The 57,671-nt window shown below is 53.7% G+C and carries 49 protein-coding genes, 1 pseudogene and 1 riboswitch (2 of these 51 cut by a window edge); of the genes and pseudogenes, 33 read left to right on the forward strand and 17 right to left on the reverse strand.

Going from position 1 to position 57,671, the window contains the following annotated elements; translation table 11 throughout:
• A protein-coding gene (locus D3P08_RS17255; RefSeq protein WP_162848515.1) for an alpha/beta fold hydrolase crosses the window boundary here: on the reverse strand, positions 1-666 show its 5' portion. 1,809 nt of this gene lie to the left of the window's left edge; the window shows 666 of its 2,475 coding nt (coding positions 1-666); it begins with the start codon at positions 664-666; its stop codon lies off the left edge, out of view.
• A gap of 279 nt (positions 667-945) precedes the next feature.
• Here D3P08_RS17255 and D3P08_RS17260 point away from each other — a divergent pair, with 279 nt between their 5' ends.
• The 10 genes and pseudogenes from D3P08_RS17260 (at position 946) to D3P08_RS17305 (ending at position 11,609) form a co-directional block, all read left to right on the forward strand.
• Positions 946-1,644: a FadR/GntR family transcriptional regulator gene (locus tag D3P08_RS17260; RefSeq protein WP_119600957.1), complete on the forward strand. Its 699-nt coding sequence runs from the start codon at positions 946-948 to the stop codon at positions 1,642-1,644.
• A 110-nt stretch (positions 1,645-1,754) separates the two neighbouring features.
• Complete coding sequence (locus D3P08_RS17265) at positions 1,755-3,104, forward strand: acyclic terpene utilization AtuA family protein (protein ID WP_119600958.1); 1,350 nt, start codon at positions 1,755-1,757, stop codon at positions 3,102-3,104.
• A 22-nt stretch (positions 3,105-3,126) separates the two neighbouring features.
• Positions 3,127-3,453 (forward strand): DUF4387 domain-containing protein, encoded by a 327-nt coding sequence (locus D3P08_RS17270; RefSeq protein ID WP_119600959.1) that lies wholly within the window; start codon positions 3,127-3,129, stop codon positions 3,451-3,453.
• A 3-nt stretch (positions 3,454-3,456) separates the two neighbouring features.
• Positions 3,457-4,350, forward strand: a complete 894-nt coding sequence (locus D3P08_RS17275; protein ID WP_119600960.1) for an ABC transporter permease — start codon at positions 3,457-3,459, stop codon at positions 4,348-4,350.
• Between the two features lie 16 nt (positions 4,351-4,366).
• A complete protein-coding gene (locus D3P08_RS17280) occupies positions 4,367-5,242 on the forward strand; it encodes a carbohydrate ABC transporter permease (RefSeq protein WP_119600961.1) in 876 nt (291 codons plus the stop codon).
• A gap of 166 nt (positions 5,243-5,408) precedes the next feature.
• Entirely contained in the window at positions 5,409-6,914 is a 1,506-nt protein-coding gene (locus tag D3P08_RS17285) for an extracellular solute-binding protein (protein ID WP_119601046.1), read from the forward strand.
• 12 nt (positions 6,915-6,926) lie between these two features.
• Positions 6,927-8,079, forward strand: a pseudogene (locus D3P08_RS17290) (ADP-ribosylglycohydrolase family protein).
• Positions 8,080-8,105: 26 nt separating this feature from the next.
• Positions 8,106-10,214, forward strand: a complete 2,109-nt coding sequence (locus D3P08_RS17295) for an ADP-ribosylglycohydrolase family protein (protein ID WP_119600962.1) — start codon at positions 8,106-8,108, stop codon at positions 10,212-10,214.
• A gap of 51 nt (positions 10,215-10,265) precedes the next feature.
• Positions 10,266-11,183 (forward strand): ribokinase, encoded by a 918-nt coding sequence (gene rbsK, locus D3P08_RS17300; protein WP_119600963.1) that lies wholly within the window; start codon positions 10,266-10,268, stop codon positions 11,181-11,183.
• Positions 11,184-11,366: 183 nt separating this feature from the next.
• Positions 11,367-11,609 (forward strand): hypothetical protein, encoded by a 243-nt coding sequence (locus tag D3P08_RS17305; RefSeq protein WP_119600964.1) that lies wholly within the window; start codon positions 11,367-11,369, stop codon positions 11,607-11,609.
• Between the two features lie 93 nt (positions 11,610-11,702).
• Here D3P08_RS17305 and D3P08_RS17310 read toward each other — a convergent pair whose 3' ends face one another.
• The gene (locus D3P08_RS17310) at positions 11,703-14,336 is read right to left on the reverse strand and encodes an EAL domain-containing protein (RefSeq protein ID WP_119600965.1); all 2,634 of its coding nucleotides are present in this window, start codon (positions 14,334-14,336) and stop codon (positions 11,703-11,705) included.
• A 277-nt stretch (positions 14,337-14,613) separates the two neighbouring features.
• On the opposite strand from D3P08_RS17310, the gene D3P08_RS17315 reads away from it, so the two are divergent.
• A complete protein-coding gene (locus D3P08_RS17315; RefSeq protein ID WP_119600966.1) occupies positions 14,614-15,060 on the forward strand; it encodes a MarR family winged helix-turn-helix transcriptional regulator in 447 nt (148 codons plus the stop codon).
• A gap of 48 nt (positions 15,061-15,108) precedes the next feature.
• Positions 15,109-18,291, forward strand: a complete 3,183-nt coding sequence (locus D3P08_RS17320) for an MMPL/RND family transporter (RefSeq protein WP_119600967.1) — start codon at positions 15,109-15,111, stop codon at positions 18,289-18,291.
• 51 nt (positions 18,292-18,342) lie between these two features.
• Here the strand turns inward: D3P08_RS17320 and D3P08_RS17325 are convergent, their stop codons facing one another.
• Positions 18,343-18,612, reverse strand: a complete 270-nt coding sequence (locus D3P08_RS17325) for a hypothetical protein (protein ID WP_119600968.1) — start codon at positions 18,610-18,612, stop codon at positions 18,343-18,345.
• 183 nt (positions 18,613-18,795) lie between these two features.
• Between D3P08_RS17325 and D3P08_RS17330 the strand changes: the two genes are divergently transcribed.
• The 3 genes from D3P08_RS17330 (at position 18,796) to D3P08_RS17340 (ending at position 21,226) form a co-directional block, all read left to right on the forward strand.
• Positions 18,796-19,869: an asparaginase gene (locus D3P08_RS17330; RefSeq protein WP_119600969.1), complete on the forward strand. Its 1,074-nt coding sequence runs from the start codon at positions 18,796-18,798 to the stop codon at positions 19,867-19,869.
• Positions 19,870-20,146: 277 nt separating this feature from the next.
• On the forward strand, positions 20,147-20,614 hold the full coding sequence (bcp, locus tag D3P08_RS17335) for a thioredoxin-dependent thiol peroxidase (protein WP_119600970.1): 468 nt from the start codon (positions 20,147-20,149) through the stop codon (positions 20,612-20,614).
• Between the two features lie 72 nt (positions 20,615-20,686).
• Positions 20,687-21,226: a DinB family protein gene (locus D3P08_RS17340; protein WP_240647614.1), complete on the forward strand. Its 540-nt coding sequence runs from the start codon at positions 20,687-20,689 to the stop codon at positions 21,224-21,226.
• 194 nt (positions 21,227-21,420) lie between these two features.
• Here D3P08_RS17340 and D3P08_RS17345 read toward each other — a convergent pair whose 3' ends face one another.
• A complete protein-coding gene (locus D3P08_RS17345; protein WP_420819043.1) occupies positions 21,421-23,292 on the reverse strand; it encodes an LTA synthase family protein in 1,872 nt (623 codons plus the stop codon).
• Positions 23,293-23,536: 244 nt separating this feature from the next.
• On the opposite strand from D3P08_RS17345, the gene D3P08_RS17350 reads away from it, so the two are divergent.
• The 8 genes from D3P08_RS17350 to D3P08_RS17385 all read left to right on the forward strand — a co-directional run bounded on the left by D3P08_RS17350 (position 23,537) and on the right by D3P08_RS17385 (position 31,640).
• Positions 23,537-24,499, forward strand: a complete 963-nt coding sequence (locus D3P08_RS17350) for a M15 family metallopeptidase (RefSeq protein WP_240647616.1) — start codon at positions 23,537-23,539, stop codon at positions 24,497-24,499.
• A gap of 117 nt (positions 24,500-24,616) precedes the next feature.
• Positions 24,617-26,077: a cardiolipin synthase gene (gene cls / locus D3P08_RS17355; protein WP_240647618.1), complete on the forward strand. Its 1,461-nt coding sequence runs from the start codon at positions 24,617-24,619 to the stop codon at positions 26,075-26,077.
• A gap of 153 nt (positions 26,078-26,230) precedes the next feature.
• Entirely contained in the window at positions 26,231-26,677 is a 447-nt protein-coding gene (locus tag D3P08_RS17360) for a DUF6843 domain-containing protein (protein ID WP_119600973.1), read from the forward strand.
• 134 nt (positions 26,678-26,811) lie between these two features.
• The gene (locus tag D3P08_RS17365) at positions 26,812-27,201 is read left to right on the forward strand and encodes a Fur family transcriptional regulator (protein WP_119600974.1); all 390 of its coding nucleotides are present in this window, start codon (positions 26,812-26,814) and stop codon (positions 27,199-27,201) included.
• Positions 27,183-27,950 carry a winged helix-turn-helix transcriptional regulator gene (locus D3P08_RS17370; RefSeq protein ID WP_119600975.1) on the forward strand — a complete coding sequence of 256 codons (768 nt, stop codon included), beginning with the start codon at positions 27,183-27,185 and terminating at the stop codon, positions 27,948-27,950. Before D3P08_RS17365 ends, D3P08_RS17370 begins: the two co-directional genes overlap by 19 nt.
• 150 nt (positions 27,951-28,100) lie before the next feature.
• A complete protein-coding gene (locus D3P08_RS17375) occupies positions 28,101-29,564 on the forward strand; it encodes a catalase (protein WP_119600976.1) in 1,464 nt (487 codons plus the stop codon).
• Between the two features lie 161 nt (positions 29,565-29,725).
• Positions 29,726-30,232: a CcdC family protein gene (locus tag D3P08_RS17380; RefSeq protein ID WP_240647620.1), complete on the forward strand. Its 507-nt coding sequence runs from the start codon at positions 29,726-29,728 to the stop codon at positions 30,230-30,232.
• A 70-nt stretch (positions 30,233-30,302) separates the two neighbouring features.
• Complete coding sequence (locus tag D3P08_RS17385; protein WP_119600978.1) at positions 30,303-31,640, forward strand: sodium-dependent transporter; 1,338 nt, start codon at positions 30,303-30,305, stop codon at positions 31,638-31,640.
• A 461-nt stretch (positions 31,641-32,101) separates the two neighbouring features.
• On the opposite strand, the gene D3P08_RS17390 is transcribed toward D3P08_RS17385, so the two are convergent.
• Together D3P08_RS17390 and D3P08_RS17395 are read right to left on the reverse strand one after the other, a co-directional pair.
• Positions 32,102-32,920: a hypothetical protein gene (locus D3P08_RS17390; protein ID WP_119600979.1), complete on the reverse strand. Its 819-nt coding sequence runs from the start codon at positions 32,918-32,920 to the stop codon at positions 32,102-32,104.
• Between the two features lie 50 nt (positions 32,921-32,970).
• Entirely contained in the window at positions 32,971-34,998 is a 2,028-nt protein-coding gene (locus D3P08_RS17395) for a M1 family metallopeptidase (protein WP_119600980.1), read from the reverse strand.
• A 103-nt stretch (positions 34,999-35,101) separates the two neighbouring features.
• Here D3P08_RS17395 and D3P08_RS17400 point away from each other — a divergent pair, with 103 nt between their 5' ends.
• Positions 35,102-35,626 (forward strand): YwhD family protein, encoded by a 525-nt coding sequence (locus D3P08_RS17400; protein ID WP_119600981.1) that lies wholly within the window; start codon positions 35,102-35,104, stop codon positions 35,624-35,626.
• A gap of 491 nt (positions 35,627-36,117) precedes the next feature.
• Here the strand turns inward: D3P08_RS17400 and D3P08_RS17405 are convergent, their stop codons facing one another.
• Positions 36,118-37,911 (reverse strand): S-layer homology domain-containing protein, encoded by a 1,794-nt coding sequence (locus tag D3P08_RS17405; protein WP_119600982.1) that lies wholly within the window; start codon positions 37,909-37,911, stop codon positions 36,118-36,120.
• 221 nt (positions 37,912-38,132) lie between these two features.
• Here D3P08_RS17405 and D3P08_RS17410 point away from each other — a divergent pair, with 221 nt between their 5' ends.
• From D3P08_RS17410 to D3P08_RS17425, 4 genes are read left to right on the forward strand one after another with little or no spacing between them, the layout of a single operon-like run.
• On the forward strand, positions 38,133-38,684 hold the full coding sequence (locus D3P08_RS17410) for an RNA polymerase sigma factor (RefSeq protein ID WP_240647622.1): 552 nt from the start codon (positions 38,133-38,135) through the stop codon (positions 38,682-38,684).
• Entirely contained in the window at positions 38,681-39,268 is a 588-nt protein-coding gene (locus D3P08_RS17415; RefSeq protein ID WP_119600983.1) for a hypothetical protein, read from the forward strand. The genes D3P08_RS17410 and D3P08_RS17415 overlap by 4 nt, the downstream gene beginning before the upstream one ends.
• 25 nt (positions 39,269-39,293) lie before the next feature.
• Entirely contained in the window at positions 39,294-40,529 is a 1,236-nt protein-coding gene (locus D3P08_RS17420; protein ID WP_119600984.1) for a hypothetical protein, read from the forward strand.
• Positions 40,526-41,233 carry a hypothetical protein gene (locus D3P08_RS17425; protein WP_147381822.1) on the forward strand — a complete coding sequence of 236 codons (708 nt, stop codon included), beginning with the start codon at positions 40,526-40,528 and terminating at the stop codon, positions 41,231-41,233. The genes D3P08_RS17420 and D3P08_RS17425 overlap by 4 nt, the downstream gene beginning before the upstream one ends.
• A gap of 17 nt (positions 41,234-41,250) precedes the next feature.
• Here the strand turns inward: D3P08_RS17425 and D3P08_RS17430 are convergent, their stop codons facing one another.
• The gene (locus D3P08_RS17430) at positions 41,251-41,733 is read right to left on the reverse strand and encodes an HPP family protein (protein WP_119600986.1); all 483 of its coding nucleotides are present in this window, start codon (positions 41,731-41,733) and stop codon (positions 41,251-41,253) included.
• A 180-nt stretch (positions 41,734-41,913) separates the two neighbouring features.
• On the opposite strand from D3P08_RS17430, the gene D3P08_RS17435 reads away from it, so the two are divergent.
• On the forward strand, positions 41,914-42,417 hold the full coding sequence (locus D3P08_RS17435) for a Crp/Fnr family transcriptional regulator (RefSeq protein WP_119600987.1): 504 nt from the start codon (positions 41,914-41,916) through the stop codon (positions 42,415-42,417).
• On the opposite strand, the gene hmpA is transcribed toward D3P08_RS17435, so the two are convergent.
• Positions 42,414-43,649 (reverse strand): NO-inducible flavohemoprotein, encoded by a 1,236-nt coding sequence (gene hmpA, locus D3P08_RS17440; RefSeq protein ID WP_119600988.1) that lies wholly within the window; start codon positions 43,647-43,649, stop codon positions 42,414-42,416. The two genes, D3P08_RS17435 and hmpA, sit on opposite strands and share 4 nt — an antisense overlap.
• 248 nt (positions 43,650-43,897) lie before the next feature.
• Between hmpA and D3P08_RS17445 the strand changes: the two genes are divergently transcribed.
• Both D3P08_RS17445 and D3P08_RS17450 read left to right on the forward strand, forming a co-directional pair.
• Entirely contained in the window at positions 43,898-44,233 is a 336-nt protein-coding gene (locus tag D3P08_RS17445) for a DUF1801 domain-containing protein (RefSeq protein WP_119600989.1), read from the forward strand.
• Positions 44,234-44,279: 46 nt separating this feature from the next.
• Positions 44,280-44,789: an SRPBCC family protein gene (locus D3P08_RS17450; RefSeq protein ID WP_119600990.1), complete on the forward strand. Its 510-nt coding sequence runs from the start codon at positions 44,280-44,282 to the stop codon at positions 44,787-44,789.
• Between the two features lie 47 nt (positions 44,790-44,836).
• Here the strand turns inward: D3P08_RS17450 and D3P08_RS17455 are convergent, their stop codons facing one another.
• The 3 genes from D3P08_RS17455 to D3P08_RS17465 all read right to left on the reverse strand — a co-directional run bounded on the left by D3P08_RS17455 (position 44,837) and on the right by D3P08_RS17465 (position 49,023).
• On the reverse strand, positions 44,837-46,015 hold the full coding sequence (locus tag D3P08_RS17455) for an FAD-dependent monooxygenase (protein WP_119600991.1): 1,179 nt from the start codon (positions 46,013-46,015) through the stop codon (positions 44,837-44,839).
• 218 nt (positions 46,016-46,233) lie between these two features.
• On the reverse strand, positions 46,234-48,024 hold the full coding sequence (locus tag D3P08_RS17460) for a stalk domain-containing protein (protein WP_162848516.1): 1,791 nt from the start codon (positions 48,022-48,024) through the stop codon (positions 46,234-46,236).
• A gap of 150 nt (positions 48,025-48,174) precedes the next feature.
• Positions 48,175-49,023 (reverse strand): bifunctional 5,10-methylenetetrahydrofolate dehydrogenase/5,10-methenyltetrahydrofolate cyclohydrolase, encoded by an 849-nt coding sequence (locus D3P08_RS17465; RefSeq protein ID WP_119600993.1) that lies wholly within the window; start codon positions 49,021-49,023, stop codon positions 48,175-48,177.
• A gap of 62 nt (positions 49,024-49,085) precedes the next feature.
• A riboswitch (ZMP/ZTP riboswitch) is annotated at positions 49,086-49,164 on the reverse strand.
• A gap of 115 nt (positions 49,165-49,279) precedes the next feature.
• Between D3P08_RS17465 and D3P08_RS17470 the strand changes: the two genes are divergently transcribed.
• On the forward strand, positions 49,280-49,762 hold the full coding sequence (locus tag D3P08_RS17470) for a hypothetical protein (protein ID WP_119600994.1): 483 nt from the start codon (positions 49,280-49,282) through the stop codon (positions 49,760-49,762).
• A gap of 4 nt (positions 49,763-49,766) precedes the next feature.
• Here D3P08_RS17470 and D3P08_RS17475 read toward each other — a convergent pair whose 3' ends face one another.
• Positions 49,767-50,786, reverse strand: a complete 1,020-nt coding sequence (locus D3P08_RS17475) for a GNAT family N-acetyltransferase (protein WP_119600995.1) — start codon at positions 50,784-50,786, stop codon at positions 49,767-49,769.
• A 177-nt stretch (positions 50,787-50,963) separates the two neighbouring features.
• On the opposite strand from D3P08_RS17475, the gene D3P08_RS17480 reads away from it, so the two are divergent.
• Positions 50,964-53,504 carry a beta-mannosidase gene (locus tag D3P08_RS17480; protein ID WP_119600996.1) on the forward strand — a complete coding sequence of 847 codons (2,541 nt, stop codon included), beginning with the start codon at positions 50,964-50,966 and terminating at the stop codon, positions 53,502-53,504.
• 919 nt (positions 53,505-54,423) lie between these two features.
• Here D3P08_RS17480 and cyoD read toward each other — a convergent pair.
• The 4 genes in view from cyoD to cyoA are tightly spaced (at most 29 nt apart) and all read right to left on the reverse strand, a layout consistent with a single transcriptional unit that may run on beyond the window.
• Positions 54,424-54,759 (reverse strand): cytochrome o ubiquinol oxidase subunit IV, encoded by a 336-nt coding sequence (cyoD, locus tag D3P08_RS17485; protein ID WP_119600997.1) that lies wholly within the window; start codon positions 54,757-54,759, stop codon positions 54,424-54,426.
• Between the two features lies 1 nt (position 54,760).
• Complete coding sequence (cyoC, locus tag D3P08_RS17490; RefSeq protein ID WP_119600998.1) at positions 54,761-55,396, reverse strand: cytochrome o ubiquinol oxidase subunit III; 636 nt, start codon at positions 55,394-55,396, stop codon at positions 54,761-54,763.
• The gene (locus D3P08_RS17495) at positions 55,396-57,384 is read right to left on the reverse strand and encodes a cbb3-type cytochrome c oxidase subunit I (protein WP_119600999.1); all 1,989 of its coding nucleotides are present in this window, start codon (positions 57,382-57,384) and stop codon (positions 55,396-55,398) included. Before D3P08_RS17495 ends, cyoC begins: the two co-directional genes overlap by 1 nt.
• Positions 57,385-57,413: 29 nt before the next feature.
• Positions 57,414-57,671, reverse strand: the 3' end of a protein-coding gene (gene cyoA, locus D3P08_RS17500) for a ubiquinol oxidase subunit II (RefSeq protein ID WP_119601000.1). 735 nt of this gene lie beyond the right edge of the window; the window shows 258 of its 993 coding nt (coding positions 736-993); its start codon lies beyond the right edge, outside the window — the gene reads right to left on this strand; the stop codon is at positions 57,414-57,416.

Raw genomic sequence — 57,671 nt, forward strand, 5'->3', positions numbered from 1 at the left:
GTAGTTTTTCGCCGTCCAGACCTCCGGATCATAGGGGTCGCCGAACGAGCCGCGCTCGACTGCACCGGATGTCGCCGGCGGCTCATCCTTCTGAATCGCCGGACTCAGCAGGGTGGCGGCGCTGAATAGCTCGGGGTATTCCAGAGCATAACGAAGCGCGCCGTAACCGCCCATGGAATACCCCATCAGGTAGCGGCCGCTCCGATCCGCAGCCGTGTTGTAATCCTCGTCGATCTTGGCGATTAAATCTTGGGTGACCGCCGATTCGTATGCGCCGAACTTGCCGGAATCGACCCAGTAGCTGTTGCCGGAGCTGGGAACCACCGCAATAACGGGATCTATGGAACCGCTTTCAATCATGTCGTCAAGCGTATCCCAAAAGTCGTCCCAGCCGGTCTCGTCGCCGTGGCTGCCGTGAAGCAGGTAGAGAACGGGGTAGCCTTCGGCGCGTGCCTTGTCGTAGCCTTTCGGAAGATAAACCTTGTAAGTCAGTTCGTCGTTGCCTTTCGTAGAATCCCCGGCCAGCGCCTGCGAGGCGAACGTCACGACTTTCGTCGTTCGGTTCTTTTCGTTTCCGGCTTGAACAGGAGCCGGGCTTGCCGCAGCAGTCCATACGATAGCGGAGGCGACCAGCGCCGCCGCCAGCTTCTTCTTCCTGCGAGACATGAACATCCCTCCAATTGACGAGTAGGGTAATTGGATCACCCAATTATCCGCGCCATCTATACTAATATGGATAATTTAGGCTGTCAATACGAAATGTAAGCGTTATATTTTTCTTGACAGCGGTATCATTAGGCGGTTATTCTAGGTTTGTGGTTAATTGGATGACCCAATTGCCGCTTTGCTTAAGCGCAAGTCCAATGAGCACGAAAGACAGGCGCGGCACTTGGCTTACAGGGCTTCAGCTGCCGTAAAAGCATGAACAGGTGAAAGGGTACGTATATGACGATAAAACGAATCAAATATCATAGGGTTTACGAGGATGTCATCGAGCAAATTAAAAATTTAATTTTGGAGGGCAACCTTGCTCCTGGGGATGTGCTGCCGACAGAGCGGGAGCTCGCGCAGGCGTTCGGCATTAGCCGAGGCACGCTGCGGGAGGCGTTCCGCATCCTCGAGCGCGAAGGGCTTATTGACGCAAGGCCGGGGGGCGGCCGCTTCCTAAGCAAGGCGCTCGACGTTGCGGAGGATAAAAACCGCATCATGGACAATATCGAGAGAGCGACAATTATCGAGCTGCTTGAGGCGAGGGAGCTGTTCGAGACAGGCATCGTCGAGCTGGCGGCGAAGCGCGCCACGGAAGAGGATATCGCGGAGATCGAAGCGGCGTTCGAGAAGTGGGGGCAGATCGACCGGGATAGCGAAGACCGCGCGAAGCCGGATCAGGCGTTTCACCTGTCGATCGCCAAGGCGACTCATAACGTGGTGCTGGTCAACATGATCGAGCTTCATATGGATTTGCTGCAGCGGACGCTGAGCAAGACGGCCAAAATTCCGGGGCGCACAAGCGAAGTGTATGAGGAGCATCTGCTCATTCTGCAAGCGATCAAGGAGCGCGATCCCGTGAAGGCAAAGCTCGCGCTGCTTCATCATCTCGGCAAAGTAAAGGAAAACATCCAGAAAAACGTTGTTCATGCTTAAGGAGGGGGAGCTGGATTAGCGCCCTTTCCTGGAATAATTGGGCAATCCAATTATCCAGCCGACCAATGTGGGAATGGACATAAAAATAAATCGCCAAAGAGGGATTGCACATGAACACAGACATTCGGATTTTATCGCCATGCGGCATGCTGGGATACGGCTTCCCGGAGCAATCCTTTTTAAGAGGAATGGAATATGAGCTGCACGGCATCGTCGTGGATGCCGGCTCTACGGACGCGGGGCCGCACAAGCTGGGAGCGGGCGTATCCATCGTCAGCAAGCGCGCCGCGAAGAAGGATCTCGACATCATCATCTCGAACGGAGTGCCCCGCGGCATTCCGATCATTATCGGCTCGGCCGGCGGCTCCGGCGCAGAGAAGCATGTGAACTGGACGCTCGAGATTATACGCGAAATATTGGAGGAACGAGGGCTGGAGGCGAAAATTTCCGTTATTTGGGCCGACTTTACGCAAGAGGAAGTGCTGAAGGCCAGCCGGGAAGGCCGGATCCATCCGCTAAGTCCCAACATCCCGCAGCTGGATGAAGAAGCGATCAGAGAGACGAGCAGCATCGTGGCGCAGATGGGGCATGAGCCGATCGTGGAGGCGCTGAGGCAGGGCAGCGACATTATCGTTTGCGGCCGGGCATACGACCCTTCGCCGTTCGCGGCGATCGGCATTTATCATGGCAAGGATCCCGGTCTTTCCTATCACCTCGGCAAAATATTGGAGTGCGGCGCGCTCTGCGCGGAGCCGGGAACGACGAAGGACGGCATACTCGGCACGATTACGGATGACGCGTTTCTGGTGCAGTCGCTGAATCCGGAACGGAGATGCAGCCCGATCAGCGTTGCGGCCCATACCTTCTACGAGAAGGAGCATCCGTATATTCTTCACGGTCCGGGCTTCACGCTCGACCTGGAGCACTGCCGATTCGAGGAGCCGGAGGAAGGGATCGTACGCGTAACGGGGAGCCGCTACCTGCCGGCGGATAAATATTTTATCAAGCTCGAAGGGGCAAGGCGGGTCGCCTACCGGACGTTCGTCGTGGCGGGCATCCGGGATCCGATCCTGATCGCGAAGCTGGAGGAAGTCGAGGCGTGCGTGAAGGAAGGGGCGCAGCAGTATTACCGGGACATTCCGGACTCGGACTACAGCATTCATTTTTATAATTACGGCATAAACGGAGTGCTCGGCCATAAGGAGCCGGAGAAGCTTCGGGGGCATGAAATCGGCGTGATGTTCGAAGTGGTGGCGAAGACGCAGGAGCTTGCCAGCAGCATATGCGCGACGGTCCGCTCGACCTTCCTCCACTACGGCTACGAGGGGCGCAAATCGACGGCCGGCAATCTGGCTTTTCCGTTCGCGCCGAGCGACGTCGAGTTCGGTCCCGTCTATGAGTTTTCGGTCTACCATCTGATGGAGAGTGACCGGGGAGCTTTCCGGATCGAGCATATTTAAGGCATCAGGAGGAGGATAAGCGATGACACAACTCGGACAGCTCGCGAAGGTGCTGCGGAGCAAAAACTCCGGTCCATTCGAGCTCACGCTAGACGTATTGTTCGATTCCGAGGACCGTTACCGGATGGTGAAGGATTCCGGACTCATAACGAAAAAAACGGTCAGCGAATTGTACGGCATTACGGAAGAACAAATTCATCATTTGGTGTTTTTCGACCAAGCGCTCGGTTTCAAAATTACGTTCGCCCGCGACATCTCATCCGGCACGGTCGGCGACCGCGACGTATACGGGGCTCAGCAGCACGCTCCTCTAATGGTGCTTGATGTCGGTCCCATGAAGGAGGAGTAAGCGATGAAAGCGTTAAGGCGCATGCGGAAGGACTGGGTGATTTACGCCATGCTGTTCTTCCCGCTGCTCTACTTTGTAATCTTCCATGTCATTCCGCTGTACGGCATGAAGCTTGCCTTCCAGGATTACCGCATCCTGGGCGACCACGTCTGGGTCGGCTGGAAGCACTTCAAGGTGCTGTTCAGCTCGCCGGCCTTCGGCAGCGTCATGGAAAATACGATCATCATCAGCTTGATGAAGATCATCTTCGTTTTTCCGATACCGATCGCGCTGTCTCTGCTCATTAATGAGGTGCGCAGCTCGAAATACCGGAAATACGTACAGTCTGTCGTCTATCTCCCGCATTTCCTGTCATGGGTTGTGATCGCGGGCATCTGGATCAGCCTGCTGAACCCAACTGACGGCGGCGTCAACCTGATCGCGAATCTGTTCGGCATCCCGTCGGTCGACTACATGACGAGCAAGGAGCATATCCGCTGGGTGTTTGTCGTATCCGAGATATGGCGGAGCGCGGGCTGGGATTCCATCATCTATCTGGCCGCGATTTTGAAAATCAGTCCGGGTCTGTACGAAGCGGCCAAGATCGACGGAGCAAGCAGGCTGCAGCAGATGATTTACATTACGCTGCCTCATCTCTACAGCACGATTGTAACCGTATTCATTTTGAACCTTGGCTTCTTCATGAACGCCGGCTTCGACCAAGTGTTTAACTTCATGAACGATTCCGTCATCAGCGTCGTAGACATCCTGGACACGTACGTGTACCGGATCGGTATCGGCAACGGCCAGTTCGCCTACGCGACGGCGGCAAGTCTGTTCAAAGGAACCATCGGCATCGTGCTGATTCTGGGAACGCATTTTATATCGAAGCGCATCTCGGGCAAAGGCGTCTGGTAAAGGAGGGATCATGCGCATGAGAAGGCTGGAGCTATCCAAAATTATCATTTATATCATCTTGTTTCTGTCCACGCTGACGGTGCTGGTTCCGATCCTGAATCTGCTGGCGCTTTCCTTGACGGATCCGGGCAAAGCTCATCTGATGAGCGGTCTCGATATATGGCCGAAAGGGTTATCGTTCATCAACTACGAGCTGCTGCTGTCGAATCCGCTCATTACGGGCAGCATTCTGAATTCGGTTTGGATTACGGTGGCGGGCACCTTTCTTAACCTGCTGCTGACGTCCATGGCGGCGTACGTGCTGGCGCGCACGACGTTTATCGGGAAAAAGCTTGTGCTTCTGTTCTTGATCGTGATCATGGTGTTCGAGCCGGGGCTCATTCCGGAGTACCTGCTGGTGAAGGATCTCGGCCTGATGAATGACTTGAACGCCCTTATTTTATATAAGGCTGTGAACGTCTACTATTTGTTCATCCTGATGCGGTTTTTCCAAGACATCCCGGAAGAAATTCTCGAGGCGTCAAGAATTGACGGCGCGGGCCACTTCCGCATCTACACGTGGATTATTCTGCCGCTTTCCAAGCCCGGACTCGCTACGCTCGGTTTGTTCTACGGCGTGTTCCACTGGAACGAATACTTCCGGGCGACCATCTATATTTCCGAGCCGGCCAAATGGCCGCTCCAGGTTGTGCTCAGGCAGTTCGTCGTCCGCAAGGACAACACGGCGATCATCGGCTCGCAGAACGATTTGTTCGGCGGGGCCGTCAGCTTTGACTTCGCTTCCCTGCAAGCCGGCACGATTATTCTCGCGATTGTGCCGCTGCTGATCCTATATCCGTTTATCCTAAAATATTACGCCAAGGGAGCGCTAGAAGGAGGGGTGAAGGATTAGCACGGGAAGGGCAATACGCAAGGCAGTTAAACGAAACATTATATGAGGCTTCAAAAAGTTCCAGCTCTTGCTTCAAGCGTCTGACACCAACAAGCTTATTCCGCGAAGCCGCCGCTATGCGGACCGCACCGGACTTTTTGAACTTCAAAAGGGGAGAATGGTAAAGATGAAAAAAGTAAGTTTACTGCTCATTATCGCAATGCTGGGTGCGCTGCTGGCCGCCTGCTCGTCCAATTCGAACAACGGGAACGGCGGCAACGATCCGGCCCCAAGCAATGCCGGAACGGCTGAGCCGGGCGCAAGCGCCGATCCCGTTACGCTGAAGATCGTATACAAGGATGAAGGAACGGCGAATCCTGTATCGGTGAAGTTTTTTCAGGAACTAGAGAAAGCGCTTCAAGAGGATGAGGGACTGAACGTAAAGTTTGAGCTGGTTGACCTTGCGCAGGGCAGCTACGCGGAAAACCTGAACCTGCTGCTTCTGGGCGGCACGATTCCGGACATTATTTACTTCCAGGGCGGCGACCAGCAGATTGCGGATCAGGGGCTGCTCGAAGATTTGACGCCTTATATCGAGAAATCCACTTATATTAAAGATATTATTCTGCCTCACAATAAGACGCGGATGGAGAGCTATCCGTACCTGCTCTGGATTAAGCCGCTTGCGCCGAAGACGCCCGTTATCCGCGCGGATTGGCTGAATGCGGTGGACAGCTCGAAGGCGCTGCTGGAAAATCCGACCGTCGACAACTACTATGCCTTCTTCAAAGAGCTGGTGGAGAAAAAGCCGGGCGGCGACAAGCCGAGCTACGCGCTGACGGCAGCCGGCGATATTGCGGAGATCAACTTTATTTTCAACACGGCGTTCGGCCTCGACACGACTTGGCTGAAGAAGGAAGACGGCACGTACGAATATTCGAAGGTATCGCAGAACGAGAAGGAGAAGCTGGCCTTCTACAACAAGCTGTACTCCGAAGGATTGCTTGACCCGCAATTCATTACGAAGCAATGGGATACGAAGGAAGACGCGTTCTACAAAGGCGAAGCCGCTGTCATTACCGGCACGGCAGGCAAAATCATCGACCTGTACGACGGCCGCATGAAAGAGCTGAATGGCGACGGCGCGAATGTGGTCGTCCTTCCGCCGGCGAAAGGCGAGGCGCAAGGCTTCGGCGCGACCGACGTGACGAAGGAGTCCAGAGGCTTGGCGATCTCCTCGCAGTCGCCGCATAAAGACATCGCGTTCAAAGTGTTCGATTACTTGGCAAGTCCGAAAGGACAAGAGCTGGACCGCCTCGGCTTCGAGAACGAGCATTACACGGTGAAGGACGGCCAAATCGAGCTGAACGACAAATACTACAGCGAGTGGTACGCCCGCTTCTGGGAGCCGCTCGAGATGAAGTCCGAGACGCCGCTTAAGACGCCGCTGCTCGGCGAGCCGGGCACACAATCGCTGAAGGCCGCTTCCGACTACTATACGGAAGACAATAGCTTTATCATTCCGGAGCAGTTTGTCGCGAACTGGGATGCGATGAACAACCTGTACAAGGAATATTCGACCGACTTTATTACCGGCAAGAGAAATCTGTCCGAATTCGACGCGTTCGTAGAAGCTTGGTACGCGGCGGGCGGCACGGACGTTACGAAATACGCCAACGAAAACATCAAGTAAGGAGCTAATGCCATGACTTCGTTTCGAGACCGGGTGAGAGGCGTGGTCGTATCGACCGCGCTGGGAGATGCGCTGGGAGCGCCGATCTGAAAAGCTGACGTACGAGCAAATCAAGGAGCGGTACGGCCGGGTGGAGTCGATCATGACCCGCTGGCATAAGATCGACCTTCCCGCCGACGTCAGGCTTGGCAGAGTCAGAGGCGACGGCATCGTAACCGACGACACGCTTATGACGGTCGCGCTCATCAACGTGTATCTCGCCGAAGGCAGACATCTGGACGCCTATGACATGGGCAATGAATTCGTGAAGGAAATCGCCTTCCGAAAGACGTTTGTGCCGGAGCTGAACCAGGAGACGTTCATTATCGACCGGTTGTTTTATCCGGAGAAATATATTTTCATGCGCCATGTGCTCGCGAATTGCGATCCGAGGGAAGCGGGCATTGGCAATATGGTGAACTGCGGGGCGGCGATGTATATCGCCCCCGTAGGGATCGTGAACGCCGGGCATCCGAAGGCGGCTTACGATGAGGCGATCTTGTTCGCGATGGGGCATCAAAGCAGCTACGGCCTTGAGGCCGCGGGCGTGCTCGCGGCCTGCGTCGCCAAAGCGTTCGAGCCGGGCGTCCGTGTGGACGACATCGTGCAGACGGCCATCGAGCTGGCGAAGGACGGCACCAAAGCGGCGATTCGCGAGCTGACGGAAGCCGCAAGGGAGCTGAGGGCGGAGCGGGACGACATGGATAAGGTGATCGCCGTCTTCCAATCGATTATGCTGAAATATTCGCCGATGGGCGACGATGTCAGCCGGCATATCGATAAGGTGGGCGTGCCGAGCAATCACTACACGCCAAGCCGCCTTTGGTCGATCGAAGAGCTGCCGATGGCGCTTGCCTTCATTGTGCTGAACGACGGAGAGTACTACCGTTCCATTCTGGACGGCGTCAATTCCGGACGGGACACCGATTCGATCGGCGTAATGGCGGGCGTTATTTTAGGCGCGATGTATGGAGTAGAGGCCGTCAAGCAGGCCGATATCGAGCAGCTGAACAAGGTGAACCGGCTGGATTTGATCGGCATAGCCGACCGCTTCAGCGAGGCGGCGGAGAAGATCATCCGCCAGGATTTGCAGGCGCACGAAGCAAGGAAGGCCGTATTGGGTTAACGTTTGCGGAACGGGAGTGGAGAGAGATGATACCGAAGCATTATGTGGAAACGGTCTACGCAGGTTTTCTTGGCATGAACGTCGGCATCCGGCTCGGAGCGCCGATTGAGCCCGTCGTCTGGACGCATGACCGGATCAGGGATGTATACGGCGATATCCGGTCTTACGTGAAGGAATACAAGACGTTCTCGGCGGATGACGACGCGAACGGCCCGGTCTTTTTTATCCGGGCGCTGTATGACGACGCGGTTGACCGCGAGCTTACGCCGGACGATGTCGGGAAGGCATGGCTCAATTACGCGAGGGAAGGCATCGGCATGTTCTGGTGGGGCGGAGAGAACGTCAGCACCGAGCATACGGCATATTTGAACTTGCGGCGGGGCATTCCGGCGCCGCGCTCCGGTTCGATTGAGGTGAACGGCCTGGAGCTTGCGGAGCAGATCGGCGGCCAAATCTTTATCGATTCCTGGGGGCTGCTGTTCCCGGGCCAAGTCGAGAAGGCTGCCGAATACGCGGAGAAAGCGGCCAGCGTCTCGCATGACGGCAATGGACTGTACGGGGCGAGGTTTATGGCGGCCTGCATCGCAAAAGCGTTCGAAGCCGCGTCGATCGACGAGGTGATCGCGGCCGGGCTCAGCGTCATTCCGGAGGACTCCACGTATGCGCGCGTCGTTCATGCGGTCATGGCGTTCCATAAAAGTAACCCGTCGGATTTCCGCGCTTGCTGGAACTATCTTGACGAGAATTGGGGCTACGACAAATATACGGGCGTCTGCCATATCATTCCGAATGCGGGCGTTTGCGTCCTCGCCCTGCTGTACGGCGCCGGCGATTTCGCGCGTACGGTGGAATACGCGTCGATGTGCGGCTGGGATACGGATTGCAATGCGGGCAACGTAGGGACTATACTCGGCGTAATGGGAGGACTCGCCGGCATACCGGAGCATTACCGGAAGCCGATTAACGATTTTATCGTCGCGTCCAGCGTGTCGGGCTATTTGAACCTCGTCGACTTTCCGACGTTCGCGAAGGAGCTGGCGCTGCTCGGCTACCGCGTGAACGGAGAGGAGGCGCCGGAGGAGCTGAAGCGGCGGGTTAAGCCGGGCGAGCTATTTTTCGATTTCGACCTGCCGGGGTCGACGCATGGCTTCCGCACAAGCAACTCGTTCAAAACGCCGGTTGTCCGCCATTCCGGCGCGGTGCATACGGATGACAGCAGGGGCTCGCTTGAGGTCGTATTTGACCGGCTTGTAGAAGGAGACAGCAGCAAGCTGTATTTCAAGCCGTTCTACCGCCGCGAGGAATTTAACGATGAGAAGTATAAGCCGGTGTTTGCGCCGCTCGCCTGCGCAGGCCAGACGGTGAAAGCTTCGTTTTACCTGGATCAGTGGGAAGGGCGGCCGCTGACGCTGACTTCATACGTGCGGAATACGCATACGAAGGAAGACGTAAGGCTGGATACGGTCACTCCCGCTAGCGGCCGCTGGACCGAGATCGAATTTGTTATTCCGGATACAGACGGCGCTGTGATCGATGAGATCGGCTGGATTCTCGAAAGCGCGTCGCCGCTCACGGACCGGGCGATTGGCAGCTTGTATTTGGGCTGCTTCCACGTATCGGGCGCAGCCGACTATACGATCGATTTCGCAAAGCAATATAAGGAGTTCGGATCCGTAACGCCGTTCGCGCAGCATCGCGGGAAGTGGGAGCTTCAGGGCGGCGCGCTTCACTGCGTGACGGATGGCGATTGCTCAACGTATTCGGGAAATTATTATGCGAAGAAGACGGTCGTGGAAGCGACGATCAAGCCGATCGCGGGCGACAGCCACTGCATGATTGCAAGAGCGCAGGGCATTATGCGCCATTACCTGGCGGGCTTCGATGGAGCGGGCACGGTATCGCTGATCCGGCAAAACTTCGGACAGGAGCGTCTGGCGAGCGCCGCCTTCGATTGGAAGCATGGCGAAGAATACCGCTTTAAGCTTACGGCGGACGGAGACATGATGACGTTAATGATTAACGGAGCGAATGTGTTGGAGTGCAAGGACGATGCGTTCGCCGGCGGCATGTTCGGCTTCGGCTGCCTGAAGCAAGGGGAGAATGAGATCCGGGATGTGCGGGTTCATTCCGAATAGACGCTGACGGTGAAGGTCACTCGCAGCGGAGAAGGGAGCGCGAACGGTCGCTTGAACAAATTGCTGGTTATTGGAAGCATGAATATGGATGTGGTGAGCAATGTGAAGCAATTCCCGCTGCCGGGAGAGACGATTCATAGCAGCGGCACGGCGTTTGTGCCGGGCGGGAAAGGCGCCAATCAGGCTGTTGCGGCAGCCAGCGCCGGCGGGGATTGCGCCATGGTCGGAGCGGTCGGACTCGATCCGTTCGGCGAGACGCTTATTGCATCCCTCGAGGAGCGGGGCGTGAACGCCGGCGCCGTTATCCGCAAGGAAGGAACGTCGGGCATCGCGTTCATTACGGTTAACGAGGAAGGCGAGAATCATATTATTTTGTCGGCGGGCGCGAACGGCGAAGTGACGGCGGCCGATGTAGCGTCAGCGGCAAGCTGGGACGGCGTTTACGCGGTGCTGCTGCAGAACGAAATTCCGTGGGCGGCCACGATGGCAGCCGTTCAGGCTGCGCATGCGGCAGGCGTGCGCGTCTTCCTGAATCCTGCGCCGGCAAGGACCTTGCCGGATGAGCTGTTCCCGCTGCTGGACACGCTGATCATGAACGAGACGGAGGCGGCGCTCGTTGCGGGCGTTCCGGTCAGCGACCCGGCGACCGCTGCGGCAGCGGCGGAGCTGGTGCTGGGGAAAGGCGCGGCAGGCGTCATCGTGACGCTTGGCGAGCAGGGCTGCTTTTATGCGGATGCGCAAGGGGCTCGTCTATTTGTCCCGGCATTCCGCGTGAGGCCAGCCGATACGACGGCCGCGGGCGATACGTTCATCGGCGCGTACGCCGCCGCTTGCGCGAACGGTTATGGCAAGGAGGAGGCGCTGCGTTATGCAACGGCAGCTTCCGCGCTAGCCGTCACGCGCCCCGGCGCTCAGTCATCGATCCCGTCCAAAGCGGAGATCGAAGCATTTTTAACGGTGCAGCAGTAATGCTGCGCCGTTTTTTTTTCGCCGTGATCGCCTGCGAGCAGCCGAAAAAAACGATATTGCAAAATGTTCTTATCCGAAATGAACGAATCGGCTGCTTTGTTCGTCTAACGAGGTGCAGCAGTTGTCATCGGATGCGGAACGCATGGTGGCACAGCATATCTATTTCGGAAAGGTGAAGCTTATATGACAGCTTGGAGAGATTTTTTCGAATATGGCAATGAGCTTGAAGTTAAAGGCAGCACGTTTTTAGTCGAAGAGCAGCTAGTTGAGCTGGTATTGCAATTAAAAGATATCGGCTGGGAGGTAACGAGAGGCGAAGACATTGTTACGATCCTGCAAAAAATGCAAGGCATCCAAAGCCGATTTGACCGTATTTATGACGAGATCCAAAGCCTTCTGTCTGTTCCCGCGAGGGAACCGGCATGAAATGAATTCCCGATGAAGGCATAACGTAAGAAGAAAGGTGACTCCTGTTCCGCAGAAGTCACCTTTCGAATGAACCGATTATTATGAATCTAACTATCCCCGCAAAAATTCCTCAAACATCTCAGCAGGAAGAGGTCGGCTGAACAGGTAGCCTTGCAGCTCGTCGCAATTCAGGTCCTTGCAGAACTGAGACTCTTCGCCGGTCTCGACGCCTTCCGCGACAACCCTCATGTTCATGCTATGGGCAAGCTCGATAATCGCCCGCACGATGGAGGATTTCTTATCGTCATGCGTAATGCCCCGAATAAAGGAACGGTCCAGCTTTACATCCGAAATCGGCAGCCGCTGAAGCTGGTTGAGCGAAGAGAAGCCTGTTCCGAAATCGTCGATCGAAATTTGAATGCCAAGCCTGCGCAAATATTGGATTTTTTCAATGACTTGTTCAATATTGCGCATGAAGACGCCCTCTGTTATTTCAAGGCTGATATACCGCGCGTCTAACCCCGTATTTTGAAGCTCCTCGGCAATCATCTCGATCAAATCGCCCTGGTAGAAATGCCGTGCCGATATGTTGACCGATACGCTGACTTGTTGCAAGCCTGCGTCCTGCCATGCTTTGTTCTGGCGGCATGCTTCGCGGAACACCCATCGGTCGATTTCCAAAATAAACCCGGACTCCTCGGCAAGCGGAATAAACTTGTCGGGAGGGATGAGCCCCAGCTCCGGATGCTTCCAGCGAATAAGCGCCTCGATCCCGCTAAGCTCGCCCGTAGCGGCGCTTATTTTGGGCTGGTAACACAGGAAGAGCTGATTTTCAAGCAATGCTTTGTGCAGCCCATTCTCCAGCTGCATCCTTTCGGCAATAAGCGGCAGCAGGTTCGGCTTGTAATAACGGAAGTAGCCGTCGCCTTCATCTTTGGCCGTGTACATCGCGATATCGGCATTCCGGGTAATCGTGTTCATATCCTCGCCATCCTGCGGATACATACTGATGCCGATGCTGACCGTCATGTAGAGAGGCATCTCGTCAAGGATGAACGGTACGGAGAAGCAGTCGCGGATCGCTTCCGCGCAGGCTTCCAGCTCGGCTTCCTCTGCATAACGCGTGAGGATCACGAATTCATCGCCGCCTAGGCGGAAGACGCTGCGGGTTTTATTGTTTAAATTTTGCAGCCGTTCGGCAGTCATTGTGAGCAGTTGGTCCCCTTGCGCATGGCCGAGCGTGTCGTTGATCTGTTTAAACCGGTTGATGTCCGCGATGAGTACGGCTATTTTTATGGTTTTGCCCGCGGCGACGCTCATTGCGATCAGTTCAAGGAATTGCCGGTTGAATTGAAGCCGGTTAGGCAATCCGGTCAGCGTATCGTAATAAGCGATCTGATGCAGGCGCTCCTCGGATTGCTGCAGCAGCTGGGTTTGCGCTTGCAGACGCTCGTTAATTTTTTGCGTTTCGAGGAACATATGCAGCAGACTGCTGGACATATGTTTAAAGTTCTGGATTAACGAATGGATCTCGACAATGCTGCTCTTGGGCAAGTGGAGCTCGTTGTTCTGCCTTAGCTTAACTGGCAGATTCCGAGTCGAGACCAAGAGCCTTTGAAAGCCTTTGGTGAAGGTCCGGTTAATAAGCATGGAGATAAGTAACGCGATCCCCGTAAACCCGACCAAATAAATGAAATGGATCGAATATTTGCCGAACAAGTAAGGATAATAGTTTCGAAGCGGGAATGTCAGCACGAAGCTGCCCGTCCCGTCCTTCATCTCTTCAATATATAGGAATTGTTCATCATGCCACGTGTACAACAGCGGATGCCGCGTATCGGTCTTGTGGGAGAAATACAGCGATCCGTCCACATGCTTGTAGCGGCCTGTTTCGAGCGGTTCGAACTTCTTCCCGATCATTTCGCGATGGTTAGAGGCAAGCACATGCTGCTTATGATCAACAAAGCTGAACGTATTGGAGTCGTAGCTGTACCGGTCAATGATGAATTGAAGCTCGCGAAGCTGCGCCGCGTTCCTTGGTCTTGTCTGTGAGCTTTCGGTAATTCCCCATTCCTTCTTTATCATGTTCGTTTGCATCTTAACAAGGTTCGTGACGTACAGCTGGACTTCCTTGAACGAACCGGCGCTGTTAACGAGCATGTTCAGAATGAAGGAGCTGATGACGATGCCAAGCGACAGGTGCCGCAGCAGCTGGCTGATGCTGACCGGCTGTCTATTCATGGTGGATAGACCGCTCCAGCGGCGAACCGGCAAATAGTGATAAATGATTTCCGCGAACAGCGCGTTGAATATCGCATTCAGCGCAAAGATGCAGACCACTAAGCTGATGTCGATCGTGCCGTCCAGGTCTTGCTGCAGGTATAACCAGTAAAGGATCGGAAGCCCCAATACCGCCCAGAAAATAAGGTTGGACCGAAACAGCCTGCCTCTGTATCTGCGAAGGATCAGGCCCGTCACAAGCACTTCAAGCAAGCCAAGCGCGAGAATTAAGGGGTGATGCGAAAACGCAAGCCCCGCTATGCATGTGATCAGTGCGGTAAGAAGTCCGCCCGTCAAGCCGAATTGGCGAAGCGACAGAAGTACGAATAAGCTTGCAAGCGAGAAGGTCGTACCGTATACGAACTGAAAATGGCCCCATTCTGCCGCGACAGCAAGCAGGGTACAAGCGAGGAAAGAAATCGCAACGCGCCACTTATTGGAAGTTGATAATGTAGAGATGCTCACGGGCGCCCTCCTGATGCCATTAAGCTATCTGCTCATGCGTTTCGGCCGGCTGCCTGGTTGGATAAAAGCAGTAGCGTGACGCGGTGAAAGATAGGACTTTGCTGCTTCATATTTTAATAGATGACAGAAACTTCGTCTAGATTCCCTAATATTCGACAAATTATTTCAAAATCCTCCTGAATGGTAAAAGTCCTAGGCAGTTGCGTATCGGTAATGTTGTTTGATATAGTTCTATTATCGAATAGTTCGACAATAGAATTAATTTGGAGGAAAATTCATGCAATCGGACGATAAACAGTTGAAGGAATGGATACACCGATATGAGATGGCAGGTTTTATCGTCGAACGCAGAATGCATGCGATGGTGCGCGATTTAATGCCGGAGGAATTAACCGTTGACCAGTTCAGAGCGCTGAGGTACTTGAGGCACAATGAGCAAAGCACGGCCTCGGATGTCGCGGAAATTTTTTGCGTGGGCAAAAGCTCGATTACGGCGATCATGACCCGGCTGTCCGATAAGGGGCTTATTCAGCGCATACCGGATGAGAAGGACCGGAGGGTCACTTACCTCGTGCTGACGAAGGAAGGCATGCGGCTTTGCGACCAGATGGAGGACCGCGTTCAATCGGTGCTTGCCGGCATCATCGACCAATTCGACGAGAAGGAAGCGGTCGCTTTCATCGAGACGTTCGAGAAATTAGCCAAGGTCGTCATGAAGCTGTAGCGATACACAGAACCAAAGCGTATGGGAGATAAGGAGAGGAAGAGAGCAATGAAAGTGATTTTGAAGCTCAAATGGCTCATGCTTGCGCTATGGATAGCGGGAGCCGCAGTACTGATGATCAGCGCGCCGAATATGGAGGAACTGGTGCGCACGAAGGGCCAAATAACGGTTCCTGACGGTTATTCGTCAACGCTGGCCGCACAGCTGGAGAAGAATATCGGGGTTTCCGGTGACGGGGAAGGCGCGGAGGGCATGTCGACCGTGCTTGTCTTCCACAAGGACGGCGGCCTTACGGAAGATGATCTCGCGCACGTAAAAGCCGGCCTCGACAAGCTGGATGCGGAAGGCGAGACGTTAGGCGTCGAATCCGTCATGACGCATTTCGAGGTTCCCGAGCTGAAGGAACAGATGGTATCCGAGGATGGAAGCACGGTTCTTGCGCTCCTGACGGTGACGGCGGGTGACCGCGAGAATACCGTGCTGCTGGATGACCTGTATCAGGCGCTGGAGGATGTGCCTGTCGAGCATTATTACACCGGCAACTGGATTATTAGCGAGGACGTCATTCAAAGCTCGCAAGAGGGCCTTAAGAAGACGGAATTTATAACAGTAGGCTTTATTCTTGTTATTTTGTTTATGGTTTTCCGTTCTGCCGCGGCTCCGCTGGTGCCGCTTCTGTCCGTCGGTTTTTCTTATTTGGTCTCTCAATCGGTCGTTGCTTTCTTGGTTCATTATTTCGATTTCCCGCTTTCGAACTTCACGCAAATCTTTATGGTCGCGGTGCTTTTCGGTATCGGTACCGACTACTGCATCCTGCTGATCAGCCGGTATAAGGAAGAGCTTGCGCATCGCGGGGATAAGACGGAGGCGATCGTTCATACGTACCGCACAGCGGGCAAAACCGTTTTGTTCTCCGGCCTTGCGGTTCTTGTCGGCTTCGCTTCGATCGGCTTCTCTACCTTTGTCTTGTACCGCTCGGCCGTTGCGGTAGCGGTAGGCATTGTTGTGATGCTTCTCGCCTTGTTTACGCTCGTGCCGGTCTTTCTGTCATTGCTGGGCAACGCGTTGTTCTGGCCCGCAAAAGGCTCGCTCGAGCATAAGCCAAGCAAAGTGTGGGGGGCGGTCGGCAGCTTTTCGCTGAAGCGTCCGATCTGGGCGCTTGCCATTCTGGCGGTTCTCATCGTACCGTTCTTGACCGCTTATAAGGGAACCATCTCCTTCAACTCCTTAGATGAGATCGGAGATAAATACGATTCGGTAAAAGGCTTCAACTTAATAGCGGACAGCTTCGGCCCTGGCGAGACGCTGCCGACTAACGTTATTGTGAAGTCGGATGCGCCGATGGATACGCCGGAAGGACTTGCCGCATTGGAGCAAGCGAGTCGAGAGCTGGCTAAGGTTGAAGGCGTGAAGACGGTGCGCAGCGCGACGCGTCCGACGGGCGAAGTGCTTGAGGATTTCCTCGTCTCGGATCAAGTGGTTACGCTGGATGAAGGGCTTGGCGCTTCGGGCGAGGGTCTCGGCGAAATTAGCAGCGGGCTGGCGGAAGCCAGCAGCGCGCTGAACGGTAACGCGCCGAAGCTGCAGGAAGCGACGGCCGGCGCGGAACAGCTCGTCGAAGGGACGAATGAGCTGCGCGCCGGCATGGAAGAGCTGGCTTCCGGCCTAAGCGCCATTGAGCAAGGGCTTGCAGACGGCTCCGCAGGGGCGGAGGAGCTGCTGGCGGGTCTGACGGAAGCGCAAGCAAGCGCGGCGAAGCTTGCGGAAGGCAGCGCGGAGCTGCTCAAAGGCTATCAGAGCCTTGGCGGCGGATTACATGAATTGACGGCAGGCTATCTAGCTATTGCCACGGAGCAAGAGAAGCTGGCTGGCGGACTGGACGGCGTGCGGCAAACGCTGACGAGCGTGCAGGACAGCCATCCTGAGCTGAAGGAAGACGCGGCGTTCCAGGAAGCGCTCGCCACATTGTCGGGCTTGCAGCAAGGCGCCGCGGCGCTCGGCGCGAAGCTGACCGAGCTTAATGGAGGCTTAGCCGGCGTTACGGCGGGCATGGACCAGGCGAACAAAGGATTCAGCGAAGCGTCGGCGGGACAAAGCGCGCTGGCGAACGGACTAAGCCAGCTTGCCGCCGGTCTTGGCGAGCTGAAGAACGGAATCGCACAGGCTGCGGCGGGCCAAGGCCAAATCGTCGACAAGCTGCCTGATGTTACGCAGGGGCTGGGCGAGCTGGCAGCCGGACAGGAACAGCTGAGAGCGGGCTTCGCTTCGCTCAACGAGCAGCTGGGCGAGCTTACGAGCGGACTGGATCAAAGCGTCGACGGTCTCAATCAGGTCACCGACGGTCTCTCTTCCGCAGAAGGCTATTTGCAAGGCTTGGCGGAGGCGCCGAACAAAAATATGACGGGCTGGCATATCCCGCAAGAAGCGATTGAGGATGAGCAATTCCAAAGCTCGCTTGACGTGTACATGTCCGAGGACAGAATGACGACGAAGCTCGACGTCATCTTCGCGAGCAATCCGTATTCCCAGGATACGATGGCTCAGGTTGAAGAGCTTAACGCGGCCGTTTCCCGCGCGTTCCAAGGAACGGGGCTTAGCGGAGCGGAGTTTGCGATCGGCGGCGTCACCAGTATGAACCATGATTTAAGCACGATTTCGAACGGCGACTATTCCAGAACGGTTATGCTGATGCTGATCGGCATATCGCTTATTCTGATCGTGCTGTTCCGCTCGATCGTCATTCCGCTGTATGTGGTCGCCTCCTTGCTCATCACGTTCTACACGTCGCTGGCGATTACGGAGGTTATCTTCGTGCGGATGCTGGGCTTGTCGGGCATTAGCTGGGCCGTGCCGTTCTTCGGCTTCGTCATGCTGATCGCGCTTGGCGTGGACTACAGCATCTTCCTAATGGACCGGTTCAGAGAATACCGGCATATGGATCCGAAGAAAGCGATTCTGGAAGCGATGAAGCATATGGGCGCGGTTATTATGTCGGCTGCGGTCATCCTGGGCGGCACGTTCGCGGCTATGCTTCCTTCCGGCGTCATGTCGCTGCTTCAGATCGCGACGGTCGTGCTGTGCGGATTGTTCTTGTACGCGCTTGTGATGCTGCCTCTGTTCATTCCGGTAATGGTGCGCACCTTCGGAGAGGCGAACTGGTGGCCGTTCATGAAGCAGCAAGCTTCTGCCGGTTCAAGACAGCTGGACGGCAAATATTCCTACGAGCAGTAAGCGCGAATGAGAGGGCTGACGGAGGTCATTGGACTTCCGCCGGCCCTTCTTTTATCCTTCGAGCTTATCCAGGCGCTTGGACAGCTGACTGAGCTCTACACGCAGCAGACTGACCTCCTCTAACGCTTCCTTGACGGTCTGCAGGACAAGCCATCCGATTACTGTGCTCAGAATGCCGATAAAGGGGAGTAGAAGACGAAGAATTTGGATTTTTAAAAAGCCGCCGCCTCCCGGCAGAAGAAGGAATAACCAAATGACAAGCATAAGAACACCCGCGGTAATCAGGAAATAGGAAGCGGTGATGGTTTTGGTGGAATACATAATAATCACCTCGATTGCTAATTATTGTATGCTGTAATCATACTTTATCGCGGCAACGGTTTGTAGCGGGAGTTGTCAACTTTTTTAAAATTCAAATGGCGGAGAAGGGCTGGGGCATGATTTAGACAATCCTGGCTTAAGGTAGTAAGATAGAGGGGATTAAGGTTAAAAGGAGGCCGTCTAATGGCGCGGATTTTAGTTGTTTTTACGGGCGGCACGATTGGAAGTAAGGCGAATGGGCTTGCGATTAATGTGGATCAGTCCGGTTCTTATACACTGCTAGAGGAGTATCGGAAGCTTGCGACATACCGGGGTGATGTCGAGCTGGATACGCTTCAGCCGCTTAATCTGCTCAGCGAAAACATTACGCCTGCGGATTGGGTGACGCTAGCGGAAGCTATTCAAAGTATTGACCAGAGCGCTTACGACGGCATTATCGTGACGCACGGTTCCGATACGCTGGCCTACTCGTCTGCTATGCTGGGCTATCTGTTCGCAGATGTGAGAATACCGCTCGTCATTACGGCGAGCAATTATCCGATAGCGGATGAACGGAGCAACGGCTTGCGCAATCTGTCGAGCTCGATCGATTTTATTGTCCAGGCCGGGTTGCCGGGTGTTTTCGTCGTGTATGAGAACGACAAGGGCGAATCGATCGTTTATTTGGGAACCAGGGTATTCCAGAACGAATCCTTCACCGATCAATTCCGGAGTCCGTATGAGCTTCCATACGGCAAAATGGCCAGCGACAGGACCTTTCAATGGGTCGATGACCGCCGGAACCCGGCGCCGGATCATCTCGCGTCGCGCGTGAGCTCTCTTCAGAATCATGGGAGCCTTACAAGGCTGCGGTTGGAGGACCGTATCTTATACATAAGGCCGTACCCAGGCCTGAATTACGAGCTGTACAGCTTCCATAGCGTGAAGCCGCGGGTCATCCTGCATGATCTTCATCATTCCGGAACAGCCAATGCGCTGGAGTCGGGGCCTTACTCGTTAGCGGCGTTTATTGAGCGCTGCAGCTCAGAGGGCATCGACTGCTACCTTTGCCCCATTAAGGACGCCTCCGACGCGCTGTACGAATCGTCCCATCGATTAATTGAAGCGGGAGCTAAATTTATCGAGAACATGTCGATTGAAGCGGCGCTGACAAAGCTGATGCTTGCCTACGGCATGATCGAAGACGCAGACAAACGGGATGCCTTCATCCGCAGCGAGGTCGTGTACTACGAGAAGCTCGATGCCCAGACTCCGTAGCCGCGGAATGCGGCGTGCAGAGCGGGCCAGCGCGGCGTTATGCGCGGTAAGCAGTAAAATGCAGCTTACAGAGCCGGTCAGAGTGGCTGGAGCGCAATAAGCAGTAAAATACGGCTTATAGAGCCGTTCAGTGCGTCGTGGAGCGCAGTAAGCAGTAAAATACGGCTTACAGAGCGGGCCAGAGCGGCATGGACATGGAGCGCAGTAGCAATCGGGCAGCCACTGACTCCATAGTAATTGAAGGTGCATCAATAACCAATTCAAGGAGGATGGTACAATGAGCAACACAGTCAAAGTCGGCGAGAAGGTGCCTAATTTTACGCTCCTGGCTTCGAACGGCAAGGAAGTGTCGCTGGCGGATTATAAGGGGAAGAAGCTGGTTATTTACTTTTACCCGAAAGACATGACGCCGGGCTGCACCGCGGAGTCATGCGATTTCCGCGACTTCAACGGTGAGTTCGCAAAGCATAATGCGGAGGTAGTCGGCATCAGCCCGGATGATCTGTCCTCGCATGAGCAATTCGTCTCCGAATACAAGCTGCCGTTCCTGCTGCTGTCCGACCCGGACCATAGCGTTTCGGAGCTGTTCGGAGTGTGGAAGGAACTGAGCTGGGGCGGAAAAACGTTTCTCGGCGTAGAGCGCTCCACTTTCCTGATTGACGAAGAGGGCGCGCTGATCCGCGAATGGCGGAGCGTCAATGTAGAAGGACATGCAGCAGAAGTGCTGGAAGCCGTTCGGGCATGATTGTCCGTACACAACAATAATGAAACACTAAAAAGCTGCTTGCGACGGAGTATGGATCTCAATGGTGGGGGGATGCTCGTGCCAGAGTTAATTAGGGATATCCTGGAAGACATGAATAAGCAGCTGGTTCGAATCGAAAGAAGCCTGAATCTGCTGAACGATGAGCTCGTGTGGAGACGAATGAAAGAGAGTATGAACAGCATCGGAAATCTCTGTTTGCATTTGGCGGGAAACGAGTATCAGAATGTTGTGAGCGCAATCGGAAATAGGCCGTTCGTACGGGAGCGCTCGCGCGAATTTACGACGGACGGGGGAGCATCGAAGGACGAGCTGCTCGGCCTTCTGCGAGCGACTCGCACTGAATCCGAACGTGTACTGGGTGGCTTGTCTCCGTATGACTTATCCCGGGAAGTCATCATTCGTTATGACCCAGAGGATTGGAGGCGTATGCATCGAAAGGATTCCCAAGCTGAAGATGCCTGCGATAAAAGAACAATCGGCCAGCTCCTTGTTCAAGTTTCCGCTCATTATGGATACCATGCGGGACAAATCGTCCTGCTCGCCAAAATGTTAATCGATACGAATGAACATCTTTCCGGTCAATATCATTGAAGCTGAGGGACTGATGAGAGTCATTGCTTCGAACATGCCGACAGGTGCATGAAAAGGATAAAGCAATCGGGTTTATTCATATACTGATCGTTCGGAGAAGAATGGCAAAGGCGCTTCAGAAAAAGGGTCCCTGAACCCGCCAAGTCCGCTTATACAGCGGCTAGCGGATCCGGGGACCCTTTTCGTAAGTGTCGTTATTCTTCCGTCTTCCAGCTCGGCAAATGGTTCACATAGCTGTCGGAGAGGTTCAGCAGCTCAAGAGCGCGGTTGAATTCATCCTCCGTCACTTCCTGCTTGCTGTTGCCGTCGCCGGTGAGCGGGTAGTGCTTGCCGTCTTCAAAGCCGCTGCCCGACATAAACAGCTCTTGGCTGCTTAAGAATGAGCCGCTCGGCAAATAATAACGCTGTGGCAGAATGTTGTACGCCTTATTGTTGAACAGATCCTGGCCGAAATGCAGCTGCTTATCAAGCGATACACCCAGCAGGTTGGCGACGGTAGGCAAAATATCGACTTGGCCGCCGAGATGATCGTACTCGGCCGGAGTCATTTCTTCGCCGGCGTTCATCACGACTAACGGAATGTTGATCATATCCGTGTACGTATACTCTCTGCCGTAGATTTCTTCCATCAGATCCTTCTCATGGCGGTCAAGAGAGTAAATCGGCAGACCCAAGTGGTCGCCGTACAGGACGACAACGCTGTTATCCCAGATGCCGCGAGCTTTTAAATCTTCGATGAAAATACCCAGCTGCTGGTCCGCATAATGCTGAGCCTGCAAATAATCGCCGACCATCGTATCGTCGAAACGCTCAGGCAGATCCAAATAACGTTTGTCATCCGGAATCGTGTACGGATGATGCGCAGTCATTGAGATCACTTGCGCGTAGAACGGATTTTGTTGCTCATCCATGCGCTGCAGTTCCTCTGCAGTTTTCCGGTATAGAACGGCGTCCGAAGCGCCGAAGAAGACGGAGTCTTCTGTGCCGAAGAACTCGGCGTCATAGTAGCGGTCGAAGCCGACGGCTTTGTACAGCTCGCCGCGGTTCCAAAACTCCACGACGTTCGTGTGGAAGGTTGCCGTATCGTAGCCTTGCGATTTCAGCAGCTTCGGCAAGCTTGGAAGTTCTTTGTCCGCATAACGCTGCGTAGCGGCGCCGCGCGGAGGAATATACATCGATGTGTTCACGACGAACTCCGCGTCAGACGTATTGCCTTGTCCGACTTGCTGGTAGAAATGCTTGAAGTAGCTGTTTTCCTTCACCAGCTTGTTCAGGTTCGGCATAATCTCCTGGTCTTCGATTTTCAAATCGACCAGGAAGTTTTGCATCGATTCCATTTGAAGAATGATCAGGTTTTTCCCTTTGGCGATACCTTGGAACTGGGGAGCAGCAGGCTGCTCAATATTTTTCACTTCATTAATCTTCTTTTGCGTAATTTCGCTTTGATCCACGAAATCGATATCTTTATCGGAGAAGATGGTATAGGCCTCGTAGTTCAAAATCCCCATTTGCTCCGCCTTCACGATTTCGTTCATGCTCGCGCGGTTCGGCAAAATGTTGAACAGACAGATCGCGAACGAGACAGCTAGAACAGCGACAACAAATCTTGTGTTCTCTTTGCGGGAGAACGATTTCTTCCATTCCAACGCTTTCTTCTTCATGAACAGCAGCACAAGCATAATGAGAACATCCGTATAAATGAACAGATAATACGGATCCATCAGCGAGAATACGCTGTTTTTAACGGCGGTCACCTGATTCACCTGTTCCAGAGCCGCGTACGTCACGATAACGCCGTAATACTTGTAATACATAATGACAGCAAATAGAATAGAAGTCATGAGCAAGTTCGCAATGGTATAATAGAGGAACTTTCTTTTGCTGGCGAACCACTCAATAAGGCAATAGACGATAAGAACGAACGGGATTTCCTTGAGCATGGTTGTCCAAGAAGGACCGCCTTCGAAAATAACCGTCCAAGCCAAATAGCTTTTTAGCAGCATAATGAGCGAAAAGAATAAAATAGGACGAGTGCTCAGCAGCCGTTTTGCAGTTATGGTTGACACCTTGACCCTACCTTTCTCAGCAAAAACAGGCTTTCTCATCCGAGACAGCCAGTTGCTTTTTTCTATATGTTTTATGTTTATTGTAAGTGCACTATCATTATGCTCCTTCTGCCAGGCAATTGTCAAAGGCAAAAGGGCCCTTAACAAATTTGTCGATATTTAACACTGAAATAGTCGCATCATCCTGTTGTATAGTTGCGTCAATAGGATAGGATATGCCAAGCATGCTAGAGGGGGAACTAAATTGGGCAAAGGGAAATTTTTATTTATGATCGGGCTGGCGGCCGTCCTTGTAGTCGGAGGGTATTTCGCTGTGGAGAGAAGCGGTCCGCATGAGCAGGAGACAAAGCTTGCGGAGCAGCCGCAGCTCGCTGACGGGGCGGAATCTAGCGCAGGCGAAAGCGAAGGCCAAGTAGGCGGCGAGACTGGTAACGAGACGCAAGAGGAGCCGCAGACAGGTTCGGAGCAGGATAACGCCTCCGGGGATCATGCGGGAGACGAAGAGACCGGTCAGGAAGACGCTGGGGACGCCGGGGAACAAGCTGGCGGCGATCAAGCTTCCGATGGACAAGCCGGGTATTCGAAAGGCGAGGAAGGCGCGGTTGTGGTTATTGCGCAGCCGGAAAGCATTGCCGCGCTCGTCAATCCGTTCAACAAGCTTCCGGAGGATTACAATCCGGATGACCTCGTCTATCCGGACGTACGTTTCACGTTCTCGGAGAAGATTGAGAAGCGGATGATGCGCAAGGAGGCGGCGGAGGCGCTGGAGCAAATGTTCGCCGGCGCGGAAGAAGACGGCATTTATCTTGCAGGCGTATCGGCTTACCGCTCTCACGAGACGCAGAAGGCGCTATTCAATCGCTATGTCGAGAGGGACGGCTATGATAAAGCGAGAACGTACAGCGCGCTCCCGGGAACAAGCGAGCACGAGACGGGACTGGCTGTCGACGTATCGGGCAGCGACGGCAAATGCGCCGCCGAGGATTGCTTCGGCGAGACGAAGGAAGCGGATTGGCTTAAGAAGTACGCGGCGGAATACGGTTTTATTATCCGTTATCCAGAGGGCAAACAGGACATTACCGGTTATCAATACGAGCCATGGCATCTCCGCTATGTAGGAACCGATATCGCGCAGGATATCGCGGCAAGCGGCGGTACTCTTGAGGAGTACTACAATGCGGTGCCGGTGACCGCTCCTAATTCATAACCATTCGTATGAGAACATGCGGACATCCGTAAAATAAGGGAACGATGGCAGCAGGCAGCGCCTCTGACAAGCGAGACCGACTAACTATGCTGCCGAGCGGAGGTGCGGTACGTATCCATGAACGTGCCTATATATATAGTCCAGAACATCTATACACTTATAATGCTGCTTAATATATTTCTCGCGATTACCGTTATTTTTCTGGAACGCCGGAACGCCAGCTCCGCTTGGGCATGGGTCATGGTTTTATTATTTATTCCTGTCCTTGGATTTATTATGTATTTAATTTTGGGACAGAAGGTGCGGAAGCGGAAGCTGAACAAGCTTCTCGGGGATAATCAGCGGATTATCGAGGATACGATGGAAAAGCAGCGGCTGCAGCTTCTCGAGCGCAGACTCTTGCCTGAAAGCAGCGAAATCGCCGATTACCAGGACATGATGTACATGAACCTGACGACGAGCTTTGCGCTGTATACGACACATAATGCAGTCGAGATTTTTACGAACGGCAACCAGAAGTTCGACGCGTTAATTGCCGATATCGAGGCGGCGGAGCGGCACATTCATTTGGAGTATTACATCGTCCGGGACGATGACCTTGGCAGACGGCTGGCAGCAGCGCTTGCGAAGAAGGCCAAGCAGGGCGTCGAGGTTCGGTTCCTTTACGATCATATCGGCAGCTCCAGTCTGCCGCGGCGGTTCTTCCAGGAAATTCGCGAAGCCGGCGGACTGGAAGCGGCCTTCTTCCCTTCCCGTATCCCTTATCTTAATTTAAAAATTAATTACCGCAATCACCGCAAGCTTGCGGTTATAGACGGTAAAGTTGGATATATCGGCGGATTTAATATTGGCGATGAATATTTGGGGTTGAACGCCCATTTCGGCGAGTGGCGCGATACGCATTTGAAAGTAACGGGCGCCGCCGTGCTCCAGATGCAGGCGCAATTTCTGATGGACTGGAATTTGGCCTCGGCCGGAAGGGTCGAGCTCGATCAGTCCTACTTCCCGGTACCGGACGAAATTCAAAGCCGTATCGGCATGCAGCTGGTGGCCAGCGGCCCGGATACGGATTACCAGGAAATCAAAAATGCTTATATTAAAATGATTTCTTCCGCCAAAAACACGATCTGCCTGCAAACGCCGTATTTCGTGCCGGATGAAAGCTTGATGACCACGCTTCGGATCGCCGCGTTATCCGGTGTAAAGGTGAGTATTATGCTGCCTAGCAAGCCCGATCATTTCTTTGTCTATTGGGCGACGCATTCTTACCTCGGCGAACTGCTGGCAAGCGGCGTGCGTGTCTACTTGTACGAGCGGGGCTTCCTTCATGCCAAAACATTGGTTGTTGACGGGAAAGTCGCATCGGTTGGCACGGCTAACCTGGACATCCGCAGCTTTAAGCTGAATTTTGAAATGAACGCGTTCATCTACGACCGCGAGACGTCGTCCCGGCTGGAAGCTCTCTTCCGCGAAGATGTGAAGAGCTCGCGCCAGCTGACCGCGGAAGACTATGCGAAGCGGCCGCTTTTCAACCGGTTCAAGGAATCGATTTCGAGGCTGCTGAGTCCTATTCTATAGCCGCGCAAATCGAGATTTGCCCGCCTTCTGCATGGCTGTATGAGCCAGGCGGAGGGCTCTTTTTTTGGGTCGGCTTAGGCAAGGGCAGAATTTTTTATTCCCAAATCGATAACCTTTAGGATGTGAATCCTTAAACAGAAAGGCTGATTAATAATGGCTCAAACTGCGCGTTCCACTAAATTAGCGGTTCTTATTATCGCACTTCTGGTTGTTTGTATAGCAGCTGCCGTCACCCTTGTATTGTCCGCGATGGAAGAGAGAGTTACCCACAAATACGTAATTCCGCAAGGGTTTACGGGCTGGGTCGAAGTCACGTACGAACAGCAAGGGCACCCTGCCTTGAAAAAAGAAGGCCGCAAATGGGTCTATGAAATCCCGACCTCCGGAAAATTATCGACATCTAGCCGTAATATCTCAGGACCGATGCTTTTTTACTATGCGGATCAGGATGGACGGCTCACCGAGTTTCCAACAGATATTTCAATAATTCATGAGGTGGGCGCTTCATCAGGCGGAAGCTCTAGCGGTGAAAAGTACCCGGAAAAGGTTACTTTTTTTGTAGGAACGGAAGAACAATGGCGAGCTTCTGAAAAACAATGAACACCATGAATAATGAAGGCTATGGCTTGTTCATCGCCTTAAAGAGCTTGGCGTGCAGGTTGACTGCGTCCAAAAATGAATTTATACTTAGTCTAAAATCATCAAGTCATCAGTGAAGGCGGTATGAAGAAGTCATGAACAAAATAAACTTAACTATACAGCGGAAAGCCGTGCTTGAAGTCATCCAACATGCGCATGACCATCCGACGGCGGCGGATGTCATCGAGAGATTGCGGGGCAATGGCTTTCATTTTGCTTACGGCACGGTATATAACTCGCTTCGTTACCTGACCGACGTCGGATTAATTCGTGAGCTGAAGCTAGGGGAGGCGGTAAGCCGCTACGATGCGAGGACGGAGGATCATCAGCACATCGTATGCGTTAAATGCGGACGAGTCGACGAGGTGATGACGGATGTTCCGGCCGATTGGGTCGAGGCAGTCGCGAAGGAAACGAATTACCGCATCGAGCATGCGCAAGTCGTACTGGAGGGAGTGTGCGAATCATGCAGGCAGAACGGCTGACGGCACAAATGGAAGGAATGTTATGCTCGCTGACGAATCGGGTTATGGTAATCAGCCCGATGCCGGATCGCGTGCAGAGTCTGCTCGCGAGCTTGTCGACAGGCTGCTTTGATGTATTCGCGCTGCACAGCCTCAACAAAGGGATGCTGACTGCGCTTCAGCCGGAGCTGCTTATCTATGATGCGATGCCGCTTCCTATTCATACGGTAGGCGCAGGGCATACGCTGAGAGGCGGGGAGGAGCTGCTGAGCGCGGCGCAGGCGGCCGGCGTGCCGGTATTAATGCTGGTCGATTCCGGTTCCTCTGCGGCCCAGCAAGAGGACGTTCTGTCAGGCGCCGAGTATTTGCTGTGGCCGGCTGAGCCGGAGGAGGCGCTTGAACGCATCAATCGTATTTTGCGGGAACGGCCGGCGCAGCCTTCCAGCGGTTTAAGCTCGGATGAACTCGTCTTTAAGGATATTCGGGTCCATCTTCGGAAGATGAAGGTTGAGCGCGGCGGCGTCTCCGTCAATCTGACCAAGACGGAGTATGATCTTCTGCTGCACTTCTTGAACTCCGACGGCACGGTCTTGACAAGAGAGACGCTCCTGGACAACATCTGGGGGATGAATTATTTCGGCGGCAGCAACATTGTAGATGTTCATATTAAAAGTCTGCGAAAAAAACTGAAGGACAGCGCGGTCTCGCCAAAATATATCGTAACCGTCCGAGGAGCCGGCTACCGGCTGGCGGACGACATGCTGCGCTAATGAAGCTAAGGGCGCCGATCTCCATTTTCTCATGTAACGTTCATTTTTCATTCATTATGAATTCATGACGTTTATGCACCGAGTGGCTACAATTAGTTTAACGATTTAGATTAAGTCTAAATATATAGAACTAATGATGAGGTGTAAATAATGGACAATCGTTCGACAACGAATCAAGGCGCTCCGGCAGGCAACGATCAAAGCACGCAAACAGCCGGACAATACGGACCGACTTTATTGGAGCGCGATCGCCTCCTAGAGAAAATCGCTCGCTTCGACCAGGAGCAGGACCGGGACCGAAAAATCGTGCCGGAGCGCGCCGTTCACGCCCGCGGAGCAGGCGCCCATGGCGTATTCCGCGCAGAGAACGGCATGTCTGAGTATACGAAGGCGCGGTTCTTGTCGGAAACAGGCTTGGAGACGCCGGTATTCGTCCGGTTCTCTACCGTCATTCACGGCACGGACTCTCCGGAGGCGGCTCGAGAGCCGCGCGGGTTTGCGGTGAAATTTTATACGAAGGAAGGCAACTACGATCTTGTGGGCAGCCACTTGCCGGTCTTTTTCATTCGCGATGCGGAGAAGCTTCCGGAGATGGCGCAATCGCTGAAGCCGGATCCGGCTGCCAACTTCCGCGATCCCGCCCGTTATTGGGACTTCATGACGCTGGCCCCTGAATCGACCCATATGCTGACCTGGGTATTCTCCGATGACGGTACGCCAGCCAGCTACCGCGAGATGGACGGCTTCAGCGTTCATGCGTTCAAGTGGGTCAACGACGCCGGCAAGGTCACCTATGTGAAATACACCTGGAAGTCGCAGCAGGGCGTTCGCTGCCTCACCGCGAAGGAAGCGTCCGATATGCTGGCGAAGGACATCAACCACGCGACGCGCGATTTGTATGCGTCGATCGAGCTGGGCAACTACCCGAAATGGGATCTGTATGTGCAGCTCATGCCGCCGGAGCATATGGACCGTTATCCGTTCGATCCGCTGGATCCGACAAAGGTTTGGCCGGAAAATTTGTATCCGCTGCAGAAGGTGGGGACGATGACGCTGAATTGTAACCCGATCAACTACTTCTCGGATGTAGAGCAATCTGCGTTTTCACCTAGCGCGGTTGTTCCGGGCATCGAGCTTTCGGAAGATCAGCCGCTGCAAGGCCGTCTCTTGTCCTCCCCGGATACGGAGCGTTATCGCCTGGATGTCGATTATTTGAACATTCCGGTGAATAAGCCGCTTCGCAGCCGCCAAAGCGACGGAGCGATGACGGGGAACGCGACCCCGCCTTCAGCGAATAACGAACCGAACCGCGATTCGGGCAGCCTGAAGGAGGATTCGAGCAGCGAGGACAAGTTCGCGCCGCTCCATGGAAGCGCCGGGCGCCAGAGGATCGAGAAGACCGATGATTTTACGCAGGCCGGGGAACGGTATCGTTCCTTAACGGAGCTGCAGCAGGCGAACCTGATCTCGAACCTGGCCGATGACTTGAAGCAAACGAACGATGATATCCGCCTGCGCGCTATTTGCAACTTTTTCCGCGCGGACCGAACACTCGGCTTTAGGCTTGCTGAAGGCCTGGGTGTCGATATCCGCCAATTCGTGCCGCAAAGGTAATGTCATGCACTAATACGTTTTAACTTGCAGATGGTGCGCAGCTTCATCATAAATTTCTGTTACTTGCGGCCCCCGCGCGATTCATTCGTGCGGGGGCCGTTGTGAGTTGGACGGTATTTGCCTGAGGACGGGCCGCTCCTGTAAACTAGGAGTTATGGATATTGAAGTATCGGAGGTTTGTTGAGATGCTTTGGACGGAGCCGATCGTGCAGACGGCAGCGATCGTTTTTTCGGCGCTTGCGGGACTCAGCCTGATTATCATTCGGATACGAGCGGGGAAACGGCCGACCACTTTGAAAAAAATCGTCATTCCGCCGCTCGGCATGGCAACGGGATTTATTATGTTTGCGGTGCCGGTCACGCATATTCCGTGGTTATGGGGCTTATCGGCATTTGGAACCGGTCTGCTGATGTTCGCTTTCCCTCTGATCGTTACCACGCGGATGGAGAAGGTGGATTCGGATATTTTCGTGAGACGGTCGAAAGCGTTTATTGTGATTATGGTCGCGTTGTTCCTGCTTCGTCTATCGCTGCACCATGTCGCGGAGCAGTATATGACGATTCCGCAGACGGGGGCTCTGTTTTATTTGCTCGCGTTTGGGATGATCGTGCCTTGGAGGCTCGCGATGTTAAGCGATTATTTGCGGCTCAGTAAAGCAGAAGCTTAAAAGCAAGGGTTACAAACTGCTTCAATGGACATCATGAGAAAAAAGACAGCTAGATAGGTGGTAGTTTGTAATGGATTCGGAAAGCAACAAGAATGACCGGTTCTCTTCGCTCGGGTTTATTATGTCTGCGGTGGGAAGCGCAGTCGGTCTCGGCAACATGTGGAAGTTTCCTTATATTACGGGGCAATACGGGGGAGCGGCTTTTTTCCTGCTGTTCATCGTTTGTTTGCTCTTGATCGGTTTTCCGGTGCTGCTCGCGGAGCTCGCAGTAGGCCGCGGCGGTCGCGGCAACGCCTCCTCTTCGCTCACGAAGCTCAGCGGCAGCAAAGCCTGGGGGGCGCTCGGCTTCCTGTCCGTTTTGGGCGCCTTCTTCATTATGGCCTTCTACGGCGTGGTGGCGGGCTGGACGCTGCATTATGCGGTGCTGTCTTTTACGGGTAATTTGTTCGAAAACGGGGACTACGCGGGGCTGTTCAATCAGTTCATCGGCGGATGGGCCCCGATTGGGTGGCAGCTAGTGGTCATGATCGTGACGGTTCTCGTTTTGATTCGGGGCGTGTCGAAGGGAATCGAGCGTTTCAACAAGCTGCTGATTCCTTCGCTTGTCGTTCTGCTGGTGCTGCTGGCCATTCAGGCGATGTCGCTGCAGGGAGCGGGGGAAGGCGTGTCGTTTTTCCTGAAGCCGGACTTTAGCAAGCTGACGGGGGAATCGGCGCTTGTCGCGCTGGGACAAGCTTTCTTCTCCTTGTCGCTCGGCATGGGGATTATGGTGACGTACGGCGCTTATGTGCAGAAGAGTCAATCCATCGGGTCGGCGACGTTTGCGGTTGGCCTCGGCAATGTGCTGTACGCGTTGCTGGCGGGACTCATTATTTTCCCAACAATCTTCGTATTCGGGATTGAGCCGACGCAGGGGCCGGGACTCGTGTTCGTCGCGCTGCCCGCAGCATTCTCCGCTATGCCGTTCGGAGCGCTGTTCGGCGGATTGTTCTTCGTGCTGCTTTCCTTTGCGGCGATCACATCGGCGGTTTCGATACTGGAGGTGCCGGTCGCTTATGCGACGGAGACGTTTAAGTGGAAACGCAACTCAGCCGTATTGATCATCGGCGCGTTATGCTTCCTGATCGGCATCCCGCTGTCTTTGTCGCTGGGCGGGGGAGCGGATTGGATGACGATTAACGGGAAGCCGGTATTTGACTGGGTCGACTTCATCTGCTCGAACATCATTTTACCGGTCAGCAGCCTGGTGATCACGATATTTGCCGGTTACGTGTGGAAGGGCGCGGCGGAGGAATCCGGATTATCGGCGGGATGGTTCAAGCTGTGGCTGTTCATGGTCCGGTTCATCGCCCCAATCCTTGTTCTGCTCGTGCTGCTGTATTACGCGGGCGTGATTCAAGTGGGATAAGGTGTACGGATTGGACGGGGGCTCCATTTTTAGTGCGGCAATTGTCCGTCTGGCCTTCGTCCATGAAGTGTGCTGGCGGTGATTGGGACAGGAGTGTTTGGGTAGCTTGCTTCAGTAGGGGAGTGTGGGGGCGAGAGTGAGTACACCGGGCTCAATGAGGCTGCCGATGGAAATAGCGCCAAAAGTGCACTTATTTCTTGCTCGAACAGGTTATCGATGAAAATAACGCCAAAAGTACACCTATTTTTAGCACGTTTTGCCCAAATGGAGAAAATCATACGAAATAAGTGTACTTTTGTCCTTATTTCGCATGGGATGGGTAAGCTGCGAAAAAATAAGTGCATTTTTGGCGTTATTTCCGCCGAGAGCTCGCCTCGGGATAACGCGCAGCCGACTAAGCGGACCAGCCGCGCGCAGTAAATGGCCTCTGTCCTATGGAAATTAGGACAGAGGCCATTTTGCTATGCACCCGCTTTTAAGTGGCTGTACTGCGCCGCAATGATCCAAATACGCAGCAGCGTCTTAATGAGCGGGTAGCCTTGATGCGCGATGAGGGCGAACAAGCCGGCCCAAACCATTGAGATACTGCTGAACACCAAGCCGAGCAGCGCGGCGATTCCCCACATAAGCAGTGAAATGGCGGCATAGGTGAGAAATTTGCGAAGGGACTGCAGCAGCGATGGGAAGATGCCGTCGCCGGATACGGCTCCGAACTGCATCGACAGGAACAGCAAATGAATCAGAGCGATCCACGCGATCCAGATTGCGGCGCCAGGCAAAAGCTCCATAAGCAGGGAGGTTGTTACGCCGTTGTGCCTGAGGGCGTCAATCCACTGCGGCACGATCCACCAGGCCGGCGCGATCATAAGCGCGCAGCTAATCCAATAAAGCAGCATGACCGGCTTCCATGTCTTGCGGATGCCCTCGATAATGCGGGTTCCGCTCTCGCCTGTGCTAGTCTGGTGATGGATCGAGTAGAACAAGCCGGCGTTAAAGAGCGGCGTAATCAGCATCCGGGCAAGAAGCAGGCCGCCAAAAAGCCATAAGTACGGCTGAATCAAATCGGTCTTGAACAGCTGGAACTGGGCTTCCGCAAAAAATAACTGAACAGCTTGATCAACTGGGGCCGAAGCGGGAAACCGCCGCAGCAGCGGCGCGATCGTATCGTCGATCGCGCGATAAACGAGGAATCCCCAAAGCAGCTGATAAAGGAACAAAACAATGACCATGTTCATGTGTTTAAACGCGAGCTGCCAGCCTAACCTCATATTATGCTTCATTCCAATCTCCCCTTGCTTGCGATTAATAGCATGGACTGCCGGTTCTCATTCTACCAGCCGAATGCGCCGAGCAGTCCCTTGATCAGGTTGGATACCCCCAGGTTCCAACGGGTGCGCGTGTCATTAGGCAGCTCCGCCAGCATAAAGTTGTTGATCAGCTTGTTGTCGAGCACATTCGTCTGCTCGGGATCGACGGATACCCATTCCAGCGGAGCGGGGGAAACCTCCGTATATTGAATATGGGATTCGTCGCCTGACCACACTTTGGTTCTCGTTGAACCATCGGTAAATTTCAGCAAAATCGGAATGGGACCGGTCGTCCCGCCATTTCTTTTAATCAAAATCGTCGATTCGTATTGCTTATCGCCCTCTTGATTGACGGGCTTCACTTCGATGGCGTCTACCGAAAAGTCGGCCATACGGTTGCTGTACACGTATTGATTGAAATATTCCGTCCAGTTTGCCTTTGTCACCTGCTCCACGACGCGCTGGAAGTCGGTAGTGGCAGGATGCTTGAACTTATATTTTTGGAAGTAAGTGCGCAGAATCCGGTTCATCATTTTTACCCCGACCTTGTTCTCGATGTCGACAAGCACCAGCTTGGCCCGCATATAGACGTTTTCGGCGTATTGATTTGAATTGTGGTACGCCCAAGAAGGCTGCTTAAGCGGAGCGGGATCGGTCATATAGCTGGCTTCCAGCCGGAGGTTCGGCGTTATGCCGTAAGCGGCAGCCATTACCTTGTCTTCCGCGTAGGAGGTAAAGCCCTCATCGAGCCATGCCTCCTCGAACTCGTTAGAGGCGACCATGCCGTACCAATATTGATGGCCGATCTCATGCACGACTGTCCGCTCGAGCTCATAGCCGGGATTGTCGGAATCGGCGGCGAATGCGGTCACGAGCGTCGGATATTCCATGCCGCCTGCTCCGTTCGCGCCCTTCGGCGGCACCACGATCGAGAGAGTGTTATACGGATAGGAGCCGTACCACTTGGCGTAATTCGAAAGCGCGGACTTAGCGGCATGCATATAACGATCCTTCAGCTCCGCATGCGCGGGATCGAGATAAAGCTTGATGCGCACGCCGGGAATACCTTTGTCCGAATAGGCGGTCTCCGCATACACGAAATTCGGCGAGGCGGCCCACGCGAAATCGTGCACGTCCTCGGCATAGAATTGGTACACGTGCATTCCGTTTTGCACGGCAACCGGTTTCGTCTGGAAGCCTGTCGCGGCAACCGTATAAGCCTCCGGGACTTGGATGCGCACGTTGTACATGCCGAAGTCGCTGTAAAACTCCGAGTTGCCGTGATATTGATGAACGTTCCAGCCTTCCGATGTGCGGCCTCTTGTTCCCGCCGTCTCGTAAACGGCGATCTTAGGGAACCACTGCCCGGCCATAATGAAGTCGCCGGAGTATCCCATACGGGCGAATATTTCCGGCAGCTTGACTTCGAAGCCCATGCGGAGGGTAATCGATTTGCCTGGTTCCAGCTCTTCCGGCAAACGCAGTCTGGCCAGCGTATAATCGCTGGTATTGCCGTCATCCGGCTGCGAATATTGCAGGCGCGGCAGCAGGCTTTCGCCTTCCAGCGTCTGCAGGGTGAGCAGCTTGAGATGGCTGTTGCTGTTCGGTGTCGCCTTGTCCGAGCGCAGCATTCCGTGAGATTCGGTCATGAAGGTGGTTTTCTGCGATTGGAATGCGTTCGGATACAGGTGAAAATAGAGCTCGGACACCGGTTTTTTGCCCGGATTGGTCCAGGTCACGTCCTGCACGCCATCCAAATGCTGGCCGTCCTCGCGCAGCGAGACGTTGATGTGGTACTCGACAATCCGTTTGCTTAGGGGCTGCGGTTTCGGAGGTAATGCCTTGTCCGGCTGCTGGACAACTTGCGGCTTGGCCGAATTTGGAGCAGGCGTAATGGGCTGCATAACTTCGGAGTCAGAACCTGCGGCGGGAGCAAGCGCATACGTATACTGGGACAGCCAAGCGTCCCCGAAGCCGTTCTGCATTGTTATCGCTAGGAAGACGGCTGCGAGCGAACCGATGAAAAGTCGTTTGACATTGCGTGGAGACATTGAACGTTTCCCTCCCGTTGACAAGCATCTACAGCATGTATATGTTTGCAATTCCAAGATTATTAGCTAAAATGGAATTATTGTATGGGAAGGTGGGATTTGCGTGACAGAGCAAGGAAATACGCCGGCTCAGCCGGAAGCGAAAGAGAAAAAATCCTTGACGCTCAACGTAGTGAGCAACAAGAAACATAGAGGCTTCGGCGCAGGCTCCATTGATCTTAGCGACGTGGCTTGCGTGATGATCGACGAAGGCGTGGCGTATATCGACGTCGGCGCCATGCACGCGAAGAGCAAGATCGAGCGCGGCATCAAGTTCTCGCCGAATAAGGAAGATGTGCCGAACGGCCGCCAGTGCTGGATCGTCTGGGTAGCGGTCGACCGGAATGAGGAAGGCTCGTACTATGCGGGAGCGACGGCATGCGAGATGCTGATCGATGCCGAGGCGAAGAGAGGCTGGAAAATTCTCGCCGACCACGTGAACCGGTTGGATTACGCGCTCAAGAGACGCTACATGCTGGATAACTTGGGCGAGGTTGAGAAGGCGGCTCTACGCAAGCTGCTCGTCGAGCACAACGCGGAATGGTGGGATCGCTCGCCGGCGGAGCTGAAGGACGCCCTGGGCGGATAGGAGCAGAGGCTGTATCGAAGGGAAAGGACCCTTGGATACAGCCTCTTTGTGTTGAGAGCTCACTTATTTGATGTTGCGCTCGCATAGGGGCGTCTGTTCCAGTAATTTGGAGACTAAGAAGCAATAAAGACAAAAGTGCGCCTATGAAAAGCGAAATCGGCAGTTCCGGGGGAAATAGAGACAAAAGTGCACGTATTCAGTGCCTATAGCGCTTTTATTGCAATAGCTGTACGGAATAAGTGTACTTTTGTCCTTATATTTCATATGGCGAGCAAGTGTAAAACATAAGTGCATATATGGTGCTAATTGACTTCGGAGTAAGAAAACATGGAGAAGGCCGCCCCCCGAACTGCTGATTGAACATAATTCCAAATGGCGGCATCGTTCGTCGGAGAGCCGAAGGAAGCACAAGGCGGGCAAGAGAAGAGGCTGTATCGTAAGGGACCCCTTCGATACAGCCTCTTCAATCAAGGCGCCAAAAAATTGTACGATTAGACTAAATCAGGGTAAAGGCTAACCAAGATTGGCGAAGATACATTTCCCGCATCGTCGACGGCGATAATAGCATACCAGTGATTTGCTGAATTATAGCTCAGCGCGCTGGTGTTGAGGGAAACGGCATTTTCAACCGTAGCTTGTTTAATTCCTCGTGATGCCGTAATGAAGGCCTCCAAATCGGTCACCGTAGGCGAATCGAGTAGCGAGCTATCATTTTCAAGAAGGTATACCGTTCCCGATTCATTCAAGGAGACGGGAATGGGGTTGCCGAAGTAGAAGAACTGCTCATGCGATACGCCGGATATGACCGGCGGCGTTTGATCCAGCGTTAAGTCAACGGTTCTCGATTCGGAAATGTTGCCCGACGCATCTACAGCAAACAGGTAGTACGATCCTGCCGAAAGGGTATCCGTCTCGAAGTTGACGCGAGTGCCTGCGGTCGCCAGCTGCTTCTTCGCCATGTTCGGCGCGGAGGTTAATAAAGATTCAAAATAGGAAACAGTAGGAGTTCCTTCAAGGAGTCCCAGTCCAATCATATAAATCGCACCGGATTCATTGCTTGTCGCATAAACGGTATCGCCTACAAATAAGATGCCTTCCTCGGCGCTGCTCGACTCCGTAATAACCGGCGGAATCAAATCAACCGGCGGCGCATACACCGGCTGATTCACCGTCACCGTTGCCGTTGCCTGGTACTTGCCGGATGTTGCTGTAATCGTCGCGGAGCCGGCCGAATTGCCGGTAAAGTTGCCGGATTGATCGATCGTGCCGGAGGATGCGCTCCACTGGATTGGCTCATCCAGCTGAACTTCGCTGGAGCCGATTCGGAACATCAGCTTCGCGGTGAAGCTCGCTCGTCCGCCAAGTCCGATCGTCAAGCTGGAAGGCGAGAGTTCAAGCTCGGCATCCGGCGTCGTGAACTCAACCGTCTTAGCCGCATAGGTCACCGTATAAGTCGTACCCGGCTTCAGTTCCGCGAGCGATAGCGTTGCGGATTTTTTGTCTGCGCTTAGCGCAGCGCTAGATACGCTGACGCTTTCGCCTGTCGCTTTAACCGCAACACGGACTTGATCCGCGCTTAATGCCTCCAACTCGCGGGAGAAGCTTAGCTGCACGGTGCTGATCGAAGCCGCCGATGAAGAGAAGGTAAGAGCGATGACCGGCTCAGCGGCCTTCAGGAACTTCGAAGCCACAAGCGCAACCTGCTCGCGCTCCGCGTTGCCTTGCGGGTTAAAGGTGTTGTTGCCGGCCCCGTTCATAAGGCCTAATTCTACCGCGTAACCGACAGCGTCCTGCGCCCAGCTCGAAATTCTATCCGCGTCAGAGAACCTTAGTATGTCCGCTTTCCCCGTAACATCGACGCCCAAGGAGCGCACAAAAAGAGTCGCCATCTGTTCCCGAGTAAGGTTCTGCCCCGATCCGAAATTACCACCGCCCATACCGGATATAAGCCCAGCCTTGGCAGCCGCTTCCACATACTTATAGGCGTAGTGATCAGTCGGAACGTCGCTGAATGTAGCCGTTGCCGGGGCGGAGGATACGTCCAGGTTAAGCGCTTTGGCCAAAATAATGGCGAAGTCTTGTCTCTTAATGTTCGCGGTTGGGTCGAAGGTTCCTTCGCCTTTGCCGTTCAGAATACCTTTCTCAACCAGCTCATTAATGGCGTCCTTCGCGAAAGAGTTCTCAATATCGTTGAAGCTAGCCGCCGCGTGCGCGGGCAATGCCGCCGGGAATAGCAGCGAAGCGGCAAGCGCCGCGCTTATCCCTGTTTTCAAATAACGTTTCATATGTATCCTCCAAATCTATGGATTAAATCTGCAACTATTTTACCATAAATTGAATGAATAGAATACGAGAGTTAAACGGCGAAATTGTAGTAAAATAAACCAGTTACGCCGCTTCAAAAAAATATTTCGAAAAGGTGCAGGGTTTCGAAGCCTATTAAACGTCTATCTATAACGGGAAGGAGGAGAGCGACATTTTAGATGAGAAGGATTGGCTCGTAGCCGTGCGGAATGGCGGGCCGGAGCATTATCGGCCGTTCGTGCAGGCGTATGGTCCTTACATTTATAAAACCGTCTACGCCGTGCTGCAATCGCCGCATGACGCGGAAGACGTGACGCAAGAGACGCTTCTGCAAATCTATCGCTCCCTCCCGAACTACCGGATGGATGGGCTGAAGACGTGGATCACGCGAATCGCGGTGAACAAGGCGATCGACTTCAAGCGAAGCAGAGCCAGAAGGCCGGAGCAATTCATAGATGATGACGGTCTAGACCGGAAGGAGACGTCCTTCGCGGGTGAGGGCATGCTGGCCGCTATGCCGGCGCCTGCAGCGGAGTCAGTGGCCATCCGTCAGGAAGAGCTGCGGCAGGTGCAGGCCAAAGTGAAGGAGATGCCGGATCAGTACCGGCGTGTCGTGACCGCTTTTTACATAGAAGAGAAGACGTACGAGCAGATCGCTGCAGAAACGGGGTTAGCGCTGAAAAGCGTAGAGTCGAAGCTATATCGGGCAAGAAGCTGGATGAAGAGGCATTGGCGGAAGGAGGACTTCGAATGAACGGGATCAACAACGGACATCTAACGATAGAGCAGTGGCGGCAATATATTCGTAACGAAATGACCCCTGCTGAACGTGAGCGCGCCGATCAGGAGCTGCTCGTATGTGAAGGCTGCATGTGGCTGTTCATGGAGGCGATGGAGGAGTCGGAGCAGTCCGGCGCGGAACATCGGCCGGGTATGGAGCTGCCTGACATGGTTCGGCTGGAGGAACAGGTTATCGCGGAGCTGCAAGTTGGCGAGCCGCTTAAAGCGCTTAAGCCGATCGGCGATCCTGCCGAAGAAACCTCCTGCAATCCGGCGCCGCCGCAGACGATGACGGAAGTCCGCCAGCTGAAGCGGCGGGATTCTTGGCTGCAGCACCCGGTAACGCACTATACGCTGGCCGCTTCGATTACGCTGCTGCTCATGGCAACGGGCGCGCTGACGGGCTTCTCCGAGAAGCTTCAGCATTTGGAACAGCATGAACCCGAATCGCAAACGATTGGAGCCGAATGGATGTCGTCGGAGCCTTCCTGGTCCGACCGGCTTGTAGATAAAGCGGGGAGCTTCCTCGATGGCGTGCAAGCATGGCGGTTTAAATGAAGACAAATGAAAGGATGCTGAGAATATGAATACAAAAAGCCCGCTGGTCGCGTTTCTTCTTTCGTTTATACCGGGCGCTGGACATTTTTATATCAATAGGCCGGTTCGCGGTCTGCTGTATATGGGAGGATTTTTCGGATCGTTTCTGCTTGCCTGCTTCGCTTTGATGACGGACGGCGATGAGTTTGGCGTGTTTATGCTTTTTGTAGCGGCGTTATTCGGATTTGTGAACATGCTGGATATGATCATCGCCCTAATCAGCGGCAAACCTTTTGCTCCGGCGGTCCCCGCGGCTGCGAACGGCTATCAGGTGCCGCCGCATCCCGAATACGCGACAGCCGCTTCATCCTTCGGAGGACCGTTTCCTTATGATACTCCTCCGACAGGAGCGTCGTATCAGGCGAACGAAGCTTTCGCCTATCAAGAGCAGCAGAATGAGAAAACGAGAATTATTCTGCTCTCCATTATTCCCGGCCTCGGCCATATGAGCCTTGGTCTTATGCAGAGAGGGATCACCTTCCTCGTTTCGTTCGTCGGGCTGTTCGCGATTATTCTGTTTTTGAGCGTCATTATGAATGCCGGCTCGCTGCTTGTATTCATGCTGGCGCTTCCGGTCATATGGATTTACGGCATTTTTGATGCGGCAAGCATCGTGCAAAAAAAGCATAACGGCGAGCTATTGGAGGACAAATCATTGTTCGAGGGGATCGAAGAGCATATCGCTTCGGGCCAGAAGAACAAAGTGCTTACGATCGCGCTTGCGATCTTCCCGGGCGCAGGCCATCTTTACCTTGGACTCCAAAAGAGAGGGCTGCAGTTAATGGGCGGCTTCCTCCTGGCCATCTATATTATGGACAATATGAGGCTGTCCTTGTTCTTGTTCCTGTTGCCGCTCTTCTGGTGCTTTGCGTTTTTTGACGCGCTTTCCCAGCTCTCCAAGTTCGGCCGCAGGCAGATGTTCGACGAGCCCGTGCTCTCGGCGGTCGTTCCGTATCAGCGCTGGCTCGGCATAGGCATGATCGGCTTCGGTATTTACTTCCTAGTGGATCGAATTTTGATGCGAGAGGTGCTTAGAATCTTTCCTGAAATATATGCTCAGTACATGGAGTATAAGTATATGCTGCCGACGGCGATCATCGCATTCGTAATGATCATGGTAGGACTAAGAATGGCCTTTGGCGGACGGAGCTTATTCAGCGCAGGCATGTACCCGCCAAGAAGGGACCCGTTCGAGGATGACGAGAGGGGGGCGCAAGGATGAGCATGACCGGAAACCCCTACACATCTATTCCCGCATCGGGCGGTACGGCTTCTCCCTCAAAGCCCCCTAACGGGAGAGAATGGCGCGTCGGTTCGCTATCGATGGGGATTACGCTTATCCTTATCGGGACAGCCTTTGCTGTGTCGTTGTGGCAGGACACGGAAGCTTATCAGCTGCTGCTGTGGGTTACGCCTGTCGTATTTATTTTATTAGGCGCGGAGCTGCTCATCTATTTGGGGGTTGCGGGCAAAGGAGATCGGTTAGTTCGTTATGACTGGATCAGCGTATTCTTTGTTGGAGTAATCGGGACGGGAAGCCTTGTTCTCGCCCTCCTTATGTCGACGGGGCTGTTCGACGAGATGAAACGCGATTTAACGATGACTTATCGAACGGCTTTCATAGAGACGGAGAACATAGAAGTGCCTGAAACGGTTAAAAACGTCATTGTACAATCCTACGGCAGTCTCTCCGTTGAACAAAAGGAAACACGGACGCTTCATCTGATGGGGCAAGTGCGGTATCGCGCGGAGAAGTCTTTGGCCATTGCGGGGGAAAGCATACTGAGGACCGAGATTGTGGGCTCCGATATGTACGTATTCATCGGCGCGCCCGACTGGGACAACGGCAGTCCGGCGGACTACTCGCTTCCCGAGTTGATTTTGGCGCTTCCGCAAGGGATTACCGTCGAGAGACGGCCGCTCTGATCCCGGATGGATCGATGTTATATCCCGTTATCGGTTTCTGTGTTCGCGTAATACTTGGAGAAAGCCGGAATGGATTGAACCCATTTCTCGAACAAGGCTGCTGCATACAGGGTCGCGACAAGTCCAATGAGCACACCGCACACCGATAGCGGCGCGGCCCAGACGACCTCCGGTTTCGAGAAAAAAGGAATGAGTGCGACGGCTACAATCGGAGGCGCGTTCCAATTGAATTTGAGGATGAGAGACGTCACAATAAGAAGTGTCGCCAGCAGAGAAAGCGCCCCGGCGTTCAATTGTACGAGCAGCGAGCCGATGACCGAGGAAATGACGGCGCCAAAAGCGATTTTCCACATTTCCCTTGGCTTGAACGGTTTTAATATAAATAAAAGGCTGAATGCCCCGATCGTCGGAAAAAACAAAGTGTGTAAGGTTTGGAAATGCAAAGAGATCCAATAAATAAGCGTTACGTAAAAACAGATTGCAATCACTTTAAAACGCATGCTTTGAAATACTCCTTCTCCTGTTGATGGGCTCACGGGCCCCCGATGCTTCTGAAACAGTGTAACGCCGGGAAGGTTAAATCGTCAATATAAAGACAACAAAAAAAGTCGGAATTAAGCGCGTTCATAGAAAGAGCCCGCCGGTATGCCGGACGGGCTTTCGTGAGGAGGAGGGCGAATATGCTGCTGCATAAGGGCGAGACGTTATTTGTCCAAGGAGGGACGGGTGACCTTTTTCATGTAAAAAGCGGCTTGCTGAAGATCGTCCGCGTTCATGAAGACGGATCGCCGTTTCTGGTCAACATTATCGTAGAGGGCGAAACCATCCCGCACCATTCGCTGCTGAGTCCAATGCCTTATCATGGGACGGCCGTCGCGCTTGTGACGAGCGAGATTGAGCGGATCTCTCCCTCGGAGTGGTACGAGGAGCTGAAGCGAAATCCCTCGAAAAGCATGGAGATTGCGCTGCAGCTCCAGAGCAAGCTCCGTATGATGCAGCAGCGCATTGACCAGCTGACGGAGGTAGCGCCTATCGATAAGCTGCGCCGTCTTCAGGAATGGTTCCATCGTTACATCGCGCCGCATCAAATAACCGATATTTTGACCCAAGAAGAAATCGGCCAACTAATCGGCCTGCGCCGCGAGACGGTCAACCGGCTGCTTCGGTCGCAGGCGGAGCGTTAGCGGGCCGAAGCGGCAGGCGCCAGGCTTGCGGCCGGTCCGAAAAACTCAAAGTGAAGGTCCTTCTCCGGAATGCCCCATTCCTTAAGCGACTGGTTGATGTGCTGCATAAAAGGCACGGGTCCGCAGAAATAATAGCTGGCATTCGGGTCCTCGATAACGCTCTTCAGCCAAGGCAGATCGATGAAGCCTTCCTTGTGGTAAGCCTTTTGCTCCCGGTCCTGCTCCGTCGGCGCCTGATAGCAGTAGTAGGCGGATAGATTCGAATGCTTCTGCGCCAGCTCATCGACATGCTGCTTCATCGCATGGACATGGCCGTTCCGCGCGGCGTGAATGAACGTGACTTTTCTATCGGAATGCCGCTCAGCGAGCGTGTTCAGCATACTGATCATCGGCGTGAGCCCAACTCCGCCGCTAATGAGGACAACCGGTCTCGCATCGTTCTGATCGAGAATGAAATCACCGGCAGGCGCGGACAAATACAATGTATCGCCTTCGCTAATTTGGCCGTGCAAATAGTTGGAGACTCTGCCTTCCGGGCGATCCGGGAAGCCGTCCTCCCGTTTGACGGAGATTCGATAATAGGGCTTGCCGGAAGCGTCGGACAGGCTGTATTGGCGAATGTGGGTATACTTGTCGCCTGGCACTTCAACCTTCACGCTTACATATTGGCCGGGGAGGAAGTCCGCGATCGCCCCGCCATCCTCAGGAACAAGATAGAAGGAGCTGATTACCGCGCTCTCTTGCACTTTGCGGTCTACGCGGAAAGCGCGGAAGTCCTCCCAGCCGCCAGGCTGGTGTTCCGCTTGATTGTACATCTCCGCTTCAACCCCGATAAAGGCGTCGGCGATGATGCCGTAAGCTTCTTCCCATGCCCCCAAAATTTCATCTGTAGCGGCGTCGCCCAGCACATCCTTGATCGCCATAAGCAGATGCTTCCCAACGATCGGATAATGCTCCGGTTTGACGCCAAGACTGCGGTGCTTATGCGCGATTTGCTTCACTGCGGGAAGAATAGCGGCAAGGTTGTCTATATGCAACGCAGCGGCATAGACGACGTTGGCCAGCGCGGTTTGCTGTCTGCCTTGTTTTTGATTCGCATGGTTAAAAATATGGAGCAATTCAGGATGAGCGGTGAACATCAGCTCGTAGAATCGCTTCGTGATCGTAACGCCATGCACCTCCAGCACAGGTACGGTGGACTTAATGATTTGAACGGAATTATCGCTTAACATCGTTAATGGCCTCCCATGTGAAAAAGTTGTTCAGACATCTCCATATCATCTGCCGATGCCTGCTTGATTATTTCAAGTATAGTCTGCAGGCGGCGGAAGCCATGTGATTACAATCACAGCAATCGGTAACGAATTGTGACGGATCCAGCAACAGGAAAAGTTTAAATATGCATTGACAGGAATATTCCTTAAATGGTATATTTAAAGCACAAGGAAGAAATTTATACCAGTGGGAGGGAATGGAAAGAATGAATCAAGAAGTTACAGCCTATATTGAAAATTTACCGAAATGGCAGTCAGACATCAGTTCAACCCTGCGGAGCATGGTTCACGAGACCATTCCGGAGGCTGACGAGCGCATTCAGTATAAGAAGCCGCACTTTCTGAAAAACGGACATTATGCAGCCGTTATTTCGCCTTCGAAGGACGCGATCGCGTTTATGATCATGAATGCAAACGGAATAGATTTTCCGAAAGAATTCGATGGGCCGGCCGAACGGAAGTGGATTAAATTGCGGGAAGGCGACGCTCCGGATCTTGCAGCGCTGTCGAATCTTCTGAAGCAAGCCTCCAGCACGTTATAACCGAAACGATCAGGGTCATTCCTGAAATCCGAGGAGGAATAATCGAATGAGCGACCAAAAGGGACTTTTCTTGCAGCGTGAATTCAATGCTCCGCGCGAGCTCGTGTATAAGGTGTGGACCGAACCGGAGCACTTCGGCAACTGGTGGGGACCTAAAGGATTTACGCTGGAAGTGGCCATGATGGATGTCCGCCCGGGAGGGCTGTTCCTTGGCTGTCAGAAATCTCCGGATGGACAATATGCCATGTGGGGCAAGTTCGTCTACCAAGAAGTTCAGGCGCCCGAGAAACTCGTGTGGGTTCAATCTTTCTCCGATGAGGAGGGCAACACGATCCGCGCTCCGTTCGATCCGAATTGGCCGCTTGAAATTTTGAATATTTTAACGCTTGAGGAGGTCGGCGGGAAGACCATCCTGACCCTTCAAGGTGGACCTCTCCATGCGTCCGCAGAGGAACAAGCTGCGTACGATGCGATGGCGCCGATGGCTGCGCAAGGGTTCGAGGGAACGTTCGAGCAGCTTGCCAATTACCTGTCCGGTCAACAAGAGGCTGTTTAAATATCCGATTAGAAGCCGTAGGGATTGTATCCCTGCGGCTTCGTTATTTATAAAGTCGGCGGCTCATAACCGATTACCGGATGCAGCCGGCTGACAAACAGCTTATCCGCAGCCGCGCGAAAAGCCGTATTTCTTACGGCCAGCGCCAGCGGCGATTCAAGCTGCATGAGCCGTCCCATCAGGCGCGACTGGCGGACGATTTGACGAATTCGAGGGATGCGAGCTGTCTCAAATGCCTTTAAGGTCTCCGTTAGTTCTGCGCCTGCAGCCTTGTTCTTAAGCAGATGGGCAAGCGTAACGGCATCCTCCATCGCTTGAGCGCCCCCTTGCCCCAGATTGGGCAGCATAGGGTGTGCCGCATCTCCCAGCAGCGTGACCCGGCCTTTACTCCACTGCGGCAGCGGGGCAAGGTCATAGATGGAATGGGTCAGAATATCCTCGGGCAGCGTCGCCTCAATTACGGCAGGAACCGGCGAGTACCAGTTCTGAAGCTTCATGAGGACCTGCCGCTTACGTTCCTCCGGCTCCTGGGAAGCAGCTTGTCCTTCCGGCTCATTCATTGCGGCAAACCAGAAAATTCTCCCTTCGCCAAGGTGGGAAAATCCAAACCGGATGCCCTTGCCGAGCGCTTCAAACCCGCCGCCGGCTTCGAGCGGATAGCGCGAGTCTTCAAAGCGGCCTATTCCGCGAATCGCTCTATAACCCGAATAGCGGAGCGGGAGGTGACCGAATAACCGCTCCCGTATTTTTGAACGATGACCGTCGGCAGCTATCAGGAGATCGCCGTCTGCTGTCGTTCCATCCGCGAACCGAGCCTCGGCACCATCCTTACTCTCGAGTAATTCCGCAAACCTTTTACCCAGCTGGACGTTCACGCCAAGAGCAAGAGCATGCGAATAAAGGATGGATTGCAGGCTGCCGCGGTGGATGAGATAACTCGGCATGCCGTAGCGCGCGGCTTGTTTCTGGACAGGCAAGCTTGCCAACAAGTCGCCCTTCCACGTTCTCAGCTCCGCAGCTCCGACGGGCGCGCCTTCTTCCCGAATGCGTCCATCGATATCGAGACTTTTTAACGCTCGGAGGGCATTCGCGGCAAGGACGATGCCTGCTCCGCTCTCACTCAGCTTTTCGTTTTGTTCGAATTCGTCGACATCCCAGCCGGCCTTTCGAAGCGCGATAGCGCTGCAGAGCCCGCCGATCCCGCCGCCGATAATGATTGCTTTCATAAGCTTCCTCCATGGTTCGCAAGCATATCTGTCTTCGTCCTATTGATATTTACTTTATCATAAGTCAACAAGCTATAATGGTGTAAAGGGCCCTTGTTACCAACAAAGATAAAATTCCGGGGGATTATATCGGTGGGGAACAGAAGAAAAAAGGGGAATCACCCGTCGTAAGTCACCGCCGGTTATCGGCTGTGATAGCCGGCGGGACCTGAAGGCAATTAGTTTGATGAGCTAATGTAAACAGTCCGTGTATAGGGCTCCCAGTAGACTTCATTTCCAAGCGATTCGCTTACGAATCGAAGAGGAACGAGCGTCGAGCCATTGCGTATAACGCCGGGAGAGGCAAGCGCAATTTTTTGATTGTTTTTAAACGCATGCTTCTCGCCAACCGTATAGGTCAACCGGATATTGCCTTTAGTGGCGGTCACCGTCCGCGTTTTGTCATCCCATTCCACCGCTGCTCCCAGCTCCTCGAATATTTTCCGAAGCGGTACCATCGTGTATCCGCCCATCGTTCTGGCAGGGACGTCAAACGCGAGCCTTTCTCCGTCCAAATATACGTCCACTTCGGTGCGGCTTGACGGCTTCGTCTGCTTCTCGTCCGGAAGCGCAATGACGGTTTTCGGGCTCTCTTTGCCGAAATACCGCTGTGCGCTGATCGAAACGGTCCCTTTCGAGGGGAGGCCGGCAAGCGGAATAAGCATCGTGTCCTCGTTATCGGCGATTGAATCGGTGAAGACCAGCTTCCCGCTGCGGTCATAAATGTAAAGGTCTCCGGAATAGCCGAAAGAACCGTTAATATACATGTAATCCCCTTCAAAAGTGATTTGTGAAGGCGAAATCGGTTTTGAATCGGCGCGAAAATCGTACTCAACCAATACCGGATCGCTTTCTTGCCGGTGTTCCGACGCATGCGTCACATAAAATTTCCCTTCAAACTCATGCGAGTAACTCAGCTCTACGGTCAGATCAAGCTCGAACACGTTTTCGCCGTCAATGTTATGCATATAATCCGGATACACACGGGCTTGGGCTCTAGGTTCTTTATTCTCATCGTATACGACGATATCGTCCATTTCGTTAACGCCATACATAATCAAGTACGTCCGGTCATTTTTTCGAACCGCTTCCACAGAAAGCTTGTCTTCCTGAGAACGATCAACGGTTTCCGCAGCCGGGCTGTCCGGCGTTAAAGGGTAGTCCTGCCAATCCCACACCCGTCCATCGCGGATCAAAAAGTTTACGCTCGCATTGATGTAAAGGTAATCATCGTCCCAAGTAAAGTCCTGACCGTCATTCCATGTGGCGTCAACATAACGCCAAATTCCGTCTACATTGACAAGGTTCCAAGCATGTCCTTCGCCATTCGGCCCGTATACCGTACCCGTGACAATATAAGAAGGAATTCCCGCTTTATCAAAAAGCGTCTGCATAATCGACGTATACCCTTCGCAAACGGCTAATCCGTGCAATGCCCCGTAGGCGCTGTAACTATGAAGAGTGACGCTGGTTCCCTCATAGGTAGCGTCATCATATTCGACGTGATCGACGACATATTGATTAATCGCTCTCACTTTTTCTTCCGTTGTCATCCCAGGCTTTAGTATCTCCTTCAGGATGGCATCGGATTGGCGGTCGACAAAGGCCTGCTCATCCTTCGTAAGAAAATAGTCAAATCGGAAGTTATGGATGTAATGATCGATGTTATCGTCATAGCTCATGTCGTAGCCGTATGTAGCGTTCCGACTTAAATAATTGTTCTCCGGCTTAAAGCGCAGCTCGTTTCCGATCATTTTCATCGGGTCATTCGGCCCTACCAGCTGTTCACTGCCGGTATAAAGGATTCGAAGCGCCGGTTCATGATTTTTCATCGCGTTAACGATCATTCTTTTAAATTCTTCGGGGTTCTTTGCGGTGTGATAAGGCTCCGCGGCATAGGATGGAGCGGAGAAAAATAACGAACCTAGCACCGCCAAGGATAATAATAAGCTGAAACTTCGTTTAAACATGGCTGTCCCTCCTGATGTAAAGCAACTGAACTGTATTCTATTAAAAAGGCCTGACTTATTCCAGTCCATAATCTGTCAATAAAAAAAGCGGCACCTAAGACAACATCTAGCTGCTGGTCTTAAGTCCCGCTGTTTGGAATAGGGGATACGCTATAGGTTAATCTGCCGCTCGGCGGCGTCAACGGTATGTTTGAGCAAGGTCGCGATGGTGACAGGACCGACACCGGCAGGAACAGGCGTAATCGCGCTGGCATTCGGCAAGCAGGCCTCGTAGTCGACATCCCCGATATTTCCTTTGTTATAACCGGCATCGATAACGACCGCGCCGGCTTTGATCCAGCTGCCCTGCACGAATTTTGGCTTGCCCACCGCGGCGACAACGATATCGGCTTGACGAACGATCTCCTCGAGATTGGCGGTTTTGGAATGGCAGGTCGTGACGGTTGCGTTGGCATTCAACAGCATAAGGGATACCGGCTTGCCTAAAATCGGGCTTCGTCCGATGACGACGGCATGCTTTCCTTCCATCGGCAGGTTGTAATGCTGTAAAATCGCAAGGATTGCGGCAGGCGTACATGACGGGTAGTTCGCAAAGCCGAAAGCGTTTTGGGCAAAGCCAAGCGTCGTTACGCCGTCCACGTCCTTTTCGATCGCGATCGCATCGAACGCGGCCCGTTCATCGATATGATGAGGGACCGGATGCTGCAGCAGGATGCCATGTACAAGCGGGTCGGCATTCAGCTTATGAATTTCTTCCAGCAGCTGATCGGTAGTTGTGGACGCAGGCAGCTCAATACGCACGGATTGCATGCCGAGCCGTTTGCATGCGTTGCCTTTCATTCGCACATAGGTGGCGGAGGAGGGATCATCGCCTACCAGAATGGTAGCCAAGCAGGGGGTTATCCCGTGTTCGGCAAGGCGGGCGATTCTTGTCTCTAACGATTGTTTTATGGCGCCCGCAACAGTGTTTCCGTCTAAAATCAGCGTTTCTGTGCTCATCTCAGGTCAGCTCCTTGTTAATAGGGTGAAAAAACAGAAAGAGGCAAGGGGAAAACTCCCCTTACCTCTGCCCAGGCGTACGGCCGTATCCGTATGTGCTCCACCGTGGTCATCCACGTTACGCCAGTTACACATACTTAAAATGTTGTTTTCATTATAGTAGGAAATGCGGGATTCATCAAGAAGGAGCCGCAACCATTCTGATGCGGAATGCGTTTTGTCATTACAGTGGTTTCCATGAAAGGGGGAGACGTTTATGGCTATACGCTATGCCGCTGGATTGCTGCTTGTACTCCTATTCGCGCTCGGAGGCGTCGAGGCCTCCAGCCAGCCTGTGACGGAACCGAAAGCTGGCTCCGGTACAGCATATACAACGAATTTGAATCTGCTGATTCGAACGTTGGAAGGAGAAGCCTTCATCGATCGTCACAAAATTTCCGATCCGGAGACGGTGAAATCCGTCATCGATAGGCTGAGGAATGTGCCTTGGGAGCGCGCGAAAGTATCCATGTGCCGATTGCCCGATTACAAAATCGTCACGGTCAACACCGATCCAACGGTATCCTACGAGCCCGCAATCTACGATCTATGGCTGACCCCTTCGGGGAAGCAATTGGAAATTTCGATCGCAGGAAAAGGCCAATACGGCAAAATGTCCGAAGCGGATAGCGCGGAGCTGCTTGCCATTCTGCAACGCTATGCGCAGGTTGTGGAATTTCAATGCGTGCCTGGGCAGTGAAGGACTAAATATTTATGCTATCCAGCAGTTCCTTCATCTTCTCCATAGATGCGATAATCCGGTAGTTGCCCCGAAGCGGCTTGTAGCCCAGCTTGCGATTAATGTGAAGCATCGGGGCGTTCATCGAATCGTTGTCGGTGCGGATATAGGCGGCGCCGCGGCTTAAGCCTTCGCGGATCGCCGCCTGCTTCAGAGCCAGCGCGATTTTCCGTCCGCGGTACGCGCGGTCCACGCATGTGTATTCATGATACATGCCGTTAGTGGCGGCGATATGAATGACGTTCGCCATGCCGACAAAGCGGCCATCATCTGCCGCAATAAAGACCAGCTCCGGCTTAAACCCGTCCACCTGGAGGTACCACTTTTTCCATTCGGTAAAGTCCGGCACATCGCCAAGATAGCCGGGAATATCCCGCATGGTTGCGGTCGAGAGCTCATAGAGCTTGCGCTCGTTTTCTTCGCTAGGCTCATCCGCGAGCGTCAGCATCTTCAGTCCGTTCTCTTGGAGCAGTCCTTCCGGGTCGCCCACCGTTAGACCGGATGCTGAAGGCTCCAGCTGCAGCACGGATTGATAGGTTTGCCGTTCGACCATAAACCCTCGATTTTTCGCAAATTCAAGCGCCTCGGGCTGGTCATCCCACACTTCGGTGATAAAAGCGGATGCGCCAATACCGTCAGCCCAATCGTAGGCATGACGGAGCAGCGCTTCTCCAACGCCTTGCTTGCGGACCTCCGGTTTTACCACAAGTGTCATGCATACATAACCTGGCTCCGTCCAAGGCGCGCGCCATACCCATACATAGCCCCAAAGGTCATTTTGTCCGTTAACCGCAACCACTCGGCTCCGGTCATAGCCAAGCAGCAGGCCTTGCTCGTTCTTCCATGTATGCCCGGTCTCATACAGCTTCTTATCGTCATCCTCCAGCTTCTCAGCTGAGGTCGGCTCGGCCCAATGCGTGTTCAGCAGCTCCGCCAGCGGGGCATAGTCCTCCGGTAAACGAAGCGGTCTCAAATGAAATGTCATCGATTATATACCTTCTTTCGGTCCTCTTTGAGCTGATTATGGCACGGGCTTCAGGCAGTTGAAAGGTAATAGTTGATTATAATCAGAATTGACGATGACTATGGTAATGTAAGGCCTCCCAATGGTATTCTGTAGACAATCTCTATATAAAATAGAATCGTATAACGGGAGGCCGATATGGGAGAGTGGAGACAAGTATTAAACGATTGGAAGTTCAAAGCCTGCGAAGAGAAGGAATGGCTGCCGGCTGTTGTGCCGGGCTGCGTACATACGGATCTGCTTCGAAACGGTATAATCGCCGACCCGTTCTACGGAACGAACGAGCATGACTTGCAATGGATCGATAAGATGGATTGGGAGTATCAGGCAGCGTTTGATGTGGAGGAGCAGCAGCTGTCCGCATCGAAGCTTGAGCTGGTGTTCGACGGCTTGGACACTTACGCGGACGTTTATGTGAACGATACCCATGTCCTTTCCGCCGACAATATGTTCCGTTCATGGCGAGCGGACATTAAGCCGCTGGTCAAGGCGAAGGATAACACGTTAAAAATCCGGTTCCGCTCGCCGATTCAGGAGGATCTGCCGAAGCTGGAGAAGCTCGGTTACAGCTTGCCGGCGTCGAATGATCAATCCGATGTCGGCGGTCTTGGAGATAAAAAGGTCAGCATCTTTGCGCGCAAAGCGCCTTATCATTACGGCTGGGACTGGGGTCCCCGGTTTGTGACCAGCGGCATTTGGCGGGAAGTAAGGCTCGAAGGCTGGTCCGGCGCGCGCGTGACCGATCTGTTCATCAAGCAAGAGAAGGTGACGGCTGAGGAAGCGCAATTGTCCGCCATCGTGGAGATTGAGGCCGAAGCCGTCTTCGAAGGCGTTATTCGGCTGCAAACAGGAGAGCTATTTTGGGAGCAAGCGGTCAGTTTGATTCCCGGCCTCAATACCATTCAAATCGACGCGAAGATTGCCGAGCCGAAGCTGTGGTGGTCGAGGGGCTTAGGAGAGGCTCATCTTTACACGTTTACGGCTGAGCTTATCCGTGACGGCGGAGCCGTATCCTCCAAATCGGTTCGTACGGGTCTCCGTTCGGTCAGGCTGGTGCGGGAGAAGGATGAGAAGGGCGCTTCGTTTTATTTTGAGCTGAATGGTGTCCCGGTCTTCGCCAAAGGCGCGAACCATATTCCGAACGACAGCTTTATTACGGAAGTGACGGACGAGAGATACCGGCATGAAATATTCGCCGCGGTCGAGTCTAACATGAACATGCTTCGCGTATGGGGCGGCGGCATTTATGAGCAGCCGATTTTCTATGAGCTCTGCGATGAGAACGGCATCATGGTGTGGCAGGACTTCATGTTCGCATGCAGTATGTACCCGGGCGATGAAGCGTTCCTGCGCAGCGTCCAGCTCGAAGCGGAGGAGAACGTCAAGCGTCTGCGCAATCACCCGTCCATCGTGCTCTGGTGCGGCAATAACGAGATCGATACCGCCTGGTCGCATTACAGCGAAGACATGGGCTGGGGCTGGAAGCAGCAATACAGTCCCGAGCTTCGGGAGAAGCTATGGGCCGATTACCAAAAGATTTTCCATCACATCCTTGCCGATGCGGTCGACGCGTATGCGCCTGGTGCCGATTACTGGCCATCCTCGCCGCTTGTCAGCTTGACCGGCGACGTGAACCAGCATTCCCACCCGCTCACGACGGAAGGGGACATTCATTATTGGGGCGTATGGCATGCCGTTGAGCCGTTCGAGAACTATAATGTGAAGATCGGCCGCTTCATGAGCGAATACGGCTTCCAATCGTTCCCTGAATATTCGACGGTTCGCACGTTCGCCGAGGAAGAGGATATGGCGCTGGAGTCGAAGGTGATGCTTGCGCATCAGAAGAACGGCAACGGCAATCGTCTGATCAAAGAATATATGGACATTTATATGAGCCAGCCGAAGGATTTCCCTTCCTTCCTCTATATGAGCCAAGTGCTGCAGGCCGAAGCGATGAAAACGGCGATTGAGGCTCACCGCCGCAAGATGCCGTATTGCATGGGCTCTCTCTATTGGCAAATGAACGATTGCTGGCCGGTCGCTTCGTGGGCCGGTATGGACTACTATGGCAAGTGGAAGGCGCTGCAGTATTACACGCGCAATAGCTTCCGCGACACGATGATTTCGATCGAGAGAAGCGATGAAGGAGTCGTGCAAATATTCGCGGTAACGGACGCACTGGAGTCGCTGCAAGGAACGGTGCGAGCTAGATTGTATGATTTTGAAGGCGTCATGCTGAAGGAGCAGTCTGTTGACATCAGCTGTGAAGGAAACAGCTCCACCGTTGTTCTTGCGCTTAACGAACAGGAATGGCTGGAAGGGCGCGACGCGACTTCCGTCGTGCTCGTGTCGGAGCTGATTCAGAACGGTGAACTGCTGGACAGCAAATTTTTCTATTTCGTAAAAGCGAAGGAGCTTCAGCTGGGCGCCAGCAGCGTTACCGTTGCGGAGGTGGAAGGAAGCGGGGGGACTCGCTTTACCGTTACAGCCGACCGTCTTGCGAAGCAGGTATGGTTAACCTCGGAGCAAGTGGGCATCTTCTCGGATAACTTCTTCGATCTCGTGCCGGGCGAAGTGAAGACGGTGGAATTCCGCCGAAGAGCGGAGGGCATGGCAAGCGGCCAGCCTGCGCCGGCAGGCAAGGTAGAGGCCCGTTCGATGATTGACTTCCTGCAATAACCAGTGCTAGATCCCTGCTTCGGAGCGGCAAAGCCGTTGGAGCAGGGTTTTTTTATGCCAACCTCTGTTCCGCATGAGTTACTCATTGCATGTGCGGAGGTTGAGCGTGTGGGGATTACCGCGTCCCCGGTTACTCGTGCGGTGATCAAGCGGATAGGTTCAACGCGTTCGGAGTCCGGTCACTCATTACACGTGGGGGAATCAGGCGGATAGCTTCAAGGTGTACGGAGACAGATACTCATTATACGTGCGGTAATCAAGCGGAGACAGGTTCACCTTGTCCCGAAGATCACTCGTCACATATGCAGCAATCAGTCTAACAACAACAACAGCGCCGATGCTCTTTGAGCTGCGGTGGACGCATCCTGAGGAATAAGGACAAAAGTGCACCTATTACTTAGGATAGTATGGTCGCGGTTGAGAATAAGGACATAAGTACACCTATTTTTTAGCCAATACCCGCACTCAGGCTTCTTTTGAATTAATAGGTGTACTTATGGCGCTATTTCGGATGGTTGGTACACTTTCGATAGAAATAGGTGCACTTTTGGCGCTATTTTCATATGGGGAGTCTCCATCAGGCCGCTGGTCAGAAGGGCGTGCTCCATAGGCGCGTGATAGAGAGAGGGGGTCTCCAGTGGACAAATTGGGCGAGCATCATCCCAGTTGGTGATCATTCGGTAGGCGAGCAGACTCCATCAGGCGTTTGGTCTACAGGCGCGTAGTCTCCATCAGTTGTCAGTTGTCTGGCCGATGGACGCTCAGTCTCCATCAGACGCCTGCTCGGCAACGGTCATCCTCCACTAGCCCACCACGGGGCTGCCTCCAACAGCCCTCCAGCCCGCCGATCCCGGCAGAATAAAAAAGGAAGCCGCCCGGACCAAAGCTCCGTTCGGCTTCCTTTTTTTAAAAAATCGGTTTAGCTTGCTACCGCGTTGTAGGTCATGATCCAGATCGAGCCGGCTACGATCGTCAGCATAATGACGAGACCGAAGATCAACGCGATCAGGTTGAAGCGCGGCTTCTTCTCATCCCGGATATGCATGAAGAACAGCAGCTGAACGGCGAATTGCAGAATCGCCATCACGAGAATGAGCACCGTGGTGACTTGCTTGCTGAACATGTCGTTCATTACTGCGACCAGCGGGATGATGGTCAGCACGATGGAAAGGATAAAGCCGATGACGTACGACTTCAAAGAGCCGTGACCGCCTTCGTGTCCTCCATGGCCGGAGTGAGCGTTATGGTTCGCCATTCTACATCACCCCCATCAAGTAGACAATCGTGAAGACGAAGATCCATACGACGTCAAGAAAATGCCAGTACAAGCTGATAATGTTGACTTTGCGCTTCGTCACCGGCGTAATGCCGCGGCGGCTGAGCTGGATAATAAGAGCGGTCATCCAGACGAGACCGACCGAGACGTGCAGACCGTGCGTGCCGACGAGCGTAAAGAACGCGGACCAGTACGCGCTGGTGCCGATTGTTGCGCCCTCATGAACGAGGTGGATAAACTCCGTCACCTCGAGATAGATAAAGGACGCGCCAAGCAAAGCGGTGATGATCAGCCATACGATCAGGCCTTTTTTGTTGCCCCGGTTCATCTCCAGCAGCGCGATGCCGCTGGTGAAGCTGCTGGTCAGCAGGATAAACGTCGAAGCGATAATGCCTGGAAGCTCGATCAATTCGCCTCCTGTCGGGCCGCCTGCCGTATTGAGGCGCAGCACGACGAAGGTCGCAAACAATGTGCCGAACAAAATAACGTCGGTAATCAGGAAGAGCCAGAAGCCGAACGTCTTCATCTCTTCTTGGTCATGATGGTCATGGCCGTGATGATGATCATGCGCGGGGTGCCCGTGCGCCCCGGCATGCGGATCGATAGCGTGTGCCATTAGTGAGCCCCCCTTGCAGCGGCTTCCGTCCGCTCAATTTCATCTACAGGGATATAGTAATCCGTATTATAGCTAAACGATCTTGCCAGCATACTAATAATGACTCCCGCCAGTCCAAGCACGATCATCCATTTCCAGTCCCAGACGAAGCCGAACCCGGCTACGAACCAGCAGGTGGACATGATGAACGGGATGCCCGAATTGCGCGGCATGTGGATCGGTTCGAGCGGCGCTTTCTCCGCCGCGGCAACCTCCGGAAGCTCCGCTTCGCCTCTTAGGCGGCGCTGCTTCTTCTCCCACCAATCGTCTTGGCTGGTGACAACCGGCGTGCGCGCAAAGTTGTACATCGGCGCAGGCGATGGAATCGACCATTCCAGCGTGCGGCCGTCCCAAGCGTCGCCGGAGGTTTCTTTTTTCAAGAACTTAATGCTGTGCGCGATCTGCCATACTTGGAAAATAAACGCGAGACCCATCAGGAAGGCCCCGACCGTCGAAACGACGTTAAGCGGCTGCCAGCCCATGTCGAAGTCGTATTCGTTGAAGCGGCGTGTCATGCCCATGAGACCAAGCGCATATTGCGGCATGAAGCAGACATAGAAGCCGATGTTCCAGAACCAGAATGCCCATTTGCCGAGACCTTCGTGAAGCCTGAAGCCGAACATTTTTGGCCACCAGTAGTATAGGCCCGCGAAATAACCGAAAACAACGCCGCCGATCAGCACCTGGTGGAAATGCGCGATCAGGAAGTAGCTGTTATGGAACTGGAAGTCCGCAGGCGCCACCGACAGCAGCACCCCGGTCATCCCCCCGACAACGAAGCAAGGGATGAACGCGATCGTCCACAGCATCGGGGTAGGGAACGAAAGCTTACCTCGATACATTGTAAACAGCCAGTTGAATACTTTTACACCGGTCGGTATGGCGATTAGCATTGTCGTGATCGCAAAGAACGCGTTGACGTTCGCGCCCGAGCCCATCGTAAAGAAGTGATGCGCCCATGTAAAGAACGAGAAGAAGCTGATGGACATAAGCGCGAATACCATCGATTTGTAGCCGAACAGCTTTTTCTTCGAGAACGTTGCAACAATCTCGGAGAAGATGCCGAAAGCCGGCAAAATAACGATATATACCTCAGGGTGACCCCACATCCAGATAAGGTTGATGTACATCATCGGGTTGCCGCCGCCGTCAAGCGTAAAGAAATGTGCGCCGAGGTAGCGGTCTAAGAATAACAGGAACAGCGTTACGGTCAAAATAGGAAAAGCGAACATGATCGTGACGCAAGACGACAGCACGGACCAGCTGAACATCGGCATTTGCATCAGCTTCATGCCAGGCGCGCGCATCTTCAGAATCGTTACGACAAAGTTAATGCCTGTCGCAAGCGAGCCGATACCGGATATTTGAATACCCCAAATATAGAAATCTTGGCCGACGCCGGGACTTCCGGACAGCTCCGACAATGGCGGATAAGCGAGCCAGCCGGCATCCGGCGAGCCGCCGATAATAAACGATACGTTGAACAGCATCGCCCCGAAGAAGAACATCCAGAAGCTGAGGGAGTTCAGGAACGGGAAGGCGACGTCGCGCGCGCCGATCTGAAGCGGCACAACGATATTGAACAGACCGAACATCAGCGGCATCGCCATAAACAAGATCATGATGACGCCGTGCGTCGTAAAGATCGCGTTATAGTGATCGGCGTGGAGGAACTCCAGCTGAGGCGCGGCAAGCTGCACGCGCATGAGCAGGGCGTCGACGCCGCCGCGGAACAGCATCAGGATCGATGCGATAATGTACATGATGCCAATTCTTTTGTGATCGACGGTGGTGAGCCATTCGGTCCAAAGCCAGCGCCATTTTTTGAAATAAGTCAGGGTGAATACAATCGCTACGAGCGTAATCGCAATCGAGACTTGAGCGCCAAGAATAAGCGGGTCGCCCGTAACGAAAAACTCGGATGAAAAGTCTTTGATTTTATGCCACATGAGTTAAAGCTCCTTTCGTTAACGGTGCATTAATGACCCGCATGTCCTTCGTGAGAAGCGTTTGCCGCTTCGGTTTCTTCAGCGCCGTGGGAAGCATGCTCGTCGCTTGCTGCTTCTTCGTCTGTGCTTGCCTCTGCGCCGCCGCCATGATGCGAATGAGCGCCGCTGCTGCCTTCTTCTACATATTGCGTGACGATTTGCTCGAAGAGGCCTTCAGGGAAGCTGGAGAACAGCTGCACATCGGAGCGTCCCGGCTTTTGCAGTTCTTTGTAGCCGTCCATCGTCAA

It is taken from the genome of Paenibacillus nanensis (assembly GCF_003583765.1).
Classification (GTDB): Bacteria; Bacillota; Bacilli; order Paenibacillales; family Paenibacillaceae; genus Pristimantibacillus; species Pristimantibacillus nanensis.

Bases quoted from the DNA above. Each gene is read 5' to 3' on its own strand.
- D3P08_RS17330 (WP_119600969.1), top strand. From the start codon at position 18,796: ATGGCGCGGATTTTAGTTGTTTTTACGGGCGGCACGATTGGAAGTAAG.
- D3P08_RS17460 (WP_162848516.1), bottom strand. From the start codon at position 48,024: ATGTTTAAACGAAGTTTCAGCTTATTATTATCCTTGGCGGTGCTAGGT.
- D3P08_RS17495 (WP_119600999.1), bottom strand. From the start codon at position 57,384: ATGTGGCATAAAATCAAAGACTTTTCATCCGAGTTTTTCGTTACGGGC.
- D3P08_RS17305 (WP_119600964.1), top strand. From the start codon at position 11,367: ATGACAGCTTGGAGAGATTTTTTCGAATATGGCAATGAGCTTGAAGTT.
- D3P08_RS17450 (WP_119600990.1), top strand. From the start codon at position 44,280: ATGAGCGACCAAAAGGGACTTTTCTTGCAGCGTGAATTCAATGCTCCG.
- D3P08_RS17470 (WP_119600994.1), top strand. From the start codon at position 49,280: ATGGCTATACGCTATGCCGCTGGATTGCTGCTTGTACTCCTATTCGCG.
- cyoD (WP_119600997.1), bottom strand. From the start codon at position 54,759: ATGGCGAACCATAACGCTCACTCCGGCCATGGAGGACACGAAGGCGGT.
- D3P08_RS17475 (WP_119600995.1), bottom strand. From the start codon at position 50,786: ATGACATTTCATTTGAGACCGCTTCGTTTACCGGAGGACTATGCCCCG.
- D3P08_RS17265 (WP_119600958.1), top strand. From the start codon at position 1,755: ATGAACACAGACATTCGGATTTTATCGCCATGCGGCATGCTGGGATAC.
- D3P08_RS17315 (WP_119600966.1), top strand. From the start codon at position 14,614: ATGCAATCGGACGATAAACAGTTGAAGGAATGGATACACCGATATGAG.
- hmpA (WP_119600988.1), bottom strand. From the start codon at position 43,649: ATGTTAAGCGATAATTCCGTTCAAATCATTAAGTCCACCGTACCTGTG.
- D3P08_RS17465 (WP_119600993.1), bottom strand. From the start codon at position 49,023: ATGAGCACAGAAACGCTGATTTTAGACGGAAACACTGTTGCGGGCGCC.
- D3P08_RS17405 (WP_119600982.1), bottom strand. From the start codon at position 37,911: ATGAAACGTTATTTGAAAACAGGGATAAGCGCGGCGCTTGCCGCTTCG.
- D3P08_RS17320 (WP_119600967.1), top strand. From the start codon at position 15,109: ATGAAAGTGATTTTGAAGCTCAAATGGCTCATGCTTGCGCTATGGATA.
- D3P08_RS17430 (WP_119600986.1), bottom strand. From the start codon at position 41,733: ATGCGTTTTAAAGTGATTGCAATCTGTTTTTACGTAACGCTTATTTAT.
- D3P08_RS17365 (WP_119600974.1), top strand. From the start codon at position 26,812: ATGAACAAAATAAACTTAACTATACAGCGGAAAGCCGTGCTTGAAGTC.
- D3P08_RS17285 (WP_119601046.1), top strand. From the start codon at position 5,409: ATGAAAAAAGTAAGTTTACTGCTCATTATCGCAATGCTGGGTGCGCTG.
- cls (WP_240647618.1), top strand. From the start codon at position 24,617: ATGAACGTGCCTATATATATAGTCCAGAACATCTATACACTTATAATG.
- D3P08_RS17325 (WP_119600968.1), bottom strand. From the start codon at position 18,612: ATGTATTCCACCAAAACCATCACCGCTTCCTATTTCCTGATTACCGCG.
- D3P08_RS17455 (WP_119600991.1), bottom strand. From the start codon at position 46,015: ATGAAAGCAATCATTATCGGCGGCGGGATCGGCGGGCTCTGCAGCGCT.
- D3P08_RS17395 (WP_119600980.1), bottom strand. From the start codon at position 34,998: ATGTCTCCACGCAATGTCAAACGACTTTTCATCGGTTCGCTCGCAGCC.
- D3P08_RS17360 (WP_119600973.1), top strand. From the start codon at position 26,231: ATGGCTCAAACTGCGCGTTCCACTAAATTAGCGGTTCTTATTATCGCA.
- D3P08_RS17340 (WP_240647614.1), top strand. From the start codon at position 20,687: ATGCTCGTGCCAGAGTTAATTAGGGATATCCTGGAAGACATGAATAAG.
- D3P08_RS17415 (WP_119600983.1), top strand. From the start codon at position 38,681: ATGAACGGGATCAACAACGGACATCTAACGATAGAGCAGTGGCGGCAA.
- D3P08_RS17295 (WP_119600962.1), top strand. From the start codon at position 8,106: ATGATACCGAAGCATTATGTGGAAACGGTCTACGCAGGTTTTCTTGGC.
- D3P08_RS17480 (WP_119600996.1), top strand. From the start codon at position 50,964: ATGGGAGAGTGGAGACAAGTATTAAACGATTGGAAGTTCAAAGCCTGC.
- D3P08_RS17375 (WP_119600976.1), top strand. From the start codon at position 28,101: ATGGACAATCGTTCGACAACGAATCAAGGCGCTCCGGCAGGCAACGAT.
- D3P08_RS17385 (WP_119600978.1), top strand. From the start codon at position 30,303: ATGGATTCGGAAAGCAACAAGAATGACCGGTTCTCTTCGCTCGGGTTT.
- D3P08_RS17425 (WP_147381822.1), top strand. From the start codon at position 40,526: ATGAGCATGACCGGAAACCCCTACACATCTATTCCCGCATCGGGCGGT.
- D3P08_RS17420 (WP_119600984.1), top strand. From the start codon at position 39,294: ATGAATACAAAAAGCCCGCTGGTCGCGTTTCTTCTTTCGTTTATACCG.
- D3P08_RS17280 (WP_119600961.1), top strand. From the start codon at position 4,367: ATGAGAAGGCTGGAGCTATCCAAAATTATCATTTATATCATCTTGTTT.
- cyoC (WP_119600998.1), bottom strand. From the start codon at position 55,396: ATGGCACACGCTATCGATCCGCATGCCGGGGCGCACGGGCACCCCGCG.
- D3P08_RS17390 (WP_119600979.1), bottom strand. From the start codon at position 32,920: ATGAAGCATAATATGAGGTTAGGCTGGCAGCTCGCGTTTAAACACATG.
- D3P08_RS17370 (WP_119600975.1), top strand. From the start codon at position 27,183: ATGCAGGCAGAACGGCTGACGGCACAAATGGAAGGAATGTTATGCTCG.
- D3P08_RS17260 (WP_119600957.1), top strand. From the start codon at position 946: ATGACGATAAAACGAATCAAATATCATAGGGTTTACGAGGATGTCATC.
- D3P08_RS17445 (WP_119600989.1), top strand. From the start codon at position 43,898: ATGAATCAAGAAGTTACAGCCTATATTGAAAATTTACCGAAATGGCAG.
- D3P08_RS17435 (WP_119600987.1), top strand. From the start codon at position 41,914: ATGCTGCTGCATAAGGGCGAGACGTTATTTGTCCAAGGAGGGACGGGT.
- D3P08_RS17270 (WP_119600959.1), top strand. From the start codon at position 3,127: ATGACACAACTCGGACAGCTCGCGAAGGTGCTGCGGAGCAAAAACTCC.
- bcp (WP_119600970.1), top strand. From the start codon at position 20,147: ATGAGCAACACAGTCAAAGTCGGCGAGAAGGTGCCTAATTTTACGCTC.
- D3P08_RS17275 (WP_119600960.1), top strand. From the start codon at position 3,457: ATGAAAGCGTTAAGGCGCATGCGGAAGGACTGGGTGATTTACGCCATG.